This is a genomic window from Leisingera sp. G5_S3_59_S7 (assembly GCF_054968485.1).
The window spans coordinates 1-54,690 of record NZ_JBQKUH010000028.1; the positions used below are offsets into that span (position 1 = coordinate 1).

Consider the following 54,690-nt stretch of genomic DNA (forward strand, 5'->3'; position numbering starts at 1 on the left):
ACGCCTTGGCGGATCACGGCGGAATAGTCCGGGGTGAGGCCATGCGCCCGGGCGATGGGGGTGATGCTGCCGAGAGCGCGCAGCTCTTCGACGCTGCGGCTTTGGTCCAGCACACCCTGCTCCCAGGCGTAATCCGGCAGGTAGCCGTTGGCCAGCACCCGCCAGTCCAGCGGTACTTCTGCGGCGAAAGTGCGGATCAGCGCCATCACCACGGTCGTGCAATTGGTGGTGAGCGAATTGTACCACTGCGGCTGCGCGGCAAGGCTGTTGGCGGCCGCCACATAACGCAGCAGCAGGGCGCGGCCGGTGTCGGGGCTGACGCCGATGCGGAACAGCTGCACGTCTTCGCCGCGGGCGTTGGTGCGGGTGCCGACCAGGTCGCGCTCATCCGCGGCGATCAGCACCAGGGTGTTGGATTTGAAAAGGTCGGCAACGGGGGAGAAGCCGCCGCCCTCCTGGCGGCGCACCTCGACCGACCAGGCGATCTGCCCGCCGTTTTCAAAGCCGAAGCTGACGATCATATGCGCCATCTGCGGCCCTGCCCAGTAGGACATGAACAGGTCCACGGTCTGGAGCGCAGTCAGGTCGTAGCTGCGGGTTTCCCAGTTCACCGTGTAGTCTTCAGGCGTTTCCCAGGTAAAGTTGCGGACATCGGTGAGGGTGAGGATATCGCCCTCCACTTCGCCGGTGACCTGGCGGGCAACATCGGGGGACCAGTTGCCGCCCTCGGGCGGGGTGAGGGTGGACCACCACAGGATCACCGCAGCGAGCGCCAGGGCAAATGTGGTGAGCGCACGCAAGGCGCGTCGGCGGAACAGCCCGGCCATGACGGCCAGGCCCAGCAGGGCAAACCCGCCCGACAGGGCGGCGCGCGGCAATGTGCCGAAGGGCAGCCGGTACCACAGCGCCAGCGCTGCCCAGGCAGTGGCCAGCGCCACGGCGAGGATGGCAACGGCCAGCGCGGCGGTTTTGAAGAATTTGAACATGCGCATGGTCCCCCGGAAAATTTTGGCGGACCATAAGGAGGACGGCGGGGGGCTTGCAAGCAGGCTGTGCTGCCGCTTGCAGGGCAGGCAAAGCCGTGCCACATCTTGAGGAAAAGGACAGGAGACCAAAGACATGCCCGCCACATCGTTTCTCGACACCGCCCAAGGCCGCCGGATTGCCTATCACAAGAGCGAAGGGCAGGGGCCGTGCGTGGTGTTTCTGGGCGGGCTGAAATCCGACATGGAGGGCACCAAGGCGGTGCATCTGGAGGCCTGGGCCAAGGCGCGCGGCCAGGCGTTTTTGCGGTTTGACTACTCGGGCCATGGCGAAAGCTCCGGCACATTCGAGGAAGGCTGCATCGGGGATTGGCATGAGGACACGTTGGCGGCGGTGGAGCAGCTGACCGAGGGCGAGATCGTGCCGGTGGGCTCCTCGATGGGCGGCTGGCAGGCGCTTTTGCTGGCGCGCGAGATGCCGGAACGGATCAAGGGGATGGTGACCATCGCCGCGGCGCCGGATTTCACCGAGGATGGCTATTGGGCGAATTTCTCTGCGGAGCAGAAAGCGGAGCTGGAGAGCAACGGCTATGTGGAGCTGCCGAGCGACTACATGGAGCCCTACCACATCTCCAAGCGGATGATCGAAGACGGGCGCAAGCGGCTGGTGCTGCGCACGCCCCTGTTCCTGCCGTTCAAGGTGCGCTGCCTGCAGGGGACTGCGGACACAGCGGTTTCGACCCATACTGCGCTGCGGCTGCTGGAGCACGCCACCTGCCCGGACATGCGGCTGAACCTTGTGAAAGACGCCGATCACCGGTTTTCGGACGGGCCTTGCCTGAAAATGATCGAAGATGCGGTGCTGGACATTCTGGGCGAGGGCTGACGCCGCGCCATCGTCCCGGTCAGCGCCGGTCAGCGCCGGTCAGGCTGGTCCGGCCGAGGGTGGGCTTTTGCCGCCCGGTCAGCGCGGGCAGCGGCATTTTTGGACGCAGTTTGAAACGCGGGGGAAAGATGGATCAAAGAATAAGCCTGATAACGCTGGGCGTCCCGGACATGGAGAAAGCCGCAGCTTTCTATGAGGCGTTGGGCTGGCAGCGGGCAGACAGCCCGGACGGGGTGATCGCCTTTGACCTGATCTCGCAGACCTTGGGGCTGTACCCGCTGGCGGCGCTGGCGGCCGATATTGGTTTGGAGGAGCGGGAGCTGGGCACCGGTGCCATGACGCTGAGCCACAACACCCGCAGCAAGGAAGCGGTAGCAGAGCTGATGGCGGCCGCAGAAGCCGCAGGCGCCAAGGTTCTGAAGCCGGCGCAGGATGTGTTCTGGGGCGGCCATCACGGCTATTTCCGCAGCCCGGACGGGCATATCTGGGAGATCGCCTTCAACCCGTTTTCCCCGCTGGCGGAGAATGGCGCCTTTCGCTGGAACGGTTATTGAGCGTGGCGCGGCGGCGGCAGCGGTCGGGCAAATCGCTGGCGGCGGGAGGTTTTTGTTGATCCCCTGGCCGGCTATCCGCAAAGTCGGAACAACGGGTGGCAGGCAAACCGCGAGGGCAGGATATGCCTCAAGACCAGCAACCGAGCCGCGAACCTTTGGTTCTGCTGCCGGGGATGATGTGCGACGGCCGGATCTTTGACACTCAGATCAGGACCTTTTCCGGCAGCATGCCGGTGATGGTGCTGCCGCTGGCAGGCGGCGACACGGTGGAGAAGATTGCCGCCCGGATGCTGAGCCACCTGCCGCCGCGCTTTGCGCTGGCGGGGCTGTCGATGGGCGGGATCCTGGCGATGGAGCTGGTGCGCCGGGCGCCGGAGCGGATCAGCCGGTTGTGCCTGATGGGGGCGAGCCCGCTGGCGGAGACGCCGGAGCAGGCCGCCGACCGGGAGCCGCAGATCATCGCGGCGCGGGCCGGGCGGCTGGAGGATGTCCTGCGCGCGGCGCTGCCGATGGAGGCGCTGGCGCCGGGGCCTTTGCGGCTGGAGGTGCATAACCTGTTTTGCCACATGGGGATGGAACTGGGGCCGGAGCTGTATGTGGCGCAGGCGCGCGCCCTGCAGCGGCGGCCCGACCAGCAGGCCACGATGCGGCGGGTGCACATGCCAACGTTGGTGCTGTCGGGGGAGCATGACACCATCGTGCCGCCGGCCAAGCAGGAGCTGCTGGCACAGCTGATCCCGCACGCGCGTCTGGAGGTCATCCCGGAGGCCGGGCATTTCCCGGTGCTGGAGGCGCCCGATGCGGTGAACCGGGCGCTTCTGCACTGGCTGGCGGTACCTGCCTAAGGATACAGCGCCGCGCGCTGCGCTTTGCTGAGCAATTCGGGCTCGGCCACCGGTTTGCCGGTTTCCGCATCAAAGAATGGCGTCTCTTTCCAGCGGCCCGACAGGCGGGCGGTGATCATCCGGCTGAGGATGCCCCAGGCCATGACACCGCCGCCTTTGGTCCGGGACTGTTTGCCCGGGACAGGGAGGAAGGCCTGGGCGCGGATCTTGCCAAGCGCGGATTTGTCCTCGAACACATCAGAGCGCATCCCGGCAAAGGGCAGGCCGGGCTTGGCCAGCGTATTGGCAAACGGCGTGCCGCAGCAGGCGGCGTACCAGCGCAAAGGGCCGCGGCGGCCGAGGCGGATCGCCTTCAGCTGCTCTGCCCCTTGGGTGATGGTGATGGTATCGGGCGACAGCTGGAACAAATCGACCGGATCCGGGGCCGGATCCGGCTGGCCGTGATACAGCTCATTGGCGCGGCAGTCGGCGCAGTAGCAGACAACGCGGGTGCCGGTCTTGACACCCGCTGCTGAAACTTCGCCGCGCAAGGTCCCGCAATTGCAGGAGAATGCCAGGCCGGCAACCATCCCGTCAGGCGGCCGTGTTCTTGTTGGCCGGCTTGCGGGCCGGTTTGCTGCGACCGTTGGCGTTCATGAAGTCGATCACCAGCGGCCGGATGTTGTCGCGCCAGCTGCGGCCCGCAAAGATGCCGTAGTGGCCAGCGCCCGGCTCCACATGACTGGCCTTCTTGCTTTCCGGCAGGCCGGTGCAAAGGTCCAGCGCCGCGACGCATTGCCCGGGGGCGGAGATATCGTCCTTGGCGCCTTCGACGGTCTTGACCGCCACATCGGTGATCTTGCTGAAATCGACTTTGTGGCCGTTGACGGTAAAGTCGTTCCGGGCGATCTCGCGCTTCTTGAAGATCCGCTCCACCGTCGACAGGTAGAATTCAGCGGTCATGTCCATCACCGCCAGGTATTCATCATAGAAACGGTTGTGGGCATCGTGGTCCGAGGCCTCCCCGCGGGAGACACGCTGGATCTGGTCCATGAAGGCCTTGGTATGGCGCTCGCCATTCATCGACATGAAGGAGGAGAGCTGCAGCAGGCCGGGATAGACCTTGCGCCCGACGCCCGGGTATTTGAACCCGACCTGCTGGATCATGGTCTCCTCCAGCTGGCCCATGGTGACGCGGCGGCCGAAGTCGGTGACCTCCGTCGGGGTGGCGTCCGGGTCCACCGGGCCGCCGATCAGGGTCAGCGAGGAAGGCTGCGCCTTGGGCTCGCGCTCCGCCAGGTATGCGGTGGCGGCCAGCGTCAGCGGCACCGGCTGGCAGACCGCGACGACATGGGTGTCGGGGCCGAGCTCGCGCATGAAATCGACGAGGTAGAGCGTGTAATCCTCAATATCGAATTTCCCCGCGGAAACAGGGATGTCGCGGGCGTTGTGCCAGTCCGTCACATAGACTTCGCAGTTGACGATCAAGCTTTTGACGGTGGACCGCAGGAGGGTGGCGTAATGGCCGGACATTGGCGCGACCAGCAGCACCTTGCGCGGCTGTTCCTCGCGGCCGTTGACCTTGAAATGGATCAGGTCGCCAAAGGGGCGTTCCACCACGGTGGTGATATCGACCAAGTGGTCCTTGCCGTCTTCGCAGGTGAAGGTGCGGATGCCCCAGTCGGGTTTCACCACCATCCGCTGGTAAGTGCGTTCGGTCACCTCGCCCCACGCGGCCATCCAGCTGAGCGCGGGATTTGGCAAGGCGGAAAAGACCGGGTAAGATGCCATGGAGAGGGCGGTGGCGCCCAGCCATTGGTTGGTGTTCCGGACGGTCTCCATCAGGTCGTAGGTCATCATGTATCGCATGCGCGTCTCCTTACGGGCTCTGTCCCCGCGTCATCGGACCAGAAAATCCGGAACATCGGACCAATCGCCGCTTTGCCCTGCCTTTTGCAGACGAGTATTCTGCATAGCAGAAAGCCTATGAGGGATTCCTTTATATGACAACTAGTGACGAAGTATCCGCAACGTCCAATTCTGAGAGCTTTGAAAAACTTAAGGAAAATATGAGCCGCGTCGAGGAGTTGAGCAAGCGCCTGGCCGAGGTGATGTCCCGGAAAGTGCCGCATAACCCGGCTCTGGACGGTCCGAATCAAGAACTTTATGCGCGTGCAGCAACCGCCTATTGGACGGAGGCGATGCAGAATCCTGCCAAGCTTTTGGAGCATCAGCTCGAATTCTGGAGTAAATCTGTGCTGAATTTCGCCGAGGCGCAGAAAGCTCTGACCGGACAATTGGACAGCACAGATGACGGCGGCCCCAAGGACCGCCGTTTTTCGAATCCGCTGTGGCAAAGCAGCCCGTACTTCAACTATGTCAAACAGCAGTACCTGACCAACGCCGAAGCGATCCGCAAGGCGGTGCAGAGTGCCGGCGAGATGGATGGCAAGGACAGGCAGCGGCTGAGCTACTTTGCCGATCAGATCATCGAGATGATGTCGCCGACCAATTTCCTGCCCACCAATCCGGATGCGCTGGAGAAGGCGGTGGAAACCGAAGGCCAGTCGCTGGTCGACGGGCTGGAGAACCTGGTCAGCGACCTGGAGGCCAACAATGGCGAGCTGGTGGTGCGGCTGGCAGATGAGAGCGCGTTTGAGCTGGGCGGAAATATCGCCACCACGCCGGGCGACGTGATCTACCGCAACCGGATGATGGAGCTGATCCAGTACAAGCCGGTGACCGAAACCGTGCATGAAACCCCCATCGTGCTGTTCCCGCCCTGGATTAACAAATTTTACATCCTCGACCTCAAGGCGCAGAACAGCCTGATCAAATGGGTGACTGAGCAAGGCTACACGCTGTTCGTGGTGTCCTGGGTCAACGCCGATGCCAGCCTCGCCGATGTCGGGATGGAGGATTACATTCAGGAGGGCTTCCTGACCGCGATCGAAAAGGCCAAGGAGGTCTGCAGGGTCGATCAGGTCAATGCAGTGGGCTACTGCATCGCCGGCACCACGCTGGGGCTGACCCTGTCGCTGCTGAAACAGCGCGGCGACAAATCGGTGAAATCGGCAACATTTTTCACCACCTTGACCGATTTCGGCGAGCAGGGCGAGTTCACCCCCTTCCTGCAGGACGATTTCGTCGACGGTATTGAGGCGCAGGTGGAGCAGGAGGGGCTGCTGCGGTCGTGGGTGATCGCGCGGACCATGTCGTTCCTGCGCTCCAAGGACCTGATCTATGGTCCGGCTGTCAAAAGCTACATGATGGGCGAAACGCCGCCCGCCTTTGATCTGCTTTATTGGAACGGCGACGGCGCCAACCTGCCGGGTCGGATGGCGATCCAGTATCTGCGGGGGCTGTGCCAGAACAATGAATTCGTCGGCGAGGGGTTCGAGCTGATGGGCCACAAGCTGCATATCAAGGACGTGGATGTGCCGCTGATGTCGATCACCTGCGAAACCGACCACATCGCCCGCTGGAAGGACTGCTACCGCGGCGTGCAGCAGATGGGGTCGCGCAGCAAAGGCTTTATCGTGTCGCAGTCCGGCCATATCGCGGGCATCGTCAACCCGCCCAGCAAGAAGAAGTACGGCCATTACACCAACGACGACCTGAAGGGCGACAGCGAGGCCTGGATGGAAGGCGCGGAGTTCCACGAGGGCTCGTGGTGGCCGCGCTGGAATGACTGGCTGAAAAAGCGGTCCGGCAAGCAGGTTCCCGCCCGCGAGGTCGGGGATTCGGGATACCCCTCTTTGATGCCGGCGCCGGGGTCCTATGTGAAGGTCAAGGCAAACAGTTGATTCCACGGGATTTACAAACTTTTTCTGCACCGCAGCATAAAAAACCTTGAAATGCTGCGGTGCGGCACGCATATTCCTCTCATGCTAAGAGCGCAGGATGGTCCTGCTGCAGCTTTCTGAGGAATTAGAACTATGGCAAAGACCCAAGACTTCACCGCGATGATGAAAGACTTCATGGGCGCCTTCCCGGTCGACACCAAGGCGATGGAAGACGTGTTCAAGAACACCGCAGCCCTGAACGAAAAGCTGTCCGCCGTTGCGCTGGACGCTGCCGGCAAATCCGCCGAGATCTCGAACAAGTGGACCAAAGAAACCATCTCCAAGCTGGGCGATGTTTCCAAGGTCAAGGCAGAGCCGGCCGACTACGCCAAGGCCGCAACCGATTTCGCTTCCGCTTCCGCTGAAGTGGCTGCTGAAAACATGGCTGCCTTTGCTGAAGTGGCCAAGAAGGTTCAGATGGACACCGTCGAGCTGATGATGGCCGCTGGCAAGGACATGACCGAAGAAGCAACCGCTGCCGTGAAAAAGGCCACTGACGAAGTGACCACCGCAGCGAAAAAAGCTTCGGCAACCGCCAAGTAAGCACGTCCGCGATCCGGCCCTCGCTCTCCTCCCTGACGGAGCCGGACCGTGAAGAAGGGCAGGCCGCAAGGCCTGTCCTTTTGCGTTTCAGGGGGGGTTATTCAGGCAATCCGGCCTGGCGCAGGCCTTCGCAGTAATGCTCCAGGTCCTGTGCCCGGGCAAAGGGCAGCGTCTTGCTGAGGCGGGCAACCGAGAATCCGGGCTCCAGGTCCAGAACGCGCCCGCATTCCCGCGCTGCAGCGGGCCGGTTCCCCAGCTGGGCATAGCAGGCGGCCAGATGGCGGTGCGGGACCGGGAACCCCGGGAACAGCTCAATCGCCTTGGTGACCTCGGAAACAGCCGGATCATAGGCCCGGCACATGTACAGGGCGAGCCCCCGGAACCAGTGGAAATATGTCGGGTGGAACGGATTCAGGGCCGTGGCCTGGTCCAGTTCCGCCAGTGCCTTTTCCGGCCTGCCCTGATAGATCAGGGACAGCCCGCGGAAAGCCATGGTATCGGTGTCGTTGGGGTTCAGCATCAAGGCGCGCTGAAAGTGGTCCTCTGCCAGTGTGAAGTTTCCCTTGCACAGATGCATCACGGCAAGCCTGCGCTGCGCAACGCTGTCGAGCGGGTCGATGCGGGCGGCATGGCGCAGCAGCGGAAAGGCCTTGTCCAAGGTCAATTCCGCTGACACGGCCCAGCCGCTCATCCACTCCACCAAATAAGTCAGCGCCAGCCCGGAATAGGCCGCTGCATTGCCGAAGTCGGCATCGCAGGCTTGCTGGTACAGTGTCCTGCACTGTGTGAGCCTGCCGCGGGAATCCAAGATGAGGGACCTGGCTTGCATTACCAGTTCCCGCCCCGTCGGCGTGCCGCGTTTGGCCGCGCGCATGGCTGATTTTTGGCTTGCAACGGACTGAAGCTGCGTCGCGAGGGTCTGGGTGATCTGAGCGGCCAGCGCATCCTGCTGTGAAAAATCGGTGCAGTCTTCCCGGTCATAGCGGCCGCTCCACAGGGACAGGCCGCTGGCGCCATCTGAAAGTGTGACAGTGACACGCAGCTTCCCGGGCAGCTGCCGGACGCTTCCTTCAGCCAGAAACCGCACGCCCAGCTCGGCTGCCGCCACTGAGGGGCTGGCTTTGCTGCCGGCGAACTGCAGCGCCGCATTGCGGGACACAACGCGCAGCGCGCGGTACCGGGACAGCCCGATCGTTATGTCCTCAGTTAGCGTTTGCGCCATGTCTTCGGCTTCGGTGCTGGCCGGAGAGGCGCTGGCAAAGGGAAGCACGGCCACCGATGCCTCCGGCGAGGGGCCTTCAGGATCCAGGGCAGGCAGGGAGTTGCCAGCGATGCGGTAGATGCGCACCGGTTCGGCAATGTTGCGGACCTGCTGCAGACCCAAGTCGTCGAATGCAGCGCCGACCCTGCCGCGGACCTGTTCATGCACGGTGCCGGAGAGGCAGATTTCTCCCGGCGCAGCGAGGCTTTGCAGGCGGGAGGCAACATTCACGCAATTGCCCAGCAGGTCATCGTCCGACGGGAACACCGTGCCTGAGTGGATGCCCATCCTCAGTCTGAGGCTCAGCCCGCGGGGGCCGTTGCGGCTGGCTGCTGCCTTGCCGGAAATAGCCATTGCCGCCTTCACAGCTGGCACCGCGGAGCGAAACTCCATCAGGAAACCGTCACCCACTGTTTTGACAACCCGTCCGCCGTGCTCCCCGGCAGCCGGGGCGATGATGCGGTTGCCAAGATCGCGGACCGCCGCAATGGTTTCGGCTTCCTGCGCCTCAACCAATGCGGAATACCCCGCAACGTCTGCGATCAGAACGGCGGCTTGTCTTTGCCTGTCCCCTTGGTCAGCCATCTTCCCCGCTACCATGCACTCAAAGACCTGACATTAATTGTATCACATTGAGAATCTTTTGCTGCTCTTTAGATGCAGAAAATGAAGATTCTGGCGCAGCCTGATCCGCTTCAGCGTCAAAAATGAGCAGTGCGGAAGCTGGAGTGCTGCACTTTCCAGCCGGTCAGACGGCGCAGCCTGCCGGACGCCATCTGCTGATCCAGTGCCGGCCCCTCGGCCCAAGCGCCGTATTTGATCAGTACATGTTTCAGGCTGCGCACCACATAGCTGGCATCATGCCCGTGGCGGCGGGCGATTTCACCAGTGATTTCCGAAACGGGAACGCCGGTTTCGGCACTGGCATTGAAATGGCCGGTGAGCTGCGGCCGCTCCAGCAGAAGCCGGTAGGCCCGGGCCAGGTCCGCCCGGTGGATCAGCGGCCAGCGGGTGGTGATGCTGCCCCAGATCTCGAACGGTTGGCCGTCGCGGGCGGCCTCCAGATAGCGGGAGAAGGCGCCGCCGCCCTCGTGGTAGACCATCGCCGGGTGCACGACCGCGGCAGAGAGGGCAGGGGACGCCAGCACCTTTTGGCTGTTTTCCTGCATCCAGGCAAAGGGTTTGATCGGCCGCATCGGGCTGGCCTCATCCGCAACCCGGCTGCCGGTGGCGCCATAAAGCCAGCAGCCGCCGGTGTAGAGCAGCCGCAGCGGCTCAGGGCGCAGGGCCGCCTGGCGCAGGATGGCGGTAACGGCGGCGGTGTCGGCCTGCGCCATGCCGTCGTCGAAGGTGGCGGCCAGCTGGATCAGCGCATCAGTGCCGATAACCTCCCCGACCCAGCTGCCGGGGCGGCGCAGATCGCCGCGCAGGGGGCGGGCGCCCATTGCCTCCAGATTGCGGTCCGAGGCCGCCGAGCGGCTGAGGCCGGTGACATGATGGCCGTTGCGGACCAGTTCGTGGGTGACGGCAGTGCCGATGGACCCGGTGCCGCCGAGAATCAGAATTTTCATTTCCTGTGCGCTCCTGCTGCGGTTTGTGCTGCAGGACAGATCTGTAAAAGCTCAAGCCAGGTTCAGGTCAAGGGTTGATACGGCAGGCTGCCGGCGGCCCTTGCGGGAACAAATGTTGCGGAAACTGCGCTGAGGCTTCCCTTTTGTTCTGCAGTGGCATAGGCTTTGCTGCGATGCGTCATGACCGGGGAGGGAGCACATGGCAGAACAGGACAAACCCTTGCTGATCAAACGGTATGCCAGCCGCAGGCTGTATAATACCGAGACCAGCGATTACGTCACGCTGGAGGATATCGCGGGGTTTATCCGGGATGGCCGCGAGGTGCAGATCGTCGATCTGAAAACTGGCGATGACCTGACCCGCCAATACCTGCTGCAGATCATCGCGGAGCATGAAAGCCGCGGGGAAAACGTGCTGCCGGTGAATGTGCTCAACGATCTGGTGCGCAGCTACATGGTGCCCGGCGGCGGGGTGATGCCGCAATTCCTGCAGACCTCATTCGACATGCTGCGCGAAAGCCAGTCGAAGATGATGGAGAACATGAACGCGATGAACCCGATGGCGAAGATACCAGGGTTCGAGGCGGTGAAAGCGCAGCAGGAGGCGTTCCTGAAGGCGATGACCAGCGGCTTTGGCACGGCGGGCTGGACCGGCGGCGCGCGCGATGAGGAGAAATCCGACGGCGGCGGCGAGGATCTGGATGACATCAAAAAGCAGCTGGCGGAGCTGCAGGAAAAGCTGTCCAAGATGAAGTGAGCCTGAGCGGTTCGCACTGACAGCAAAGCCCCCGGTCCAGTTTGGCGGGGGCTTATTTCTTGCGCGGTCTGGCGGGGCGGATCAGGAGCCGGCTTCGACCTTCAGCACGTTGTGCAGCCGGTGATACGGGGCGTTCTTTACGATCTGATCGAGATCCTTTGCCTCAGGAGCGGGGCGCGCGCGCAGGAACAGATAGGCGCTGGCGCCAAAAGACAGGGCGCAGGCGCCGATGATCGTGCTGACGATGACAGTCTCAAGTCCCATGGCTTCAAACATGTGTTTCTCCGGTTGCACTGTCAATATAGGGGAGGAATGCTGAAAATTCCATATCACTTCCCGTCCGGCCCGATTTTGCCAGCTTCCAAAACGTGGCGGGCCAGGGAGTCGGCGCTGTCGCGTGCCTGTGCGTGGCGGCGCATGTTCACCCGTCCGCCGATTCTGGAGGCGGTGGCAAAGACAAAGCCCGAGAACGACAGAAGGGTGAGGCCGAAGGCCAGCCCGCCAGTCACCGTGCCGGCAATCGCCGCACCAAAGCTCGCCAGCAGCGCGCCGGCTGCCAGCCGCTGCGCCCATTGGCCGATGACCTGATCTGCATCGCGGGCTTGGGCTTCTGTCTCTGCCGCTTCGGTGGCAAAGGCGGTCAGCAGGTCGGCCACGGCAAGACCGCAGTCCGGGTCATTCGATGCGCGGATAGCGGCAAGCAGGGCGGCCCGTTCAGCCCGGTCTGAGATAACCGCGCTGATGATCCGGGTCAGGTCGCCCTTGGGGAGGGAATCCCCCATGCTCAGAGAGTTGGCCATGGCAACCAGCGCGGTGGCCGGGCGCCGCTTGAATTCGGACGGGGCTTTCATGGGTGGCAAGGTGAAGGGCACAAGCCTGGATTGCAATCATGAATAACCCCGGCGCAGGGCCGGGGCTTCAATTGTCAGGTCCTGGCTGAGTCTCAGGCGGCGGCCTTGCCCATGGTTTCTTCGACCGCCCCCAGCAGGATGTCCGCGATCACGTCCAGTTCAGCGCGGGTCAGGCGCACCGGCAGGCGCACGTCGCAAGCCTTCATCAGCATGGCGCGGGTCTGCGGCAGCTCGGGCAGGTCGCGCAGGAACTGCCAGTTCCAGAAGGCGCGGGCGTTGTCGGTGGACAGGCCAAAGACCTGCACCTTGACGCCCTTGGCCTCTGCGGTGGCGGCAAAGGTGCGGGTCTGGTCTCCGCTCAGGCCCACCAGGTTGAACTGGATCGAATCCGGTGCGCGGTGTTCCGGGCCCAGCGGCTGGGGCACGTCAAAGAAGCGGGAGGCGTTCAGCCGCTCCGCCACGTAATCGTGGTTGGCGAGGCCATCCCGCACCCGGCGCGCCAGCTCCGGCAGCTGCGGGCGGATCACGGCGGCGGACAGGTTGCTCATCCGCAGATTATAAAGCGGCAGCTGGTTCTGCCACTTTGAAAAAGCTTGCGCCAGATCCGGGGTGTTTTCGCCGTGCGGGCCCTTGTGCTTTTTCCAGTTGTGCTCATAGGCGCCTGACATGATCACAGCGCGGGCAATCAGGTCGGCGTCGTCAGTGATCAGGATGCCGCCTTCGCCTGCGTTGACCATCTTGTAGGACTGGAAGGAGAAGCAGCCGACCTTGCCGATGGTGCCGATGTTCCGCCCGTTCCAAGTGGTGCCCAGCGAATGGGCCGCGTCCTCGACCACCGGGATGCCGCGGGCGTCGCACAGCGCCATGATCGCATCCATGTCGGAGGTATGGCCGCGCATGTGGCTGATGATCACCGCCTGCACGCCGTCCAGCTTGGACTCGAAATCGCCCAGGTCGATGCGGTAATTCTCGCCCACTTCACACAGCACCGGCACGCAGTCGGCATGCACGACCGAGGACGGCACGGCGGCAAAGGTGAAGGCGGGGATTAGCACGCGCGCATCGCGGGGAAGGCCAAGCGCCTTCAGCGACAGGAACAAGGCTGCGGAGCAGGAGGAGACCGCAAGCGCGTATTTGCTGCCCAGCAGTTCTGCATATTCCTGTTCCAGCAGCGTGACCGGCGCGTCCTGGGGCGCGGTGTAGCGGAAGAGATCGCCGGATTGCATCAGGGTGTCGATGGCCTCGCGGGCGGCTGCGGGAATGGGTTCAGCGTCATGAACGTTGGGCGGCAGGGCCATATTTCAAAATCCTGAATTGTTTCTTCAGGAAACGTAAAACTAACTTTGACCGGTGCCAAGAGGGGACGCGGCGAAATCTGCCGCGCCCGGCAAAAATTCACAGAACTGTTGCGAAGTTGCGCGGAAACCGGCCCAAGGTCTGGGGGTCAGACCCCCAGCCGGTCGCGCAGGGCAAACCAGGTCATCGCCAGCACCAGCAGCGGCGAGCGCATCCGCGGCCCGCCGGGGAAGCGCGGAGCAGGCACGCGCGCCATGGTGTCAAACCCCTCTGCCTGCCCCTGGACGGCCTGAGCCATCAGCTGGCCCGCATGGGTGGCAGTGCCGACCCCATGGCCGGAATAGCCGGAGGCGGTCAGCACATTGGGCGCCAGCCGCGCCAGGTAGGGCATACGCTTCATGGTGATGCCCAGGGTGCCGCCCCAGGCGTAGTCGATCTTCACATCTTTCAGGTGCGGGAAGATCTCCGTCATCGGCTTGCGCACGGTGGCGGCGATATCGGAGGGGAAGCGGTAGCCATAGCTTTCGCCGCCGCCGAACAGCAGCCGTTTGTCATGGCTGAGGCGGAAGTAGTTGACCACGAACTTGGTGTCCGCCACGGCAACGTCGCGGGCCAGCACCCGGGCGGCGTCCTCGCCCAGCGGCTCAGTCGCCACGACGAAATTGTTGATCGGCATGACCCGCGCAGCCACCTGGCCGTTCAGTCCGCCAAGATAGCCGTTGCAAGCCAGGATCAGGTGATCGGCGGTGACGCTGCCGCTTGCGGTGCGCACGCGCAGCTTTACGCCTTTCTCAATATCCAGAACCTCGCTGCCCTCATGGAGCCGGGCCCCGGCGGCAGCGGCCGCGCGGGCCAGGCTGAAGACATAATTCAAGGGATGCAGATGGGCTGCGCCATGATCCAGGATGCCGCCCTTATAGGCGGGCGAGGGGCACATGGCCCAGCAGGCGTCCTTGCCGAGCAGCTCAATGCTGCTGTAGCCGTACCGGTCCTGCAAGTGGCGGCCATAGTCGTGCAGCTCCGACGCTTCCTTTTCAGAGAAGGCGGTCCAGGCGACGCCCGGCTTCAGGTGGCAGTCCTGGCCGTGGCGGGCGATCAGCGATTTGACCAGGTCCTTGGCGTCCTCGCCCAGCTGCCAGAGCTTTTGCGCCTCCGGCCCGCCCATCAGCGCCTCCAGCCCCTCCTGATCCATCCGCTGGCCGCTGCCCAGCTGGCCGCCGTTGCGGCCTGAGGCGCCAAAGCCGACGCGCTGCGCTTCCAGCAGCACAACGGACATCCCCGCCTCGGCCAGATGCAGCGCAGCCGACAGGCCGGTATAGCCGCCGCCGACGATACAGACATCCGCCTTCACCTCCCCTTCAAGGGCGGGAAACCGCTCCATCGGAATGGCGGTTGCCGCATACCAGCTGTTTGGATACTCGCCCTTGCGGTCATTGGAATAGAGCAGGTTCATCCCCATCGCGCACCTCATCAGACGCAGGCCCGCCATCAGGGCGCCCGCGCTTCATCTTTCCGTAAATACTCAATTGCACGGGCGCTGCACCGGGGCGCAGCGCCGGAGTTTCTAGACGTTCATCAGCAGATGCTCGCGCTCCCAGGGTGAGATCACCTGCAGGAATTCCTCATACTCGGTGCGTTTCACGATGGAATACACACGGGCGAATTCCGGTCCCAGAACCTCGTGCAGCTCGGTGGCCTCGTCGAACAGGTCCAGCGCCTGGCCCATGACCTGCGGGATATCGCCTTCGCCCTCATAGGCGTCGCCCTTGAACTGCTTGCGCGGGCGCTCCTCCTTGATCAGGCCGAGGTAGCCGCAGGCCAGCGACAGGGCGATGCCCAGATAGGGGTTGCAGTCCATGCCGGCGATGCGGTTCTCCACCCGCCGCGCCTCTGGCCCCGACAGCGGGATGCGGATGCCGGTGGTGCGGTTGTCGCGCGCCCATTCCAGATTGATCGGCGCGGCGTGGTCCTTCACATACCGGCGGTAGGAGTTCACATAGGGCGCCATCACCGCCAGGCCCGCGGGCAGGTGGTTCTGCAGCCCGGCGATGAAGTGATAGAACGCATCCGTCTCGCCGCCTTGCGGGCCGGAGAAGATGTTCTCGCCGGTTTCCACATCCAGGATCGAATGGTGGATGTGCATGGCAGAGCCCGGCTCATTTTCGATCGGTTTGGCCATGAAAGTGGCAAAGCAGTCATGCCGCAGCGCCGCCTCGCGGATCAGCCGCTTGAAGTAGAACACCTCATCCGCCAGCTTGACCGGGTCGCCGTGGCGCAGGTTGATTTCCAGCTGCCCGGCGCCGCCTTCCTGGGTGATGCCGTCAATCTCGAACCCCTGATGCTCCGCAAAGTCGTAGATGTCGTCGATGACGGGACCGAACTCGTCCACCGCGGTCATCGAGTAGGCCTGGCGCGCTGCCGCCGGGCGGCCGGAGCGGCCCATCATCGGCTCGATCTCTTTGGCCGGGTCGATGTTGCGGGCAACCAGGAAGAATTCCATTTCCGGCGCCACAACCGGCTTCCAGCCTTTGTCGCGGTAGAGCTGCACCACGCGCTTCAGCACGTTTCGCGGGCTGAAGGGGACCGGCTGGTCGTTCCGGTCATAGGCGTCATGGATCACCTGCAGGGTCCAGTCGCCGGTCCAGGGCGCGGCGGTGGCCGTGGACATGTCCGGCTTCAGGGTCATGTCCTTTTCGATCCAGCCGTCCTCGTCCGCGGCATCGGCCCAGTCCCCGGTGATGGTCTGGTAGAAGATGCTGTCCGGCAGATGGAAATAATCGGTCTTTGCAAATTTCGATGCCGGTACCGCCTTGCCACGGGCGATACCGGGAAGGTCCGAGATAACGCATTCAACTTCGTCGAGACGACGGCCCTCCAGATAGGTTTTTGCTGCTTCGGGAAGGGCGTCGAGCCAAGCTGACATTAGGTCCTCTCTTTCCTGTAAAACTCTGCGAGGATGGTTGCGATGTTTTGATTGTCCACGGGGGCGTCCAGATCGGCGGCGGCGCGGTCAAGCAGATCGTCCGGCACCACGCCGCGGCCGCGCTTTTCAATCAGGCCGCCAACAAAGGGGCTGGGGAATTCGGGGTGCGGCTGCCAGGAGATGATGTGGTCGCCATAGGCCAGGATGCCATTGCGGCAGAAATCATTGCCGCCCAGCACCTGCGCGCCCTCGGGCAGCTCCACCACCTGATCCTGGTGCCAGGCGTTCAGGGTCAGCGGACCGCTGTGCGTCTGGTAGGTGACGCGGCCCACAGCCCAGCCGCCCTCGAACTTGGCGACCTTGCCGCCAAGCGCCTGGGCGATGATCTGATGGCCAAAGCAGATGCCGGCCAGCGGCTGCTTGCTGGCATGAATGGCGCGGATCAGTTCCTCCAGCGGCGGGATCCAGGCGTGAACCTCGTAGGCGCCGTGCTTGGACCCGGTAATCAGCCAGCCGTCGGCGTCCTGCGGGCCGTCCGGGAAGATGCCGTCCACCACGGCCCAAGTCTGAAACTGGAACCCCTTGCCGTCCAGCATGTCGCGGAACATGCCGTCATAATCGCCGAACGGTTCATACAGGTCTTCGGGGGAGTGGCCGGTTTGCAGGATGCCGATTTTCATAAGTCACCAGTTAGAAGGAGTTCGCTGCGCGGGACGGTAGCCCGCCGCCGGGACGGCGGGCAAGTGGCCGTCAGGTCAGACCGTATCCAGGTAGATCTCCACCCGTTCTTCCGGGGTGAGTTCTTCCATGTAATGCAGCTCCTGGCGCTTGGTCAGCACCATGTTGCGGATCATCTCGGCTGAGAAGAACTGCGGGATGATCTCGGAGTTTTCGAACGCGTCAATGGCGCTTTGCCAGGTGTTCGGCACCTGCGGCAGGTCCAGCGCATAGGCATTGCCGGTGATCGGCTCCGAGGGCTCGATCTTGTTTTCGATGCCATATAGCGCGGCGCCAAGGATGGCGGTCAGCATCAGATAGGGGTTCACGTCGCCGCCGGCAAAGCGGTGCTCGATCCGGCGCGCTTTGGGGCTGCCGGAGGGCACGCGGATGGCGGCGGTGCGGTTTTCATAGGCCCAGCAGATGCCGGTGGGGGCGTGGGCGCCCGGCACCATCCGGTCATAGCTGTTGCCGTGCGGCGCAAAGACCAGGGTGGAATCGCCCATTGCCTTCAGGCAGCCGCCGACAGCGTGGCGCATCGCATCGGTGCCCTTGGGGCCGCCGTCGTCAAAAATGTTGTTGCCGTCCTGGTCCAGCACCGAAAAATGCGTGTGCAGGCCGTTGCCGGCGTAATCTTCGTACGGTTTGGCCATGAAGCTGGCAGCAAAGCCGTGGCGGCGGGCCAGGCCCTTGACCAGCATCTTGAACAGCCAGGCGTCATCGGCGGCGCGCAGCGCGTCGGGGCCATGCATCAGGTTGATCTCAAACTGGCCCAGGCCCGCCTCGGAAATCGCGGTGTCGGCGGGGATGTCCATATCCTCGCAGGCGTCATAGAGGTCGGTGAAGAAGGTGTCGAACTGGTCCAGCGCCCGGATCGACATGGTCTCCGCCGCCTTGCGGCGCTTGCCGGACCGCGGCGAGGTCGGCACCTGCAGGTTCTTGCCACTGTCGTCGATCAGAAAGAACTCCAGTTCGACCGCGACCACCGGGGTCAGCCCCAGCGCCTTGTAGCGGTCGACCACCGCGCGCAACGCATGGCGCGGGTCGCCGTCATAGGGGCGGCCGTCTTCGCGGTACATCCAGATCGGCAGCAGCGCGGAGTGCGATTCCAGCCAGGGCATCGGCACAAAGCCGCGCTCAGTCGGCTTCAGCACGCCGTCGGCGTCGCCGCTTTCAAACACCAGCGGGCTGTCATCAATATCCTCGCCCCAGATGTCCAGGTTGAGAACCGACAGCGGAAAGCGGGTGCCTTCCTCGACAGCCTTGTCGGCAAAGCGGGCAGGGACGCGCTTGCCCCGGGCCTGACCGTTGATGTCCGCCGCCGCAACGCGGATGGTGCGCACATGCGGGTTTTTCCTGAGCCAGTTCTTCATCCAATCACCTGACGGTTTCGGGGGTGCCGCCGGCCGCCAGCGCACCCGGACGGTGCGCAGCAGGGCCGGGGCAGCTTATCACCCCTGGTCCATATTTTTGATCATAATCCGGCGCAGCCTGTAGTTTGCCTATGAACTCGCACGATTCTGCTGTCAGACACCCAAGCTTTGAATTTGATCAAATAATGGATACTACCGGATCAGATTAGGACGCAAGCGAAATTTTTTGCGCCGTTCCTGGGGCAGGTGCTTGTTCAGGTGTTTGTTCACGGTGCCGAAGATGGCGATGATCACCAGGGTCAGCAGGATGAAGTAGAACGCCAGGATCGGATAGGGAACGAAGGGGTTGAAGGTCTTGTCCGCGAAATAGCTGGCGTAATAGAGCGCATCGCCCTGCTGCCGCCAGGCCGGAAAGCCGGTGAAGAACACCAGCGTGGTGGCGTGGAACAAGAAGATCGCCTCGTTGGTGTAGGCGGGCCAAGCCAGCCGCAGCATGGTCGGGAAGGTGATGCGGCGGAACCGGGTCCAGCCGGACATGCCATAGGCATCCGCCGCCTCGATATCGCCCTTGGGGATCGACAGCAGCGCGCCATAGAAGATCTCCCCCGAATAGGCGGCGGTGTTGCAGAACAGCACGATCAGCGCGCCCAGCCAGGCCGAGGTGAACGGGTCGAAGAAGCTGGAAACGCTCTTGAGGCTGAGGAAGCAGGCATAGGCAAAAAAGAACTGAATGAACAGCGGGCTGCCGCGGAACACAAAGATGAACCACTCCGCCGGTTTGCGCCACAGCGGGTTGGGGCTGGACTTGCCCACCGCCAGCGCCACCGCCAGAAAAAAGCCGGTCATCAACGCCAGCGCGCCGAAGTAGACATTCCAGATCAGGCCGGAGCCGATCAGGGTGAAATGCTCGCACAGGGTATATTCGCCACGCGGCAGCAGCCGTTCGCCAAACCCCAGGGAGCGGAAGGCATAGGCCTGGATGGTTTCAACGCAACTCATGCCGCTGCCTTTCTTTGTGCTTCGCCGCCGGCGGTGGCCTGGCCTTTGGTCAGCCGCTTCATGGTCCGGTCCAGAACCACTTCGGACACTTTGGTGAAGCAGAGATAGAACACCAGCAGCGCGGCAAAGTACCAGACGTGCCAGTTCGGATGCGGGTATTCCGTGAAGCGCGCGGTCTTGGTGCCGCCCAGCTCGCGCGCCCAGTAAACGATGTCCTCGACCCCCAGCAGGAACAGCAGCGGTGTGGCCTTGATCAGCACCATCCACAGGTTCGAAAGGCCGGGCAGCGCATAGACCCACATCTGCGGCACCAGAATGCGCCAGAACGCCTGGCGGGTGGTCATGCCATAGGCCTCGGCAGTTTCGATCTGGGCGCGCGGAACGGCCCGCATCGCGCCGTAAAGGACATTGGCGGCAAAGGCCCCGAACACGATCGAGAAGGTCAGAACCGCCAGGAAGAAGCCGTAGGTCTCATGCATCCACTGCGGGGAAGTCGACAGCGGCAGCTTGGCCTCGTCGCAAACCACAAAGTCGATGCCCTGACGGATCGGCTGATCCCAATCCGGGCATTTCACCTTGTGGCGCATCCATTCGAACGCCTGGTCCAGTGCGATGACGAAAAACAGGAAGAAGGCAATATCCGGCACGCCCCGCACGATGCTGGTATAACCCTTGCCGAACCAGCGCAGCGGCAGGAACTTGGAGCGGGCAGCGCTGGCGGCGCCAAATCCGAACAGCAGCGCAACCGGGGCGGTGATGGCCAGCAGGACCAGAACCACGACGACCGAGATATAGAGGTTCAAATGCTTGCCCGTGGTCAGGTAGCAGCTGAGCCAGCTCAGCCCCTCAAGCGTGGATGGGTCCGTGCAATAGGAAAACATGTTGGTGCCTGTCTTTCTCCGGCCGTGCCCGGCAGCATGCCTGCCGGAAGAGAATGAATGAGGCCCGCGCGCCGCGGCGGCGGGCCTGCAGATCCTGGAACAGGATCAGATTACCACTGGGAGGAAACTTCCCACTTGGCGATCAGTTCGTTCAGCGAGCCATCGTCTTTCATCGACTGGATGGCCGCATCGAACTTGCCGCGCAGCTCGGCATCCGATTCCCGGAAGCCCATGCCGACACCGCCGCCGAGCGCTTCGGATTTCTCCAGCATCACCAGATCGTCGCCGACCACGGTGTCGAGGAAGCTCTTGTCGGCCAGAACCGCGTCAGCTTCGCCATTACGCACCGCGGCGACGGTTTCTTCCGGGGTGGCGAATTCGACCAGGGTCCAGCCCTGCTCAGCGATGAATGCGGCCTGGATGGTGGTGGCCTGGGCGGCGATCACGCCGGATGCCAGGTCGACGTCAGCCGACTGGGCCACATAGGCGGACGGGTCCGGCGGCGTGTAGGGCTGGGTGAAGTCAATGACCTCGTCCCGCTCGTCGGTGATCGACATGCCGGCGATGATGGTGTCGTAGTTGCCGGACACCAGGTTCGGAATGATCGAATCCCAGTCGTTCTTCACCCACTCGCAGGTCAGCTCGGCACGCTTGCACAGCTCGTCGCCCAGCTCGCGCTCGAAGCCGTCGATTTCGCCTGCGTCGTTGACGAAGTTCCACGGCGCATAAGCGCCCTCGGTGCCAAGGCGCACTGTTTCCGCCAGGCCCATGCCCGCGGACAGCGCCAGGGCGGCGGTGCCAAGGATCAGTGATTTCATGAGTATACTCCCGTTTTTGGTTGGTTATTGGACTTGTTTGTTATTGCTCAATGCGCGTGGCGCGTCGAGGACAGGAAAGCGCGCAGCCGCTCGGAGCGGGTGCCGCCAAAGACTTCGTCGGGGGTGCCTTCCTCTTCGATCAGGCCCTGGTGCAGAAAGACGACGTGGCTGGAGACATCGGCGGCCATTTTCATGTCGTGGGTCACGATCATCATGGTGCGGCCTTCGGCAGCCAGGTCCTTGATCACCTTGATCACTTCCTGTTCCAGCTCCGGATCCAGCGCCGAGGTGGGTTCGTCAAACAAAAGCGCCTCAGGCTCCATGCACAGCGCGCGGGCAATCGCAGCACGCTGCTGCTGGCCACCGGACAGCTGGGCGGGGTAGACATCGCATTTGTCGCCGATGCCGACCTTGGCCAGGTAATAGCGGGCCTTTTCCTCAACCTCGGCCTTGTCGCGGCCCAGCACCGTGACCGGCGCCTCCATCACGTTCTGCAGGATGGTCATATGGGCCCACAGGTTGAACTGCTGGAACACCATGCTGAGGTTGGTGCGGATGCGCAGGATCTGCTTGGCGTCGGAGGGACGGCGGTTGAGCCCCTGGCCGGACCAGGTCACAGGTTCGCCCTTGAACAGTATCTCGCCTTCCTGGCTGTCTTCCAGTAGGTTGCAGCAGCGCAAAAGGGTAGACTTGCCCGACCCCGAAGACCCGATCAGCGAAACCACATCGCCCTTGTGGGCGGTGATGTCCACGCCTTTGATCACTTCCAGCTCACCATAGGATTTGTGCAGGCCGCGGATTTGCAGAACGGGCGTTGTGTCGGTCAAGGTGTCTTTGTCCCTATGAGTGGAAATCCGTTCTTATTGGACCGAAAAAAAGACCGAATGCAATGTTCAAACCGCATAAGCTGGCACCGCAGCTGCCGAAATGGCCGGTTGCGGTTCCATTTCGGACAGAGCCGTTACGTCAGCTCCGCGGTGCGGATGCGCTGGCTGGTCAGCACCGGGCCAGGCGGCGTGGGCACCGCCAGGTAGTCGCTGGGGGCGATCTGCACCAGGCCTTTCAGATGCAGCCGTTCGCGGGTGTCCGGGTCCAGCCCGCGGATGGCGGATTCGATGGCGGAAAACAGCGGCTTGGTGTCGTTGCCCAGAGCGGTGATATAGGGCAGGGCGGGCGTTGGCTCGGTGCGCTCGATCTCTGTCAGCCCGGCGGCAAAACCGTCATATTCACGGACCATTTCCCAGCTCAGCGCGTCCAGCGCGGCAAAGTCGGCGCGGCCTTCGGCAACAGCTTCGGCAGACAGCCGATGGCCGCCGGTTTCCACCAGCGCGCCGGGCAGCACATTGCGGTCGTGAAGATGCACCATCGGCGCCGCCCAGCCCGATTGCGACAGGGCTTCGTTATAGGCAAAGCAGCGGCCGGCAAAGCTGGCAAGAGGCTTGCCCGCGTCCTCCTGACGGGCAATAAAAACGCTGTTGTAATAGCCAGGTGGGCAGCCGGGCAGACCATAGTCCGGGGTGCCAACAAGCTCCACCTCGCCGTAAAGCCGGGTGCGGTAGGGGCAGCCGCAGGTCTGCGACAGCAGCAGGTCAGGGGATTTCCAGACCTCCCAGAAATCGGCGCCGCGGGTCAGCCGGTCCGGCCCGCCGCCAAGATGATCGCGGATCGAGGCCCAGAACCGGTCGTTCGCCGCAGCGGTTTCCGGGCGGTCGTACATTCCGAGATGAGCAATCATAAAGCAGCCTCTGCCCGTTTGCGCGCCTTGGCGCTGTCCACGTCCGATACTCCCAGCAGGCTGGCGGAGAGCCGCAGGAGCGCGTCTTCGTTCGCATCGCGGCGGCCGTCGGCCAGGGCCACCTGCCACAACGCCTCAATCACGCCGGTGCGGTCCTCATAGACCACCGCGTCCTTGATCGCGCGGGTAAAGCGGACGGTGTCGGGCGCCTCGGCCTCCATCGCCTCGGCCTGTTCGCGCAGGATCAGCGCGCCGCCGGTGTCCAGCCCGTAGCGGGCTTTCAGGATGCGGTCGATGCGGTCTTTCTCCACTTCGGAGTAATTGTGGTCAGAGCGGGCAATCCTCACCAGCAGCGCGGTCAGTGCCAGCCGCGCGCCTTCGTCATCCAGCGTGGCAGGTGCGGGCTCCAGCAGGCGGTGCAGAAGCTCCCTGAACATCAATGCTCTCCAGCGGTGCTGCCGAGTTTCTCCTCGGCGCGCTCGCGGGCTTTCTGGCTGTCGGCGTAGGACAGCCCCATCGCCTTGCGGGCGTCCTCGACGATGGTGACCTCGCCCTCATGGGCGCTGCCGTCGGCCAGAACCACTTCCCACAGGGCGTCCAGCGCAGCGAGGCGTTCCTCAAGGCCGGTGGTTTCGCGGATCAGCCGCCCGAAGGTGTCGGTTTCCGGCGCGGCGGCGTGCAGTTTCTCGCAGGTGGCGCGCACCTTGGCGGCCTCAATCGCGTTGTGCTGGTAAAGCCGGGCCAGAATCCGGTCGATCAGGCTGATTTCCTCCAGCTGGTAGTCGCGGTCGGACTGCGCCACCCGCACCAGCAGCGCCCCCAGCGCCAGTTCGGCGTCCGGATCGGGCAGGGCCGGCGGTTCGGACGGGCGGAAAGCTTGGAAGAATTTCTTGAGCAGGGGCATTCGGTGACCTCAGTCAGCTGCGCAGCTGGGCGCGGGATTATTCGCCGTAGCCTTCGATGATTTCCATATCACCGGCGGACACCGGATCACGCAAGGCTTTGGCGTCTTGGTAGGCCACTGAATCATAGCAGGCTTTTGCGGTTGCGAAATCCTTGAATTCGATCACCACCGTGCGCGATCTCATCTGCCCTTCGCGCACTTCCTTCTGGCCGCCGCGCACCAGGAATTTGGCGCCGTAGTCGGCAAAAACGGGACCGTTGGCGCTGACGTAATCCTTGTAGCGCTCCATCTCCGCCACATCCACATGGGCCACCCAGTATCCTTTGGGCATCGGCTGCAGTCTCCCGTCTTTTTATGGTTAAATGCAGGCTGGAACAAAAGCGCGGCAAAGACAATGGGCCGGTTGTTAAGAATTTCCCCGTTCCGCCGGAAATTGCGCTCGCTTCACAGCCTCCGCGCCGGAACGCAGAACGCCCGCCTGCAAGGCGGGCGCCTTGCAATCATGATTGCAGCAGCGGCAGGGCCGGGTCAGCCGATCTCGGCCAGGCGCGCCAGCGCTTCCTTGACCTTGGCTTCTTCCTCTTCGCGCGCGGCAAGGTTTTCACGGGCTTCTGCCACAACCTCTTCCGGGGCGGAGGCCGCGAATTTCGGGTTGTTGAGCCGCCCGCGCAGGCCGCCCAGCTCCTTGGCCAGCTTGCCCAGGGTTTTCTCCAGCCGCGCCTTTTCGGCGCCGACGTCGATCACATCCGCCAGCGGCAGGCCGAAGGAGGCGCCGGGGGCGGCGACAGAGGCGCAGCCTTTGGGGAAGCTCTCCACCTGTTCCAGCGAGGTGATGCGGGCCAGCTTCTTGATCATCGCCTCGTTCTTGTCCCAGGCCGCGCGGGCCTGATCGGAGAACTCGGTCACCACCATCGGGATCTTCGCACCGGCCGGCACATGCATCTGCGCGCGGGTCGAACGGATGTTCTCGATCGCGGTGATCACCCAGTTCATTTCGGCATCCGCTTGCGGGTTGACCAGCTCGGCGCCGTAGGCCGGCCAGTCTTCATGCACCAGCATGTTCGAACGCTTGGCAGTGTTGCCCCACAGCTCCTCGGTGATGAAGGGCATGATCGGGTGCAAGAGGATCATGCACTGATCCAGCACCCAGCCCAGCGTCTGGCGGGTTTCGGCGATCACCGCCTCATCCTCGGAGCCGAACAGCGGCTTCGACAGCTCAATATACCAGTCGCAGACCTTGCCCCAGACAAAGGCATAAAGCGCGTTGGCCGCATCGTTGAAGCGGAACGCCTCAAGGGCGGCGTCCACCTCAACCCGCACCTTGGCGGTTTCACCGATGATCCACTGGTTCACGGCCGTCTGCGCGTCTGGGCAGGCGTAGGCAGGGACGTTCGGGTCATAGACGTTGTTGAAGTGGGCAAAGTTCACCGCATTCCACAGCTTGGTGCCAAAGTTCCGGTAGCCCTTGAGCCGCTCCATATCCAGCTTCAGCACGCCGCCAAGCGCCGCCATCGCGGCGGAGGAGAAGCGCAGCGCGTCGGCGCCGAATTCCTCGATGATCTCCAGGGGGTCGACCACGTTGCCGGTGGATTTTGACATCTTCTTGCCCTTGGCGTCGCGGACCAGGCCATGCAGGTAGACGGTGTCGAAGGGGATGCGTTTCTTGACCGGCAGGTTTTCGTCCAGAACTGCCAGCTGCATCATCATCATCCGGGCGACCCAGAAGAACAGGATGTCCTGCCCGGTGACCAGGGTCGAGGTCGGGAAGTACTTCTCCATTTCCGGAGTGGTGTCCGGCCAGCCCAGCGTGCCGATCGGCCAGAGGCCGGAGGAGAACCAGGTGTCCAGCACGTCCGGGTCGCGGAACATCGGCACCTGCATCGGCCCGTCAAAGCTGCGGATCGCGCCTTCGTCCTGCACATCCATCAGCTTGACCTGTTCGGCCAGAACCTTCGCCGCTTCGTGCTGATCTGCAACGATGCGGAATTCGGTGCCTTCGGCCGACTGGAGGCGCGCCTTTTCCAGCGCCTCTTGCTCAGTTGCGGCACAGATCGGGTACCAGTCCTCCTCGCCGGGGATGTACCAGACCGGGATCTGATGGCCCCACCACAGCTGGCGCGAAATGCACCAGGGTTCGATGTTTTCGAGCCAGTGGTAATAGGTCTTCTCACCCGACTCCGGCAGGATCTTCACATCGCCGTTCTTCACCGCATCCAGAGCCGGGCCCACAACCTTTTCCGCGTCCACGAACCACTGGTCGGTCAGCATCGGCTCGATCACCACCTTGGAGCGGTCGCCGAAGGGCTGCATGATCGGCTTGTTCTCAACGTAAGGCACCTGCACCTGGACGTCTTCGCCGGTGTCCGGGTCGGTCTTGGTGACGGTCTGCATCACCGCCAGGCCTTCGCTGGTGATCTGCTCCACCACCAGTTTGCGCGCCTCGAACCGGTCGAGGCCGCGCAGGTCGTCGGGAACGAGGTTGATGGCGTCGGCCTCATTCTCTGTCAGGGTTTGCTCGCCCCTGGCCACTGCCATGGCAATACCCGCAGCCTCGGCATAGGGCGCGCCGTCGTTGCGCATCTGGCCCCTGGTGTCCATCAGGCGGTACATCGGGATGCCGCCGCGCTTGGCGACCTGGTAGTCGTTGAAATCATGCGCGCCGGTGATCTTCACCGCGCCGGAGCCGAAGTCCTTGTCCGGGTATTCGTCGGTGATGATCGGGATCAGGCGGCGGTGCTCTTTGGGGCCGACCGGGATCTCGCACAGCTTGCCGACGATGGGGGCATAGCGCTCATCCGAGGGGTGCACCGCAACCGCGCCGTCACCCAGCATGGTCTCGGGCCGGGTGGTCGCGATGGAGATATAGTCGCGTTCTTCCTCAAGGATGACGTTGCCGTCTTCGTCTTTCTCCACATAGGTGTAGGTGGCGCCGTTCGCGAGCGGGTATTTGAAGTGCCACATGTGGCCCGCGACCTCGATGTTCTCGACCTCAAGGTCGGAGATCGCGGTTTCGAAATGCGGGTCCCAGTTCACCAGCCGCTTGCCGCGGTAGATCAGGCCCTTGTTGTACATCTCCACGAACACCTTGATCACGGCGTCATGGAAGTTGGGGGAGTTCTCGTGGCCCACGCGGGTGTCGCCGTGCGCGCCCGCCATGGTGAAGGCGGTGCGGGAGAAGTCGCAGGAGGCGCCAAGGCGTTTCAGCTGCTCAACGATGGTGCCGCCGGATTTCTCTTTCCATTCCCAGACCTTCTCCAGGAACTTCTCGCGGCCCAGCTCGCGGCGCGAAGGCTGCTGGGTCTTGGCCAGCTCACGCTCGACAACCATCTGGGTGGCGATGCCCGCATGGTCGGTGCCGGGCTGCCACAGGGTGTCGTAGCCCTGCATCCGCTTCCAGCGGATCAGGATATCTTGCAGGGTGTTGTTGAAGGCATGGCCCATGTGCAGCACGCCGGTGACGTTCGGCGGCGGGATCATGATGCAATATGTGGAGGCCTCAGGCTTGGCATTTGCGCCAGCCTTGAAGCAGCCGGCCTCTTCCCAGGCCTTGTAAAGTCGGCTCTCGGCTTCGGCCGCGTTGAATGTCTTTTCCATCGCCATGCGCTCGATCCTGCGTGCGTGTAATTTCGGGTCGCGCTATCCCTTACCGAAAGGGGCGGCAAAGGGAAAGTCCCAGCGGCAACGGGGGGGGGGCGGCGGCCTGCTGTGCGTTGCATCCTTCAACTTTTATGGAACCAGCGGCGGGCAGGCGCGTTTCTCTTACACTGTGCGCCCCGCGGACCCGAGGGGGACGCACCGGTCTTTCAGGCGCCATGCAGCGGCGCCGCATCTGAAGACGCCCGGCCCTTGCTGACGCGCATTCCGCGGTACGGGCCGGGCGCACGATTTCCCCTATAGCGTATTGGCCGGCTGACAGGGTCAGCCCGTGTTCCAGATTTTGCGGCGGCGTTTCTTGACCATTTCGTTGCCCGCTTCGGTGCCGTCATGGAACGTGTTGAACCATTTGTCCCAGGGGGTCTCCCAGGTGCCATAGTTGCAGTCGAAAAACCGGTGATGCAGCTGGTGAAAGAAATCGCCGACCAGGAGCTTGGCCTTGTTGCCGAATTTCACATGCTCGAACCCGGCGTGCGATGCCGGGGCGCCGATGCCATGGTGGAACAGCAGGAAGATCGCATGCACCGGATGCGAGGGCAGCAGGAAGAAGATCACCGTGTCGAACATCAGAAAGAAGCTCTCCACCGGGTGCATTGCCAGACCGGACCAGGGGCCGGTGTTGATGTTGCGGTGATGCCAGGCGTGGACCCTGGTATAGAGCACGCCGACATGCAGCAGCCGGTGCAGCCAGTAGAAGTGGAAGCCTGCCCAGATCGGGATGAAGATGGTCATGACCGTGAACCAGACCGGGTTGCTCTCCAGCGTGATCATCGTGACCCACCCGTTGGCATAGGCATAGAGGATGAAGCTCTCCCAGAAGGTCCAGAAGGTGAGCGCCGGGCCAAGGGTCCAGAACATGTTGTCCCAGACCTGGTTATTGAAGGTGAAGACCTTGGCGCCCTTCATCATCGGGCGCATGTCATAGCGGTATTCGTCCGCCTGCGTTCGGAATTTCCACAGCACCAGGTGCAGGCCGCCCGCAACCACCATCAGGATGCAGAAGTTGCGCAGCCAGATCTCGAACACCCAGTCCCAGCTGAAGGCTGCGGTGCGGTCCAGCGAAGGCGTGAAGAACATCCAGGTGAGGATCGCAAAACCCAACAGCAGCGCCCGGAGGGCCAGCGGGTTCCAGCTTTGCAGCAGGTATTTGATCGAGGCCAGCGGCTTTACCGGCCAGTCCCAATAGGGCGCAATCCGGATTGGCAGAGGGGGTGTGAAGTTCCAGACCTTGCGTTTGGGGCGCGGGCTGTTGGCGGGACCTGTCATGTCGCGTCTCTCGTTCGTGTGGTGGATATGCTGCCGGAAACCCTAGGCGGGCGGCAGGAAAACCCAGCACGGTATGTCTTGCCGGTTAGGCTAAGTTTTGCTTAGCCTGCTGCCATGACGACCCGGATTCCCTCACTCAACTGGCTGCGCGTGTTCGAGGCAGCAGCGCGCACTGAAAGCTTTGCCCGGGCAGCGGCGCAGCTGAACATGTCGGCGGCCGCAGTCAGCCAGCAGGTGAAGGCGCTGGAGACGCAGCTGGGCACGCCGCTGTTTCACCGCCACGCCCATGCGGTGACGCTGACGGAGGCGGGCAGGGCCTATCTGCCTTCGGTGCAGCAGTCGCTTTTGATGCTGGAAACTGCCACCACCGGCCTTTTCGGAGAGAGCCGGGAGCAGCGGCTGTTTGTGCAGTCGGTGCTGTTGTTTGCCCATGGCGTGCTGGCGCGCGGGCTGCCGCAGTTTCAGGCGGCGCATCCGCAGATCAACCTGGCGCTCAGCACCGGCAACCTGGCGGCGGATTTTGCCAATCAGTTCACCGATCTGCAGATCGTCTTTGGCAACCCGTCGCTGTTTGGCACCCAAGGGGACGAACTGCAGCGCGAGGTGCTTTATCCGGTTGCCCCGCCAGAGATCGCGGCGCAAATCCAGGCGCCGCAGGATTTGTTCCGCTTCGCGCTGATTGAGGTGTCCACCCACCGCGCCAGCTGGGTGCAAGTCTTTGAGCAGTTGCGGCTGTCCCACGGGCAGGCGCGCTATTTCTTTGCCGACAATTCGTTGATGGCGGCGGAGCTGTCTGCGCAAGGATTAGGCATTGCGCTGGCACGGGCGCCTGCTTCGGATGCGGCGGTCCGGGCCAGCGGGCTGGTGCGCTGCCTGCCGGACGTCGAAGTGCCGGGGCAGGAGGCTTACCATCTGATCTACCCCGACCGGGGCGCCATGCGTCCGGCAGCCAAGATGTTCAGGGACTGGCTGCTGGATTATTTGAGAACGGCCTGACCGTTACTGTCCTGTGCGGTCCAGCTTGGTGGCCAGGTGGATCAGGCTTTCCGAGGACCGCACTCCGCGCGCTTCGGCGATACGGTCGATGGTGTCATCCAGTTCCGCAGTGCTTTGCGCCACCACCTGCGCCAGCAGATCAAACCGGCCGGAGGTCGTGTGCACCACTTCCACCCCCGGCAGCTTGCGCAGCCGCGCCAGCACCTCAGGGCCAGAGCGCGGCTCGATCGACATCAGAACCGTCGCCTGCAGAGGCGGCCGGGCGTCGGCGGAAGACTTGAGCGTATAGCCGGTGATCACGCCGGTGGCTTCCAGCCGTTCGATCCGCGCCTGCACGGTGGTGCGGGCAAGGTCAAGGCGCCGGGCAAGCTCGGCCACCGGCCGGCGGGCATTCTCCCGCAGCAGGGTCATAAGGCGCTGATCGGTGTCGTCGTTCTGCATAAGTTGCCTGCGATATGACGGAAATTTTCGTCACTATAGGCAGAGTGACGAGCGGAATCGACGGAAAACTCGCGGAAAATATGTAAAACGAATGAGGGTTACCCGATGCAGCAGATTCCCCCGCTATGGCTTTCGCCTGAATCCCACCTGGCCCGCAGCGCGCCGGATCATCCGATCCTGTATTTCTCGCCGCGGGTCCTGCACGAGGTGGCGCGGCGGTTCAGCCAGGGGTTTCCGGGGCTGGTGACCTATGCGGTGAAGGCAAACCCGCATCCGGCGGTGCTGTCCAATCTCGTGGCCGCGGGGATCACGGCGTTTGACGTGGCCTCGCCCGCCGAGATGGAGGCGGTGCGCGCCGCCAGCCCGGATGCGGTCATGCACTACAACAACCCGATGCGGTCAGAGGCAGAGATCGCCGCTGGCATCGAACACGGTGTCGCCAGCTGGTCGGTGGATGAGCTGAGCGAGCTGGAGAAGCTGGATGCGGTGCCGCGCTCCTGCGAGATCGCCGTGCGCTTTGCGTTGCCTGTAGCGGGCGCGGCCTATGATTTCGGCAGCAAATTCGGTGCTGCACCGGACGAAGCGGTGGAGCTGCTGAAACAAGTGGCTGCCAAGGGCTGGACGCCCGCCTTGTGTTTTCACCCGGGCACCCAATGCGAAGATGAGACGGCCTGGGTCGAATATGTCCACGCGGCAAAACGGATTGTCGGTGCGGCTGGGGTGCAGATCGCGCGGCTGAATGTGGGCGGCGGTTTTGCCGCCAACCGCGACGGCGTGGCGCCGGATCTGGAGAAGGTCTTTGCCGCCATCGGCACCGCGGCGGACCAGGCGTTCGGCACGGACAAGCCCACGCTGATCTGCGAGCCGGGCCGGGCGATGGTGTCAGAAAGCTTTACCCTGGCCGCGCGCATCAAGGGGATGCGCAAGGACGGCGCGGTGGTGTTCCTGAATGACGGCATCTATGGCGGGCTGGTGGATATCCGCGACATGGGCCTGCCGGGGCGGGTGGAGGTCGTGGCCTCCGACGGCACCCACCGCAGCGGTATCCGCAAGCCGCGGGTGGTGTTCGGTCCGACCTGCGACAGCCTTGACCGGCTGCCGGACGGGCTGCCGCTGCCTTGCGATTGTGCGTCGGGGGACTATGTGCTGTTTCCAGGGCTAGGCGCCTATTCCTCTGCCATGAGCACGCAGTTCAACGGTTATGGCCTGTCTGACGTGGCGACGGTGATTGAGCTGGCTGGACAAGCGGCCAGCTGACAGTAGTCTCGCCCCCGCAACAGCAGCCAGCGCGGACAGGGGGCGAGCATGGAAAAATTCGGGAAAAGCCAGCCGGTGAAACGGGTCGAGGATGTCAGGTTCCTGACCGGCCAGGGCCGGTACATCGAGGATGCCGCCCCGGCGGATGCGTTGCGTGCCTGGGTGCTGCGCAGCCCGGTGGCCCATGGGGTGATCACCGCGCTGCACACAGAGGATGCGCTGGAGGCCGAGGGCGTCCATGCGGTGATCACCCTGGCGGAGCTTGAAGCCGCGGGCATCAGCGTCTCGATGGATGGCACCACGGTGAAGAATCGGGATGGCACCAGTGGCGCATCGCCGGAACGCCCGATGCTGGCCCGCAACAAGGTCCGCTATGTCGGAGAGCCGGTGGCCGTCGTCGTGGCTGAAACGCTGGATCAGGCCCGCGACGCGGGTGAGCTGATCGAGTTGGAGATTGATGACCTGCCGGTCAAGCTCGACCTGATGCCCGGCGGTGAGCCGCTGCACGGCAGCGTGCCGGACAACAGGGCCTTCGACTGGGGCATGGGGGATGAAGCGGCAACTGAAAAGGCGTTCCGCACCGCCGCCCATACCGTCGCGCTGCAGGTCGAAGACAACCGGATCATGGTCAGCACCATGGAGCCGCGCGGCTGTTTTGCCGAATGGCAGCAGGGGCGGCTGCATTTCACCTTCGGCGGTCAGGGGGTCTGGGGCATGAAAAGCCAGCTGGCCGCCAAGCTGGGGCTGAATGAGGATGACATCAGGGTCACGACGCCGGATGTCGGCGGCGGCTTCGGCATGAAGGCTTTTGCCTACCCTGAGTATTTCGCCGTGGCCCATGCCGCCACGGTGCTGAGCCGTCCGGTGTTCTGGATGTCGGACCGCAGCGAGGCGATGCTCAGCGACAACGGCGGCCGCGATCTGACCTCGCTGGCGGAGCTGGCCTTTGACGAAAACCTGAAGATCACTGCCTACAGGGTCTCCACCCGCTGCAACCTTGGCGCGTACAATTCCCATTTCGGCCAGCCGATCCAGACTCAGCTGTTCAGCCGGGTGCTGGCGGGGGTTTACGACATTCAGACCGCCTGGCTGCAGGTGGAGGGGATCTATACCAACACCACCCAGGTCGATGCCTACCGCGGCGCCGGGCGGCCGGAGGCGATTTATGTCCTGGAACGCGTGATGGACCGGGCCGCGCGCGAATTGGGCGTGGACCCGTGGGAGCTGAGGCGGCGGAACTTCATTCAGTCCGGCGCGTTTCCGTACGACACCGTGACCGGAGAGACCTATGATGTGGGTGATTTTAATAAAGTCCTGAGCCGCGCCGCGCAAGAGGCTGATCTTGCAGGATTCGCAGCCCGCCGGGCCGAAGATGGTAAACGCGGCAAGTTGCGGGGCGTTGGGCTTTGTTACTATATCGAAAGCATTTTGGGTGATCCTTCGGAAGGCGCGGAAGTGGAGTTTCTGGAGGACGGCCGAGTGAACATCTATGTCGGCACGCAGAGCAACGGACAGGGGCATGAAACCGTCTATGCCCAGTTCCTGGCCGACCAGAGCGGAATTCCTGCGGAAATGATCCAAGTGATCCAGGGCGACAGCGACCGCATTGCCCAGGGCGGCGGTACCGGCGGGTCACGCTCTGTCACCACCCAGGCCAACGCGACGCTGGCCGCAGTTGAAACCATGATTGCCGCCTTTACCCCCTTCCTGGCGGAGGAGATGGGGGTGGCGGAGGAGGCCGTCGCATTCGACGGCGAAACCTTCCGCGCACCCGGGTCGAACCTGACGCCCACCATGCTGGAAGCGGCAGAGATGGCCCGCGCGCACGGGCGGATCGATCTGCAGCGTCACGCGGCGCGGGCCCGGCTGCCGGGACGCTCGTTTCCGAACGGCGCCCATGTTGCCGAGGTCGTGATCGATCCGGAGACTGGGAATTCCGCTGTGGAGCGCTACACTGTAGTTGACGATTTCGGTAATCTGATCAACCCGGTGCTGGCTGAAGGCCAAGTGCATGGCGGGGTGGCGCAGGGGCTGGGACAGGCCATGCTGGAGCGGGTTGTCTACGATGAGGACGGGCAACTGCTCACGGCTTCGTTCATGGACTATGCCTTGCCGCGGGCCAGCGGCGTCCCCATGATTGGATTCACCTCCGAGCCGGTGCCTTCGACCCAGAACCCGATGGGGATGAAGGGCTGCGGCGAGGCGGGCACCGTCGGCGCGCTGGCAGCGGTTGCAAACGCGGTGCAGGACGCGGTCTGGGACCGCGGCGTGCGGCAGGTGGATATGCCGTTCACCCCGCTGAGGATTTGGGAAGTGCTTAGGGATGTTTCTGCGGCAGCTGAGTAAAAGGGTTTTAGGGTGGCTGGGACGGCCGCTGCGCTCGGAACATTCCGGCGAAACCAAGCTGCGCGGGCCGCAAGCCCATGTGATCATCCTGGACGGCACCATGTCGACGCTGGAGGAGGGGCACGAAACCCATGCCGGTCAGTTGTACCGGCTTTGCAGCCAGACCAGCGGGCAGGTTTCGGTCTTCTATGAATCCGGCGTCCAGTGGAAGGGCTGGGGCAGCGCGCCCGATGTGATGATGGGGCGCGGCATCAACCGCCAGATCCGACGCGCCTATGGCTATCTCGCCTCGCGCTACCGGCCGGGCGACAGGATCTATCTGTTCGGCTATTCCCGCGGCGCCTATGCGGTGCGGTCGCTGGCCGGGGTGATCGACCGGATCGGCCTGCTGAAGCCGGAGCACGCCACTGTGCGCAACATCCGCACGGCGTACCGCCATTACCGTCTGAACGGACGCTCCAAGACCGGCGCCGCCTTTACCAAGGCGCATTGCCACGATGAGGTCGGGATTGAGATGGTCGGCGTTTGGGACACGGTCAAGGCGCTGGGCCTGCGGCTGCCGCTGCTGTGGCGCTGGGCGGAAAACCGGCACAATTTCCACAACCATGAATTGGGCCCCCATGTTAAAAGCGGCTATCACGCGCTGGCGCTGGATGAGACCCGCGATGTGTTCAAACCGGTACTGTGGGATTGCCCCAAGGGCTGGGACGGGCATGTGGAACAAGTCTGGTTCCGCGGCGCTCATGGTGATGTCGGTGGTCAGCTGGGGGGGTATGAAGAAGCCCGGCCGCTGGCCAATGTCTCTTTGATCTGGATGCTGGAAAAGGCGGAGGACCGCGGCCTGCCGCTGCCCCTGGACTGGCGGATGCGGTTTCCGGTGGACCCGAATGCGCCGTCGGTCGGCACTTGGCGCGGCTGGGGCAAGATCTTTCTGCTGCGCAGCCGCCGCCGGGTCGGGCTGGACGGCAGCGAACGGTTGCACAGCAGCGTCGATGCAGGAAAACGGAACACCGCTTCCTCTGGCGGCTGGCTGGCGATGTTCTCCAAGACTTGAGGCTGAGCGGGGGCTCAGCTGTTTCCCAGCGCTTTTAGAAGGTGTTTGTGCCGCCGGTCCGGCCAGAAGCGGCCAATCGTGATGCCGTCAGCCCGTGGCGCTGCGCTGCTCCAGCGCCTGGCGCAGGCGTTTCAGCGACATGGCGACGATCAGCTTGTGGGCGGGCCGGACCGGGATCATGTAAGCCCGGCCGAACATGTTGTGTGTCTTGACGGATGAGGTCACGGACAGAATGCCGTTGCTGCTGGACAGGCAGGTCATCACGTCCAGATGCCTGTCCCGCACGGTCAGAGTCAGGAGTGTGTCCGACACGGCCTCCACCAGGAAGAAATCCAGCTTGTCACCGGTCTGCACGTCTGTGTGCGGCTTGCTGGAAATGCCGCCGATGCGTTTGACGCCGAAACACGCGGATACCGCGTCGCGCAGTTTGAACGCCAGTTTCAGGCCCGGCAGCGGCCGGGCGTGCATCAGGGTCCAGGCCTCCAGCGGGGTGATCTGCACCGGCAGGACAATGGATTGCGTATCCAGGAAATCCAGTTCCGCGGCGGGGGCCAGGACTTGAATGCGGGCGGTGGCAGCCCGCGCGAGTGAGGTTGGCGCCATGGTCGGCCCTTCCGCTGCTTGTCAGTTTACTGCCTTGAAGATAATTGGAAAAAGGCGGCTGGCAAGGCGTGGGGCAAAACCCTGCAACCCGTTTCAGGCAATTTTCATCACAATGCAGGTGGTGGACCCGGTTGCGTAAAGCCGACCGTCTTCGACCCCGCGAAGCTCACCATGCGCCACGCCGGTGGAGCGGCCCGCATGGTCGACGGTGCCGGTGCAGCCGATCAGTGTGCCCAGCGGGATCGGCCGCAGGATGTTGATCTTGAATTCCAGCGTTGTGTAGACCGACCCCAGCGGCACCTTGGTCATCACTGCGCAGGCCATGGCGCTGTCCAGCAGCGTGCCGTACCAGCCGCCATGCACGGTGCCCATCGGGTTGGTGACGTGGAATTCGGGGGTGCCGCGGAACACGACCCTGCCTTCTTCGACCGCGTGCAGGTAATACCCCAGCGTCTTGGCAATCGGCGGGCCGGGCAGGCGGCCCTCCAGAATGCCTTGCATGAAATCGAGGCCGGAGATCCGGGCAATCTGCTCTATCGTCAGCAGGTCGGAGGGCTGTTTGGCGTAGAACATGGCGCGCGGGTCCTTGGCAGGGGTGTTCCCCGCATTAGAAACCGCACGCCAGGGCCTGCAAGGCTTACGCCACGTTCTCCAGCGCGACCTTGGGAGTGACGCCCAGGGCAAAGCAGACGTCGCGGGTCAGTTCCGGCCGGTTCAGCGTGTAGAAATGCAGCTTGTCGACGCCGCCCTCCAGCAGGTCCGAGCACAACTCGGTGCACAGCGCGGTCGCCAGCAGGTCTTCGCGGCCGTCGCGCAGCGCCTTGTCAAAGGCGTTTTCGACCCAATCCGGGATGACGGTGCCGCAGCGCTTGGCGAAATTCCGGGCGCCTTTCCAATTTTCGATCGGCAGGATGCCGGGCGTCAGCTTGCTGCCGTCGATCCCCGCCTTTTCGCAGGCGTCGCGGAAGCGGAAGAAGGTTTCCGCCTCAAAGAAGAACTGGGTCAGTGCCTCATCAGCGCCGGCATCCAGCTTGCGCTTCAGCCATTCCACATTGGCGTCCTGGCTGGCAGCCTCCGGGTGGCAGTCCGGGTAGGCGCCAACGCGGATGGTGAAGCCGCCGCGTGCCGCCAGACCCTTGATCAGCTCCACCGAGTCGGCAAAGCCTTCGGGGTGCGGCGTGAACTTGCCCTCGCCCTTGGGCGGGTCGCCGCGCAGGGCGACGATCTCGGTCACGCCAGCCTCGGCAAACTGGTCTGCGATCTCCAGCGTTTCCGCCTTGGAGGCATTCACGCAGGTCAGGTGCGCAGCCACATTCAGGCCGGAGGAATTGTGCAAGGTGTCCACCGCATCGCGGGTCAGCGTGCGGGTGGTGCCGCCTGCGCCATAGGTCACAGAAACAAAACGCGGATCCATCGGGGCGAGGACCTGCACGGTGTCCCAAAGCCGGAAGGAGGCTTCGAGATTTTTCGGCGGAAAGAATTCGAAGGAAATCTTGGGCGTCGTCATCTCAGGTCTCTCGCTAGGTTTATGTCTGCCCTTGTTGCACGCGCAGCATTGTGAGACAATTTCATAATACTCAAGATTAACATGAGCGATCTGATAGGATGCATATAGAATTCCGCCACCTCCGCACCATCAAGGCCATCCATGAGGCCGGCGGTCTGGCCCGGGCTGCCGAGCAACTGAACATTACTCAAAGCGCGCTGAGCCATCAGGTGAAGGGGCTGGAGGATCAGGCCGGAGTGGAGCTGTTCATCCGCCGCTCCAAGCCGATGAAGCTGTCCCCCGCGGGCCTGCGGCTGTTGCGCCTGGCGGACCAGGTGTTGCCGCAAGTGGAGGCCGCGCAAGCAGAATTCTCCTCTCTGCGCGACGGCAACACGGGCCGCATGCACATCGCCATCGAATGCCACGCCTGTTTTGAATGGCTGTTCCCGGTGCTGGAGGGCTTTCGCAAGAACTGGGGCGATGTGGATGTGGATATCCGGCCAGGGCTGGCCTTTGACGCTTTGCCTGCGCTGGTGAAAGAAGAAGTGGATCTGGTGGTTTCTTCCGATCCGGAAGACATCAACGGCGTCGAGTTCATCGAGCTGTTTGACTACAATCCTGTCTTTGTCGCTTCGGCGCAGCATCCGCTGGCCGCGAAACCCTATGTGGAGGCAGAGGATTTCATCGGTCAGAACCTGATCACCTACCCGGTGGACAAGACCCGGCTGGATGTGTTCAGCCAGCTGCTGATTCCCGCCGGTGTGGAGCCCGCCTCGATTCGGCAGGTGGAGCTGACGGCGGTGATCCTCTTGCTGGTCGCCTCCAACCGCGGGGTTTCCGTGCTGCCGGACTGGGTGGTGCGGGAGGTGAAATACTCCTCCGATTACGTGACCCGGCCGCTGACCAAATCAGGCATCACCCGCAGCCTTTACGCGGCAATCCGGACCGAGGACCGCGGGAAACCCTTCATGCAGGAACTGATCCGTCTGGCCAAGGTCGAGGCGCGCAAGCTGCAGCATCAATAGATACTGCCGCCGGAGAGGCGCGGAACGGCCTGCGCCGGTCCGGCGCCTGTGCCCGCTCCGCGCGGTTGCGTGATCCGGCAGGTGCCGGCACGCGGCTCAGACCAGCTTGACGATCTGCTTGCCGGTATTGCCGCCCTGCATCATCGACAGGAAGGTCCGGGGGGCGTTTTCCAGCCCCTCGGCGATATCCTCCAGATACTTGATGTCACCGCTGGCGATCCCGGGGCCCACTTCGCCCAGGAAATCGCCGTAACGGTCGTAGTGGTTGAAGATGATGAAGCCGTTCACGGACAGGAACTTGGTCAGCACCGACCGCCAGATCGCGGGCGCAGTCAGGTCGGTTTCAGCGCTGTTGTACCAGGCGATCATGCCGCAGACCGGGATGCGGCCGAAGTTGTTCATCAGCGGCAGCACCGCCTCCAGCACCTTGCCGCCGACGTTTTCGTAATAGATGTCGATACCGTCGGGGCATTCCGCCGCCAGCGCCTCGTTCAAGCCTTCGGCACTGGCATAGGCGCGGTGGTCGAGGCAGGCGTCAAAGCCGAAGGTGTCCACCGCCAGCTTGCATTTGTCGGCACCGCCGGCGATGCCCACCACCCGCAGGCCCTTCTGTTTTGCGAGCTGTCCCACCATCGAGCCGACCGGGCCGGTGGCGGCGGCAACCACCAGGGTTTCGCCCGCCTGCGGGCGGCCATAGGCGTCCAAGCCATGCCAGGCGGTAAACCCCGGCATGCCCAGAGCGCCAAGCGCGGTTGTGAGCGGCGCCATATCCGGGTCCAGCTTGCGGATGTCGGAGCCCTGCGCGCAGGCGTGGCTGGCCCAGCCGAACGCGCCAAGCGCAAAGTCGCCGGGCTGGAAATCCGGGCTGTTGGAGGCAATCACCTCGCCCACGCCGCCTGCGGTCATGGTTTCGCCGATTTCAACCGGATCGGCATAGGATTTGCCCGCGTTCATGCGTCCGCGCATGTAGGGGTCCAGCGACATATAGTGAACCCTTACAAGCACTTCGCCCTCTTCCGGCTGGGGCATGTCCACGCTCTCCAGGCGAAAATTTTCCTCGCTGGCCTGGCCTTCGGGGCGGCTGGCCAGCACGATACGCTGCATCTGGTCGGGCATGGGAGTTCTCCTGTCATTGCTGCTGTTGAGACTGGGCCCCACAGGAGCGGAATTCAACCGCTTACCGGGCCGTAACCGCGCGTCAGAGCGGCTGCCCTCTTGCCGGCAAAGCCCCTTGGCAATCGGGGGCAGGGGGCGTATAGGCACGGTTTGACCCGGCATCTCCCCGACGTGACAGGATTCTGCAGACATGATTGGCAGCGCAAACCTCAATGTGATGATCAAAGCCGCCCGAAAGGCCGGCCGTTCCCTGGTGAAAGACTTCCGCGAGGTGGAAAACCTGCAGGTGTCGATGAAAGGCGCGGGCGACTTTGTTTCCAAGGCTGACATCGCTGCCGAGAAGATCATCAAGGAAGAGCTGCGCAACGCCCGCCCGACCTATGGCTGGATCGCGGAAGAGGGCGGCGAGATCGAAGGTGAAGACCCGACCCGCCGCTGGATCGTCGACCCGCTGGACGGCACCACCAACTTCCTGCACGGGCTGCCGCACTGGGCGATCTCCATCGCGCTGGAGCACAAGGGCAAGATCGTCGCCGGCGTGGTCTATGACGCCGCCAAGGATGAGATGTTCTTTGCCGAGAAGGGTGCCGGTGCCTGGATGAACGACACCCGTATTCGCGTGTCGGGCCGCCACCGGATGATTGAGTCAATCTTTGCCACCGGCGTGCCGTTCGGCGGCCGCGCCGACCTGCCGCTGACGCTGCAGGATCTGGCCCGCCTGATGCCCGCCTGCGCCGGCGTGCGCCGCTGGGGCTCTGCCGCGCTGGACATGGCCTATGTGGCGGCAGGCCGTTACGAGGGCTTCTGGGAGCGCCGCCTGAACTCTTGGGACCTGGCCGCAGGCATCATCATCGTGAAAGAGGCCGGCGGTCTGGCCGAGGCGATCGACCCGGATGCGGGCATCATCGACAGCGGCTCTGTTGTCTGCTCGAACGAGCCGATCTTTGAGAACTTCGCCAAGGTGATCCGCGGCTGAACCGGCCTGAGAAAATGAGACTTTTAAGCGCGGCCACTGTGCCGCGTTTTTTGTTGCGGAGAGTATTTTTCCACGATGAGGGCAGTGCCCGTCCGCGGGTGGAAGCGAAGCGCCCGCCCATGGGGGCGGACGGGCGCTGCCCGGCCTATCGGCCAGGCGGAAGAGTTATTGGTCCGACGGATGGTTCACCCCGTCGTTCCAGGGGATCTCGCCATAGGTCTCCGGATGCGTGCGCGGATTGGCGCCTTCGATACAGCCCAGGTTGACGCCGCATTCCTTGGGATCGGAGCGGCGCTGGTGGTGAGTGTAGATACCGCAGGTCCTGCAGAAATAGTGCTTCGCGGTATGGCTGCCCCAGGTGTAGAGGCTGAGGTTTCCGGCGCCTTTCAGCACCTTCAGGCTGGCGGTCAGGGCGGTGACGGCAGCCGCCCCGCGGCGGCGGCAGAAGGAACAGTCGCAGCGCGCGGCCGATGCGAGGCCCTCGGGAAACTCCGCCTCGATCTCAACGGCGCCGCAGTGGCAGGTGGCTTTCAGATGGGCCATTCAAAGTTCCTTTCTGGTTCATATGCGGCGCAAGGTTGAGTTATCCCGCAAATAATTCCCCGCAAAATCCATAGGGGCAGCTCTACCATTTACTTGCCCCGATGCCCGTCGGGGCGGCGGCCTGCGTGTTTACCAGTAGCTTGTTCCGACAGTGGCGCAGGCCGCCTCTTTCAAACCTCGTGGCATCAAGCCAGGCGCTGTTTCACTTCCCCCAAGGGCCCGGATTGCGCTTCTTGCGCGGCAGCTTGGGGATGCGGCTGGCAGAATATTCGTACGCGCTCTCCGGATGCGGCGGGGTGCCATGGGTGCGGTTCCAGAACGCCGGGCCGCCGCGGCGCAGCCATAGGGGCAGGCACAGGATCAGACCCACCGCAAAGCCGCCGGCATGGGCCCAATAGGCGACGCCGCCCTGGTTGGGATCAGAGCCGAGGCCCCCGAAAAACTGCATCGCCAGCCACACGCCCAGCATGACAAAGGCGGGGATGGTGAAGATGCGGAAGTAGACGATCAGGATCAGCAGGATATCGACGCGCGCCCTTGGGAACATCAGCAGGTAGCCGCCCATGACGCCGGCAATGGCTCCGGAGGCGCCAACCGTGGGCACCATGGACCCGGGCGCGGACATCACATGGATCAGCCCGGCGCCAAAGCCGCTGAGAAGGTAGAACAGCAGGAAGGGGAGGTGGCCCATCTCCTCCTCCAGGTTGTCGCCGAAGATCCACAGGAACAGCATGTTGCCGCCCAGATGCATCAGACCGCCATGGATGAACAGGGAGGTGAAGAGCGTTTCGAACCCGTAGCCATGGATAATCTCGGCCGGAACGATTGCATAGGCGTCATAGAAATAGGCCAGCGCACGCGGCGAGGCATAGCTGGCGGTGTAGTAGATATAGGCCAGGACGTTTGCGGCAATCAGCGCATAGACGACAAAGGGCCTGCGGCCGGACGGGTTGTGATCGCGGATCGGAAACATGGGGGAACGCTGGGCCGGAAATGGCCCAGCGTCAAGTGCTTAGCGCCGATAGCTCAGGCGTTGCCGCCCAGCAGCTGCGCGTTGCCGCCAGAGGCGGTGGTGTCGACGCAGACGTGGCGCTCAGCCAGGACGCGGGCGAGGTCGGGCTTGCCGGGGATCAGCGGGATGATCGGGCCATCGCGCTTGGCAAGGCATTGCTCGATGTCGCGGCCCGCCGCTTCATCGCCCCACCACAGCACGCCGGAGATACCGTCAATTGTTTCCAACTGGTTCAGCCCCAGAAGGCCATGCGCCTCAATCGCGGTGCCGCCGAGGCTGATCACCTGCTTGGCCTGTTCGGCGGCGGCCTCCGGCCCCGGGCCCATGCACAGGAGCGGCGGCCGGGCGGAGACCGTCAGGCGGTTTGATTCACCGGTCGGGCCGGGCAGGGTGGTGGTCACAGGCTGCGCCGGGACGCCACTTGCGCCTGGCAGCGCGGCGGTCTCAGTGTCCCATTCGGCGCTGACCTGCTGCCGGTCGGGCGCGCAGAAGCGGTTGAGGTAGAAGGGGCCGCCGGCCTTGGGGCCGGTGCCGGACAGGCCCTCGCCGCCGAACGGCTGGCTGCCGACAATGGCGCCGATCTGGTTGCGGTTCACATAGATGTTGCCCGCATGGACCCGGTCGCAGACATGCTGCACCCGGTCGTCAATGCGGGTGTGCAGCCCGAAGGTGAGCCCGTAACCGGTTGCATTGATGTCGGAAATCACCTGGTCCAGCTGGTGCGATTTGAACCGTGCCACATGCAGGACGGGGCCAAAGATCTCGTCCTCCAGCGCGCTGATGCCGGGCACTTCGATCATCGTGGGCGCCACAAAAGTGCCGCCCTGCGGCGCCATCAGCTCCTTCATCACCCGGCCCTCGGTGCGGGCCTGGTCGATGTGGGCCAGGATGCCTGCGCGGGCGCCTTCGTCGATCACCGGGCCGCTGTCGGTGGACAGGTGCCACGGATCGTCCAGGCGCAGGCAGTCCATTGCACCCTTCAGCATCTTCAGAACGGTGTCGGCGATGTCGTCCTGCAGGTAGAGGCAGCGCAAAGCTGAGCAGCGCTGGCCCGCCGACTGGAACGCGCTTTCGATCACCGATTGCACGGTCTGTTCCGGCAGCGCGGTGGAGTCGACGATCATGGCGTTCAGGCCGCCGGTCTCCGCAATCAGCGGGGAACCCGGCTGCAGGTTGTCGGCCATCGCCTTGCGGATGCGCAGGGCAGTGGCGGTGGAGCCGGTGAAGGCGACGCCGTTCACCCGCGGGTCAGAGGTGATAGCCGCCCCGACCACGCTGCCGCGGCCCGGCACCAGCTGAAGGGCGCTGCGCGGCACCCCGGCCTCATGCATCAGCTGCACGGCGCGGTGAGCGATCAGCGGCGTCTGGTCGGCGGGCTTGGCCAGCACGGCGTTGCCCGCGGCCAGTGCGGCAGACACCTGGCCGGTGAAGATTGCCAGCGGGAAGTTCCAGGGCGAGATGCAGGAGAAGATGCCCGCAGACGGCGCATCGGGAATGCGCGCCGCGTAGTAGCGCAGGAAATCCACCGCCTCGCGCAGTTCGGCCACCGCGTCGGGAATTGTCTTGCCGGCCTCGCGGGCGAGGATGGCGAACAGCTCGCCATAGTTTTCCTCATAGAGATCCGCAGCCTTGTTCAGGATCGCCGCGCGTTCCGCCGCCGGGGCCTCCCAGGGCTCGGCCAGCGCCAGAGCCAATTCGATATCCTCGGGGCTGCACTGGCTGACGGTGCCGACGGCACTCAGGTCGGTGGGGCTGGTCACATCCTTGGCGGCCTCCGGCTGGGCGTCGCCCGCCAGCAGCGGTCCGGCCTGCCACTGGCGGCTGCGCCAGGGCGCGCGGGCCTCCTCGATCTTTGCCAGCGTCGGCGCGTGGCCCAGATCAAAGCCCTTGGAGTTGATCCGTTCAGGCAGGAAGAGTTCCGGCCCGGTCGGGATTTTGCGGGTGATATCGGCCACCGCGTCGAAGGGGTCGGCGGCGACAACCTCCGGCGGGACATTTTCGTCCACGATCTGGTTCACAAAAGAACTGTTGGCGCCGTTTTCCAGCAGGCGCCGCACCAGATAGGCCAGCAGGTCGCGGTGCGCACCGACGGGTGCGTAGATTCTGCAGTTGGTCTTGTTCTGCTCCAGCACCATCTGGTGCAGCGTCTCGCCCATGCCGTGCAGGCGCTGGAATTCAAAAAGCCCCTTATCCATGCCTTCTGCCATGTGCAGGATGGCGGCAACGGTATGGGCGTTGTGGGTCGCGAACTGCGGATAGATCCGGTCCGTCAGCCCCAGCAGCTTGCGGGCGTTGGAGATATAGGAGACGTCGGTCAGCGGCTTGGAGGTGAAGACCGGGAAGCCATCGACGCCCTCGACCTGCGCCTGCTTGATTTCGGTATCCCAATAGGCGCCTTTCACCAGCCGTACCATGAAGCGGCGGTTGTATTTCTCTGCCATTTCATGCAGCGCGTCGATCGCCAGCCCGGTCCGGGGCCCGTAGGCTTGCACCACGACGCCAAAGCCGTCCCAGCCCGCCAGCGCCGGATCGGAGACCACGGCGTCGATCACCTCCAGCGACAGCGACAGGCGGTCGGCTTCCTCGGCGTCGACATTCAGACCCATCTTGGCCGCCTTGGCCAGCAGCGCCAGCGCCTTCAGGCGGGGCACCAGCGCTTCCATCACGCTGTCTTCATGCGCCAGCTCATAGCGCGGGTGCAGCGCCGACAGTTTCACCGAGATGCCGGGGTTCTTGCGGATGTCATCGCTGTTGCAGGCCGCGGCAATGGCCGAGATCGCCCTGGAGTAGGACAGGTGGTAGCGGGAGGCATCGGCCTCGGTCCGGGCGGCCTCGCCCAGCATATCATAGGAATAGGTGTAGCCCTTGGCCTCCATCCCCGCGGCGCGGTTCATCGCGCTTTCGATGGTTTCGCCCAGCACGAACTGGCGGCCCATTTCCTTCATCGCGCGGCTGACGGCGGTGCGGATCACCGGCTCGCCCAGGCGCTTGATGGCGCCGCGCAGGGCGCCGATGGGGCTGCGGTCCTCGTCCAGCACCTTGCCGGTCAGCATCAAGGCCCAAGTGGAGGCATTGACCAGCGAGGAAGTGGATTTGCCCAGGTGCTTGCCCCAGTCGGACGGTGCGATCTTGTCTTCGATCAGCGCGTCGATGGTGTCGGCATCCGGCACCCGCAGCAGCGCTTCGGCCAGGCACATCAGGGCGATGCCTTCCTCGGTCGACAGGCCGTATTCGGCCAAAAAGACCTCCATCAGCCCGGGCGCCGAATGGCCGCGGATATCGCGCACCAGGGCGGCGGCGCTGGAACAGATCCTGGCCCGGTCGGCCTCGGACAGGGCGGCTTGGGCAACCAGCTGGTCGCGCATGGCGGTCTGATCGGCGTAGGTGCCGGAATCAATCCGGTAACGCAGCTTGGATTGGGTGGTCATGCAGGGAACTCCACAGAAAACATGCAGGGCTTTTGCAAAGAATACACGCTTTCTGGCGGGACAATCGCCTGAATATGTGCAACATGCAGGTCAAGTGTCAGAAAGGTGGGCGGGAGGACAGTTCAAATGACCTTTCCTGATATCGACAGGTTCGACCGGGCGATTCTGAACGTGCTGGCGGAGGACGGGCGGATCTCCGTCGCCGATCTGGCCCGTCGGATCGGGCTGTCGAAAACCCCGACCCAAACCCGGCTCAAGCGGCTGGAGGCGGAAGGTATCATCACCGGCTACCGCGCCCTGGTCGATCCGATCCGGCTGGGGCTGGACCACGTGGCCTTTGTCGAGGTGAAGCTGGACGATACCCGGCAGGCGGCACTGGCCAAGTTCAATGCCGCGGTGTCCAAGCTGCCGGAGATTGAACAGGCCTATATGATGGCCTCGCATTTCGACTACCTGCTGAAGGTGCGCACCCGTTCGATGACCGATTACCGGGCGGTGCTGGGAGAGAAGATCTCCTCGTTGCCGCATGTCTCCTCGACCTCCACCTATGTGGCGATGGAAGCGGTCAAGGAAGACGGCGCGCTGGGGCCGCTCTAGGGTGTTGCGGATGCAGCGCGCGCACAGGTGACTTGATCGAAACCGCAAATGTGCCAGCATTGGGGGCATGTTTTGCTTTGTGTTCCGCCCCCCGCGACGTCCGGCCATATGTGTTGCGGCGACTGCTGCCGCACTGCTGGCGGTGCAAGCCGCCGCCGCCGGCTGCCCTTCCGCACCTGACCACAGCACGCCGCTCGAAGGGCTGCTGAGCGAGGTCCAGCAGGCTGACAGCGAGGCGCAGGCGCGCGAGATCGCCAACCGGATGTGGGAATTCTGGGCCGATGCCCCGGATGAGCGCGCGCAGGAGATCCTGAACCGAGGCATGACCCGTCGCTCGTCATTCGATTTCCTCGGCGCGCTGGAGGATTTCGATCAGCTCATCGCCTATTGCCCCGACTACGCCGAGGGTTACAACCAGCGCGCCTTCGTGCATTACCTGCGCCGCGATTTTGCCGCCGCGCTGCGGGATCTGGATCGGGTGCTGGAGCTGTCGCCGCGCCATGTCGCGGCGATGAGCGGGCGGGCGCTGTCGCTCTATGGCCTGTCCCGGCTGGAGGAAGCACGGGAGGCACTGGCAGAGGCGCTGGCGCTGAACCCCTGGCTGCCGGAGCGCTACCTGGCCGATCCCGGCGGTCCGCTGGCGCCGCCGGGAGCCGGGGATGTGGAGCTGTAGCAGCACGCCGGCACGTTACAGAAAATCCCGGCAAATGCCGAAAACAGATTGTCTGTCTGAAATCAGAAGGCTAGATCTGCAGCTGTGGCGCCGTCCGGCGGCGCCGCTGGCGGACGTGGTGGAATGGTAGACACCGGAGACTTAAAATCTCCTGGCCTTATGGCCGTGCGGGTTCGAGTCCCGCCGTCCGCACCACTGTTATCGTCGCAGTATCAGCCCTCCCGAAAGAACCACCTGCGGCTAAGCATTGCCTGCGGCTTCAGCGCAGATGACTCCCCGCGCGATCACGTAAAGATTGCATTGCTGTAACGTTAATATTATGCAAGATGTCGCACAAAATGTGAAAGATCTTTGGCATATGGCGCTGATCCACCAGAAAATCTCCGCTTTGCTTGCGGATATGAATCTGTCCAACCGGCAGGCCGCGCTGAAATGCGGCATTCCCTACGGCACATTTAACAGCGCGCTTAAGAATGAGCGCGAGATTGGCTGGAGCACGCTGGACGCATTGTCGCGCGGGCTCGGGGTGTCGTTCCGCTACTTTTCGTCCGATACCGCCGGGCTGGAGCTGCTGCCGGACCGGCAGCCAGGCGGGCCCGGCAGCAAGGCGTTTGAGATTCTCAATGCCCAGATGCAGGCGGCCACCCGCACCCGCCAGTACAGCGGCTGCGATGTCTCGCTGCAGGACTTCCTGGACTGGTGGTTTTCCAACAGCGGCCGCCTGGAAGGGTTTGACCAGCTGCAGCACACGGTGGACATGTTCGATCCGCCGGATCCGGAAAAGAACCGCATCCAGCCGATCCAGTCCGGGCCGCACAGCCTGGCGTCCGTCTGCTTTGAGGTGTCCAGCAGCGGCCAGCTGCGCGATACGCTGAACGGGTTCAGCGACAAGGTGAATGCCGATCTGGTGATGGCCCACAGCGAGGCGATCAACCGGGGCGAACCGGTGATCACCCACCCCTCGCTTGACGTGAAGCTGCTGAACGGCCGCCGCTTTACCCGGCAGTACCGGCGGGTCCTGGCGCCGGTTTACCTGCCGGATGGCAAGCTGCTGGTGGCCAATTTTTCACAGGATATCAAATTCGGCTAGGTCGCTTTGCAGCATGTGCTCCATCTCCAGCCGGGAAGAGCCGACAAACCATTCAGTGCTGCTGCGCACCTCCGGCTCCGGATCGCGCCATTTCTGCGCGCGGGGGATGGCCCGGGTGAAGCCATAGACCAGATCCAGCCGCGCCTGCATGTGGCGGTCGGGAATGAAGGCATAGATCCAATCCACATCCCATTTCTGGATCGCTAGAATCTGGAATATCCGCATGAATGGCGCCAGCCGCTCCGCCCGTTTGCCGCGGCGGCCGGGCAGGAAATTCAATTCTCCGATATAGGCCAGCCGCCCGCTCACTTCGCGCGCCAGCGGCTCCGCCACGCTTTCGACGCCGCCGCCGGCTGCGTTGGGGAATTGATGGCGTGAAGTGCGCAGCAGGAAATCGGCGAGGGTTTCCCGGCCCAGGTCCTGCAGCATTGCCGCCGCGCCGCCGATATAGGTGCCGTTCTCTTTCAGGAACAGCCAGAAAGCCGAATTCTCGGTGTGGTCGGCGCGCTCAATCGCGAAACCCGGCATCTGGAACTGCCGGCCTGACAGGGCGGCGGTTTCGGGCACTTTCTCGAAATCGGTGAACATTTCGACCTGAAGGCCGGCCTGCGACAGCGTATGCAAGTATCCCGAAAGCGCTTTTCCCATATCGAGTGAATTCATTAAGGTCCCCTGTCGTAAAGTCTCCTATTCGAATAGCCCGAAAAACGCCCCTGCGCCGCCAAAGAGTGCAAGTTGCATAAAATCTTAAATAAAATTTCGGAAAATCATCTGCTTTACCGGAGGGAAGGTAATGCAGCTATGAGCTGCAAGAGTATTGGCGGCAGAAAGGATCAAAATAACGGCTGGCCACGGCATTCGATTTGATCGCAGAATTCCGGCTGCGGGGCGGCTGTTGCAGGGCAGGGCGGCCGCCCCTGGTGTCAAGCGCCGAGATTACTTGGCCAGCACGGCTGCGGCACCGTGCCAGTCTGTCATGTGCTGTTAGATGCGCGCCGGGTCTAGGCGTCTTCAACAGGAAGGCTGGCGTCTTTCCACGCCTGCAGGCCGCCCTCGATGATGGCGGCGTCGTACCCCATTTGGCAAAGGGTGTGCGCGGCCAGCGCGGCCCGGGCGCCGGAGGCGCACAGCACATAGATTTTCGCGCCGTCCCGCCGGCTGGTCAGGGCGTCCTCGGCGGCGGCGCTGTCCGGATCGGCCTTTGATTCAAGCACGCCGCGGGGGATATGCAAACTGCCGGCGACGGTGCCCTCCTGCTGCAGTTCGCCGGGTTCGCGCACATCAAGGATCACGCGGTCCGCTGCGGCCGCCTCATGGGCCTCGCGGGGGCTGGCCGTACCGGTCTGCGCCTTGGCGTCTTCGACCATCTCTTTCATGCTTCGTGCCATCCGTTTCACCTCAGAACTTGTTGACAGGGATTTTCAGGTAGTGATTGCCGTCGCTTTCCGCCGCGCCCAGGCGGCCGCCGCGCAGGTTCACCTGCAGGGCTGCCAGCATCCGGTCCGGCAGGGAAAGGGTTTCGTCGCGCTCAGTGCGCTGCTTGATCCAGTCTTCCTTGCGGGTCCCGGCCTTCACGTGCGGGTTGCGCGCCAGATGCTCTGCCACCGTGGCCTCCCAGGCGGGGGTGTCACGCTCATCAGTGCCGTAGTCATGGCCGATAAACAGGCGGGTGTTGTCCGGCAGGGACAGGATCTCCTGGATGGACTGCCACAGCTCCTCAGCGGAGCCGCCGGGGAAGTCGGCGCGCGCGGTGCCGGTGTCGGCGTGCATCAGCGTGTCATGGACAAAGGCCGCATCACCGCAGATATAACTGACCGAGCCCAGCGTGTGACCGGGCGACAGCATCACCCGGATCTGAAGGTCGCCCAGCTTAATGGTGTCGCCATCCGCCAGCAGCCGGTCAAAGTCGCGGCTGGGATCAAACGCTTCGGGCATGTGGTAGTAGCCGCGCCAAAGTTCCGCAATCTCGCGGGTCTTCTCGCCGATTGCCGTGGGCGCGCCCGTGCGCTCCTTCAGCCGGGCGGAGGCCATGAAGTGATCGGCGTGCGGGTGAGTGTCCAATATCCAGGCGGGCTCTAGCCCTTCGCTCTCGACCACCCGCAACACGTGGTCGATACTGTCCTGGGCAGTGCGGGCGCTTTGCGGGTCGAAATCCCACACCACGTCGATCAGCGCCGCCTTGCGTGTGGACGGATCGGCGCAGATGTACTGGACCGATCCGCTTTCCGGTTCATAGAGGCCCCAAACATCGGGGCTGTTGCTGCCGCCCGCTGGTGAATGCCGGACAATCCGGTCGTCTTGCGTGTAATCCGTTGCCATCGCTTCCCCTCTTTCGCGCAATTGCTGTGCTGATGGCCGCAGGGGCCGGGGCGCCTGCGGCATTGGAAGCATAACGTTTGACGGAAAGACCGGTTCCCGCGCGAACCAGCCCCGCGGCGGCTATGGCGCGCAAGCTGCGCCGGCAGCCAGAAAAAAACGGCCCGGAAACCATCAGGTCCCGGGCCGTTCTCATCTCTGCTGCAATACCGGTTCAGCCGCGGCCTCGGTAGGGGGGCACGCCCTGGTCCGGAATCCAGACGCCTTCGGGCATCGGCCCGGTTTGCCAGAACACGTCGATCGGAATGCCTCCGCGCGGGTACCAATAGCCGCCGATGCGCAGCCACTGCGGCTCCAAAAACTCCGCCAGGCGGCGGGCGATGGAAACGGTGCAATCCTCGTGGAAAGCGCCGTGGTTGCGGAAGGCGGTGAGGAACAGCTTCAGCGATTTGCTTTCCACCAGCCATTCGCCCGGCACATAGTCGATCACCAGATGCGCAAAGTCCGGCTGCCCGGTCATCGGGCAAAGCGAGGTGAACTCCGGTGCGGTGAAGCGCACGTTATACGCCACGTCACCTTGCGGGTTCTGGACGCGCTCCAGTTCCGCCTCTTCCGGGTTGGTGGGCACGATGGTGTCGCCGCCCAGCTGTTTCAGGTTGCTGTAGATGCTGTCGGACATATCAGGGTTCCTATGTTCAGACGCCGCGCTTGTTGCCCCAGACCAGCACATGCAGCTGCGGCAGGACGCGGGGGGTGAACCAGCCGTCGCCGGTCACTTTTTCGATGAGCCACAGCAGACGGTCAGTGGCCTGCTGCAAGTCGACCGGCTGGGCGGGGTCGACCTCCGGGTTGCCGGGCTGCAGGTACAGTGGCAGCTCCGGGTGGCGCTCCGCGGCGGCCTTGGCCCAAGCGTAATCCTTGTCGTCAAAGATCACGATCTTCATCACCGCCTGACCGCAGCCCTGTGCCGCCTCAAGGCATTGATCAAAGGCCTTCCAATCCACGGTTTCGCCGCTGGAGGGCGGTTTGGGGCTCAGCACCAGCGTATCCAGATCCGCAAACCAGGGTTTGCTGACCGATCCTTGGGTCTCGCAGGCAAAGCGGTAGCCTTCGGCCTTGCCATAAGCGATCACCGGGGCAAAGTCCTGGATCGCCGGGTTGCCGCCGGAGATGGAGACGGTCAGCGGCTTGCCGCCCGACAGGCGGCGCACCTCGGCCATGACCTCCTCGGGCGCCATCACCGCCCAGTCATGCCGGTAGCCGCTGTCGACCGCGTGCATGCTATCGCACCACGAGCAGCGGTAATCGCAGCCGCCTGCGCGCACAAACACCGTGGGCTCCCCGATCAGGGCGCCTTCGCCCTGGATCGTCGGGCCGAAGATTTCAGCGATGCGCAGGGTCACGGCCCAACCTCCGGCCTGTACTCCGCCCAGGTCTTAGGCGTCTCCGAGACCTTCACCGCGGCCACTTCGGGCCAGCGCGCATGGCACCAGTCATAGAAATGCTTCGCCATGTTTTCCGCTGTTGAATGCCCGTCCAGAACGTCATTCAGATGCCGGTGGTCGAAGGTTTCGTCGATATACTCCTTCAGCGGCTTCAGCTCGTGATAGTCGCGCACGAAGCCGTCACTGTTCAGCTCCTTCGCCGCCAGCTCCACCACCACGACATAGTTGTGCCCGTGCAGCCGGGCGCATTGGTGGTCCGGCGGCAGATGGGTCAGCTGGTGAGAGGCGGAGAAGTGGAACTCCTTGGTGATCCGGAACATCAGGCGCCGTCCTTGGCGGCTATTGCCGCCTTCCAGAACTCCGGGTCGGCGTAGTCCGTCGGATCCTCGACCCCAGCCAAGTGGAACGCCTCGCGCCGCTCCACGCAGGTGCCGCAGCGCCCGCAGTGCCTCTCGCCGCCCTTGTAGCAGGACCAGGTCTCGGCAAAGGGGGTGTTGTGCTTGGCACCGGCGGTGACGATGTCGCCCTTGGTGCGTTGCACAAACGGGGTATACAGCCGCACGTCGGCATAACCGTCCAGCGCGGCCCGCTGCATGGCATCAAAGGCCTCAGTAAAGGCCGGGCGGCAGTCCGGATAGATGAAGTGATCACCGCCATGCACTGCGGTTGCCACCGCGTCGTCTCCGTTTGCGGCAGCAATGCCATAGGCGATGGTCAGCATGATCGCGTTCCGGTTCGGCACCACGGTGACCTTCATGGTCTCTTCCTCGTAGTGGCCGTCCGGCACGTCGATGTCATCGGTGAGGGCCGAGCCCGAAAGCGCGGCGCCTATGCCTCTCATGTCGATGATGTCATGCGGCACGCCCAGCCGTTTGGCTGCGGCGGCGGCATAGTCGAGTTCCTTCCTGTGGCGCTGGCCGTAATCGAAGGAGACAAGACGGGTCAGCTGATGTTCCTCAGCGACCATATGGGCAAGCGAAACGGAATCCAGCCCGCCCGAGCAGATAACGATAGTTTTCATTTTTGAACCCTTGTTTTGGTGACCGGGTAGGCTGCGACCGGTGCCGCGCGTTTAGCAGCAAGGCGGGAATGGCGCAAGGTGCGGGCGCATTGCGAACATTCGGCAGGACTTGTTAGGGAAATTTGAAAGTTTGGCGTTGGCGGCACATTGTGAGGGCAGTGCTCGTCCGCGGGCGGAAGCGTAGCGCCCGCCCGTGGGGGCGGACGGGCGCTGCCCGGGGTGCCGCCGGGCGGGGCAGTCTAAACCGGCGGCAGTTCCCCCTCCAGCCACTCCAGAAACGCGCGCGAGGCCGGGGTGCTGGCATGGCTGGGCGGCGGCATCAGAAAGTAATTCTCCAGCAGCTCTGCCGAGTGATCGCTGGCCCGGACCAGCTGGCCGCTCTCCAGCAGCCCGCCCGCCAGCGTGTCATGCGACATTGCCATGCCCGCACCATTCAGCGCCGCGGTCATGGCGATCACGTAAGTGGAGGCCAGGTTGATCTCGTGATTGCGTTCAAACGGCAGGTCCTGCGACTTGAACCACGCGCCCCAGGAGCCTGTCACGCCTGCACAATCCAGCAGCGTTGCGCTGCCGAAATCAAACGCGCCATCCTGATAATCAGGAGCGCAGACCGGATAGAACCGGTCGTAGGTCAGCCGCACCGCTGCCGCTGACATGTCATTCGGGCGGCCGAAACGGATTTCCGTCCCGGCAGAGCTGGCATGGCGTTCCGGATCCCAGATCGGCGTCACGATATTCAGCACCAGCCAAGGAAAGCGCTCATAAAGCCGGGGCAGGCGCGGCGACAGCCAGAACACCGAGAATGCCATATTGCACTGCAAGACCAGATGCCGCCCCTGGTCGCCGCCGGTAAAGGCCTGGGTGCCGGCGGCAATCAGGTCGAACGCCTCGCGCACGATCGGCATGTAATTCGCCCCGGCCTCCGACAACTCCAGCGCGCGGGTTTTGCGGATGAACAGCTCCCTCCCCAGAAAGTTCTCCAGGCTGCGCACATGCTGGCTGATTGCCGATTGCGTCAGGTTCAGCTCTGCCGCGGCGCGGGTGAACGACAGGTGCCGGGCGCTGGCCTCAAAGGCGCGCAGCCAGGTGAGCGGGGGCAGGGAGGATGACGGCGGTCCGGGGGGCTGCATGAATGTATCACCTATGCATTAGCTCACTTAATGCATAGCGGCTGAATCCATCGTTTGTCAGCAGGCAAAGCGGCTGGCACCACTAGGAAAAGCAAACTCGGAGGCGCCAGAATGAACAAGCAAGCGGACCTGAGCCCGAACCTCACCCATTGGCAGGAGCGTGTCGACATGGCCGCGGCCTTCCGCTGGACCGCGCGGCTGAACATGCACGAGGCTGTGGCGAACCATTTCAGCCTTGCGGTGAATGAGGACGGCACCCGGTTCCTGATGAACCCCAACCAGGTTCATTTCGCCCGCGTAAAGGCGTCTGGCCTGTTGCTGCTGGATGCAAACGATCCCAAAACGATGCAGCGCCCCGACGCGCCGGATCCAACCGCCTGGGGGCTGCACGGCTCCATCCACCGCCTCTGTCCGCACGCGCGCTGCGTGATGCATGTGCATTCGATCCACGCCACGGTGCTGGCCTGCCTCGCCGACAGCACCGTGCCGCCGATCGACCAGAACACTGCGACCTTCTACAACCGCCATGTGGTCGACAGCGATTTCGGCGGGCTGGCATTTGAAGACGAGGGCGCCCGCTGTGCCTTGATGCTGACCGACCCCAAGGTCAAGACCATGATCATGGGCAACCACGGGGTGCTGGTGATCGGCGACAGCGTCGCGGACACATTCAACCGGCTCTATTACTTCGAGCGCGCCGCGGAGACCTATATCCGTGCCTTGCAAACCGGCCAGAAGCTGCGGGTGCTGAGCGACGAGATCGCCGAGAAGACTGCGCAGGAGCTGGAGGAGTATCCGGACCAGGCCGACCGGCACCTGGCGGAGCTGAAGGCGATCCTCGACGACGAGGGCTCGAACTACGCAACCTGAGGCCATAAGCAGGAGGCAGCCCGATGCACGGCACACTCCCTGACCGCGAGGCAGAACGCTGGCACTACCGCCCCAACGGACCTGTGCCGCTCAACCCGCTGTTCAGCTGGCCGCCGCGCCCGGCAGCGGTTCTCGCCTGGTACCGCGGCGCCTGGATGGAAATCACATCGCTGACGGTCTGCTTCCTGCTGGCGCTGGCGATCTATGCGTGGCTGCTGCCGCCGCTGGCGGAAATGGCGGCGTTCCGCCCAGGCTGGATGCTGCAGGTCTGGCTTGCCAACCTGTTGCCGCAGGCGGCTGTTGCCGGCGGGCTGCACTGGTGGCTGTACATGCGCAAGGGCCAGGGGATGCGGAAGAAGTTCGACAAGCGCGACTTGTCCCGCGGCAACGGTACCTTCACCTTCAAGAACCAGGTTCTGGACAATATCTGGTGGACCCTCGGCAGCGCTATTACCGTGGCGACGGTCTATCAGTGGGGCATCTACTGGCTGATGGCTAATGGCTGGGTGCCGGTTGTGACTTTGCCGAAGCCCCGGTCTGGTGCGTGGTCTGGTTGCTGTTCATCCCGATGTGGTCCGGCCTGCATTTCTATTGGGTGCACCGGCTGGAACATCACCCGCGGCT

The 54,690-nt window shown here is 63.6% G+C and carries 54 protein-coding genes, 1 tRNA gene and 1 pseudogene (1 of these 56 only partly in view); 18 read left to right on the top strand and 38 right to left on the bottom strand.

From position 1 onward, the window contains the following. Positions 1-986: Lnb N-terminal periplasmic domain-containing protein (locus tag ACTRWG_RS13340; RefSeq protein ID WP_462829429.1), on the bottom strand; the 986-nt coding region annotated here is incomplete at its 3' end. A 133-nt stretch (positions 987-1,119) separates the two neighbouring features. Between ACTRWG_RS13340 and ACTRWG_RS13345 the strand changes: the two genes are divergently transcribed. The 3 genes from ACTRWG_RS13345 (at position 1,120) to ACTRWG_RS13355 (ending at position 3,268) form a co-directional block, all read left to right on the top strand. Next, positions 1,120-1,869, top strand: a complete 750-nt coding sequence (locus ACTRWG_RS13345; RefSeq protein ID WP_027238092.1) for an alpha/beta hydrolase — start codon at positions 1,120-1,122, stop codon at positions 1,867-1,869. Positions 1,870-1,997: 128 nt separating this feature from the next. Then, positions 1,998-2,423, top strand: a complete 426-nt coding sequence (locus ACTRWG_RS13350; protein ID WP_260031408.1) for a VOC family protein — start codon at positions 1,998-2,000, stop codon at positions 2,421-2,423. Between the two features lie 122 nt (positions 2,424-2,545). Next, a complete protein-coding gene (locus ACTRWG_RS13355) occupies positions 2,546-3,268 on the top strand; it encodes an alpha/beta fold hydrolase (RefSeq protein ID WP_027238091.1) in 723 nt (240 codons plus the stop codon). On the opposite strand, the gene ACTRWG_RS13360 is transcribed toward ACTRWG_RS13355, so the two are convergent. Both ACTRWG_RS13360 and phaZ read right to left on the bottom strand, forming a co-directional pair. Further along, positions 3,265-3,837, bottom strand: a complete 573-nt coding sequence (locus ACTRWG_RS13360) for a DUF6151 family protein (RefSeq protein WP_027238090.1) — start codon at positions 3,835-3,837, stop codon at positions 3,265-3,267. The two genes, ACTRWG_RS13355 and ACTRWG_RS13360, sit on opposite strands and share 4 nt — an antisense overlap. A gap of 4 nt (positions 3,838-3,841) precedes the next feature. Beyond that, positions 3,842-5,116 (bottom strand): polyhydroxyalkanoate depolymerase, encoded by a 1,275-nt coding sequence (gene phaZ / locus ACTRWG_RS13365; RefSeq protein WP_027238089.1) that lies wholly within the window; start codon positions 5,114-5,116, stop codon positions 3,842-3,844. 134 nt (positions 5,117-5,250) lie between these two features. Between phaZ and ACTRWG_RS13370 the strand changes: the two genes are divergently transcribed. Next, entirely contained in the window at positions 5,251-7,053 is a 1,803-nt protein-coding gene (locus ACTRWG_RS13370) for a PHA/PHB synthase family protein (protein ID WP_462829432.1), read from the top strand. A 132-nt stretch (positions 7,054-7,185) separates the two neighbouring features. Next, complete coding sequence (locus ACTRWG_RS13375) at positions 7,186-7,635, top strand: phasin, PhaP (protein ID WP_027238087.1); 450 nt, start codon at positions 7,186-7,188, stop codon at positions 7,633-7,635. 97 nt (positions 7,636-7,732) lie between these two features. On the opposite strand, the gene ACTRWG_RS13380 is transcribed toward ACTRWG_RS13375, so the two are convergent. Further along, positions 7,733-9,481: an adenylate/guanylate cyclase domain-containing protein gene (locus tag ACTRWG_RS13380; RefSeq protein ID WP_462829434.1), complete on the bottom strand. Its 1,749-nt coding sequence runs from the start codon at positions 9,479-9,481 to the stop codon at positions 7,733-7,735. A 116-nt stretch (positions 9,482-9,597) separates the two neighbouring features. Further along, a complete protein-coding gene (locus ACTRWG_RS13385; protein WP_027238085.1) occupies positions 9,598-10,467 on the bottom strand; it encodes an NAD-dependent epimerase/dehydratase family protein in 870 nt (289 codons plus the stop codon). Positions 10,468-10,666: 199 nt separating this feature from the next. On the opposite strand from ACTRWG_RS13385, the gene phaR reads away from it, so the two are divergent. Beyond that, complete coding sequence (gene phaR, locus ACTRWG_RS13390) at positions 10,667-11,224, top strand: polyhydroxyalkanoate synthesis repressor PhaR (protein WP_027238084.1); 558 nt, start codon at positions 10,667-10,669, stop codon at positions 11,222-11,224. Between the two features lie 81 nt (positions 11,225-11,305). Here phaR and ACTRWG_RS13395 read toward each other — a convergent pair whose 3' ends face one another. The 17 genes from ACTRWG_RS13395 to ACTRWG_RS13475 all read right to left on the bottom strand — a co-directional run bounded on the left by ACTRWG_RS13395 (position 11,306) and on the right by ACTRWG_RS13475 (position 28,641). Next, positions 11,306-11,500 (bottom strand): hypothetical protein, encoded by a 195-nt coding sequence (locus ACTRWG_RS13395; RefSeq protein ID WP_027238083.1) that lies wholly within the window; start codon positions 11,498-11,500, stop codon positions 11,306-11,308. Positions 11,501-11,553: 53 nt separating this feature from the next. Then, positions 11,554-12,075: a hypothetical protein gene (locus ACTRWG_RS13400; protein ID WP_036798025.1), complete on the bottom strand. Its 522-nt coding sequence runs from the start codon at positions 12,073-12,075 to the stop codon at positions 11,554-11,556. A gap of 92 nt (positions 12,076-12,167) precedes the next feature. Next, positions 12,168-13,373: a DegT/DnrJ/EryC1/StrS family aminotransferase gene (locus tag ACTRWG_RS13405; protein ID WP_462829436.1), complete on the bottom strand. Its 1,206-nt coding sequence runs from the start codon at positions 13,371-13,373 to the stop codon at positions 12,168-12,170. A gap of 146 nt (positions 13,374-13,519) precedes the next feature. Continuing rightward, on the bottom strand, positions 13,520-14,830 hold the full coding sequence (locus tag ACTRWG_RS13410; RefSeq protein WP_027238080.1) for an NAD(P)/FAD-dependent oxidoreductase: 1,311 nt from the start codon (positions 14,828-14,830) through the stop codon (positions 13,520-13,522). Between the two features lie 105 nt (positions 14,831-14,935). Next, on the bottom strand, positions 14,936-16,294 hold the full coding sequence (locus ACTRWG_RS13415) for a glutamine synthetase family protein (RefSeq protein ID WP_027238079.1): 1,359 nt from the start codon (positions 16,292-16,294) through the stop codon (positions 14,936-14,938). Beyond that, the gene (locus tag ACTRWG_RS13420) at positions 16,294-16,974 is read right to left on the bottom strand and encodes a type 1 glutamine amidotransferase (RefSeq protein ID WP_462829437.1); all 681 of its coding nucleotides are present in this window, start codon (positions 16,972-16,974) and stop codon (positions 16,294-16,296) included. The genes ACTRWG_RS13415 and ACTRWG_RS13420 overlap by 1 nt, the downstream gene beginning before the upstream one ends. A 75-nt stretch (positions 16,975-17,049) precedes the next feature. Beyond that, positions 17,050-18,384, bottom strand: a complete 1,335-nt coding sequence (locus tag ACTRWG_RS13425) for a glutamine synthetase family protein (RefSeq protein ID WP_027238077.1) — start codon at positions 18,382-18,384, stop codon at positions 17,050-17,052. Between the two features lie 192 nt (positions 18,385-18,576). Continuing rightward, positions 18,577-19,383: an ABC transporter permease gene (locus ACTRWG_RS13430; protein WP_462829438.1), complete on the bottom strand. Its 807-nt coding sequence runs from the start codon at positions 19,381-19,383 to the stop codon at positions 18,577-18,579. Further along, positions 19,380-20,264, bottom strand: coding sequence for an ABC transporter permease (locus ACTRWG_RS13435; RefSeq protein WP_462829439.1), 885 nt, complete (start codon positions 20,262-20,264; stop codon positions 19,380-19,382). The genes ACTRWG_RS13430 and ACTRWG_RS13435 overlap by 4 nt, the downstream gene beginning before the upstream one ends. Before the next feature lie 110 nt (positions 20,265-20,374). Next, on the bottom strand, positions 20,375-21,082 hold the full coding sequence (locus ACTRWG_RS13440) for a transporter substrate-binding domain-containing protein (RefSeq protein WP_259972234.1): 708 nt from the start codon (positions 21,080-21,082) through the stop codon (positions 20,375-20,377). Positions 21,083-21,129: 47 nt separating this feature from the next. Continuing rightward, positions 21,130-21,909 carry an ABC transporter ATP-binding protein gene (locus tag ACTRWG_RS13445; protein ID WP_259958951.1) on the bottom strand — a complete coding sequence of 260 codons (780 nt, stop codon included), beginning with the start codon at positions 21,907-21,909 and terminating at the stop codon, positions 21,130-21,132. 134 nt (positions 21,910-22,043) lie between these two features. Further along, entirely contained in the window at positions 22,044-22,817 is a 774-nt protein-coding gene (locus ACTRWG_RS13450; RefSeq protein ID WP_462829441.1) for a phosphate/phosphite/phosphonate ABC transporter substrate-binding protein, read from the bottom strand. Beyond that, positions 22,814-23,254, bottom strand: a complete 441-nt coding sequence (locus tag ACTRWG_RS13455; protein WP_027238071.1) for a tellurite resistance TerB family protein — start codon at positions 23,252-23,254, stop codon at positions 22,814-22,816. Before ACTRWG_RS13455 ends, ACTRWG_RS13450 begins: the two co-directional genes overlap by 4 nt. Beyond that, on the bottom strand, positions 23,254-23,715 hold the full coding sequence (locus tag ACTRWG_RS13460; protein ID WP_027238070.1) for a tellurite resistance TerB family protein: 462 nt from the start codon (positions 23,713-23,715) through the stop codon (positions 23,254-23,256). Before ACTRWG_RS13460 ends, ACTRWG_RS13455 begins: the two co-directional genes overlap by 1 nt. Positions 23,716-23,758: 43 nt before the next feature. Continuing rightward, positions 23,759-24,052 carry a DUF1330 domain-containing protein gene (locus ACTRWG_RS13465; RefSeq protein WP_027238069.1) on the bottom strand — a complete coding sequence of 98 codons (294 nt, stop codon included), beginning with the start codon at positions 24,050-24,052 and terminating at the stop codon, positions 23,759-23,761. A gap of 197 nt (positions 24,053-24,249) precedes the next feature. Further along, complete coding sequence (locus ACTRWG_RS13470) at positions 24,250-27,321, bottom strand: valine--tRNA ligase (protein ID WP_027238068.1); 3,072 nt, start codon at positions 27,319-27,321, stop codon at positions 24,250-24,252. Between the two features lie 318 nt (positions 27,322-27,639). Beyond that, a complete protein-coding gene (locus ACTRWG_RS13475; RefSeq protein ID WP_027238067.1) occupies positions 27,640-28,641 on the bottom strand; it encodes a sterol desaturase family protein in 1,002 nt (333 codons plus the stop codon). A gap of 114 nt (positions 28,642-28,755) precedes the next feature. Between ACTRWG_RS13475 and ACTRWG_RS13480 the strand changes: the two genes are divergently transcribed. Beyond that, positions 28,756-29,637 (top strand): LysR family transcriptional regulator, encoded by an 882-nt coding sequence (locus tag ACTRWG_RS13480; RefSeq protein ID WP_027238066.1) that lies wholly within the window; start codon positions 28,756-28,758, stop codon positions 29,635-29,637. Between the two features lie 3 nt (positions 29,638-29,640). On the opposite strand, the gene ACTRWG_RS13485 is transcribed toward ACTRWG_RS13480, so the two are convergent. Further along, positions 29,641-30,078, bottom strand: coding sequence for an Lrp/AsnC family transcriptional regulator (locus ACTRWG_RS13485; RefSeq protein ID WP_027238065.1), 438 nt, complete (start codon positions 30,076-30,078; stop codon positions 29,641-29,643). Between the two features lie 105 nt (positions 30,079-30,183). Between ACTRWG_RS13485 and ACTRWG_RS13490 the strand changes: the two genes are divergently transcribed. The 3 genes from ACTRWG_RS13490 to ACTRWG_RS13500 are packed head-to-tail and all read left to right on the top strand — an operon-like array spanning position 30,184 to position 34,735. Next, positions 30,184-31,335 (top strand): type III PLP-dependent enzyme, encoded by a 1,152-nt coding sequence (locus ACTRWG_RS13490; protein ID WP_027238064.1) that lies wholly within the window; start codon positions 30,184-30,186, stop codon positions 31,333-31,335. Positions 31,336-31,383: 48 nt separating this feature from the next. Further along, complete coding sequence (locus ACTRWG_RS13495; RefSeq protein ID WP_027238063.1) at positions 31,384-33,681, top strand: xanthine dehydrogenase family protein molybdopterin-binding subunit; 2,298 nt, start codon at positions 31,384-31,386, stop codon at positions 33,679-33,681. Further along, the gene (locus ACTRWG_RS13500; protein ID WP_027238062.1) at positions 33,659-34,735 is read left to right on the top strand and encodes a DUF2235 domain-containing protein; all 1,077 of its coding nucleotides are present in this window, start codon (positions 33,659-33,661) and stop codon (positions 34,733-34,735) included. Before ACTRWG_RS13495 ends, ACTRWG_RS13500 begins: the two co-directional genes overlap by 23 nt. An 87-nt stretch (positions 34,736-34,822) precedes the next feature. Here the strand turns inward: ACTRWG_RS13500 and ACTRWG_RS13505 are convergent, their stop codons facing one another. The 3 genes from ACTRWG_RS13505 to ACTRWG_RS13515 form a co-directional block, all read right to left on the bottom strand. Further along, entirely contained in the window at positions 34,823-35,338 is a 516-nt protein-coding gene (locus tag ACTRWG_RS13505) for a DUF2867 domain-containing protein (protein WP_036798024.1), read from the bottom strand. A 93-nt stretch (positions 35,339-35,431) separates the two neighbouring features. Continuing rightward, positions 35,432-35,911: a PaaI family thioesterase gene (locus ACTRWG_RS13510; protein WP_027238060.1), complete on the bottom strand. Its 480-nt coding sequence runs from the start codon at positions 35,909-35,911 to the stop codon at positions 35,432-35,434. Between the two features lie 64 nt (positions 35,912-35,975). After that, a complete protein-coding gene (locus ACTRWG_RS13515) occupies positions 35,976-36,845 on the bottom strand; it encodes a methylenetetrahydrofolate reductase (protein WP_027238059.1) in 870 nt (289 codons plus the stop codon). Positions 36,846-36,943: 98 nt separating this feature from the next. Here ACTRWG_RS13515 and ACTRWG_RS13520 point away from each other — a divergent pair, with 98 nt between their 5' ends. Then, positions 36,944-37,849, top strand: a complete 906-nt coding sequence (locus ACTRWG_RS13520) for a LysR family transcriptional regulator (RefSeq protein ID WP_027238058.1) — start codon at positions 36,944-36,946, stop codon at positions 37,847-37,849. Between the two features lie 96 nt (positions 37,850-37,945). Here the strand turns inward: ACTRWG_RS13520 and ACTRWG_RS13525 are convergent, their stop codons facing one another. Further along, positions 37,946-38,965, bottom strand: coding sequence for an NADP-dependent oxidoreductase (locus ACTRWG_RS13525; RefSeq protein WP_027238057.1), 1,020 nt, complete (start codon positions 38,963-38,965; stop codon positions 37,946-37,948). A 190-nt stretch (positions 38,966-39,155) separates the two neighbouring features. Here ACTRWG_RS13525 and ACTRWG_RS13530 point away from each other — a divergent pair, with 190 nt between their 5' ends. After that, a complete protein-coding gene (locus ACTRWG_RS13530; RefSeq protein ID WP_027238056.1) occupies positions 39,156-39,941 on the top strand; it encodes an inositol monophosphatase family protein in 786 nt (261 codons plus the stop codon). 165 nt (positions 39,942-40,106) lie between these two features. Here the strand turns inward: ACTRWG_RS13530 and ACTRWG_RS13535 are convergent, their stop codons facing one another. From ACTRWG_RS13535 to putA, 3 genes are all read right to left on the bottom strand, one after another. Next, a complete protein-coding gene (locus tag ACTRWG_RS13535) occupies positions 40,107-40,484 on the bottom strand; it encodes a GFA family protein (RefSeq protein ID WP_027238055.1) in 378 nt (125 codons plus the stop codon). A gap of 202 nt (positions 40,485-40,686) precedes the next feature. After that, positions 40,687-41,457 (bottom strand): rhomboid family intramembrane serine protease, encoded by a 771-nt coding sequence (locus ACTRWG_RS13540; protein WP_027238054.1) that lies wholly within the window; start codon positions 41,455-41,457, stop codon positions 40,687-40,689. Between the two features lie 53 nt (positions 41,458-41,510). Beyond that, entirely contained in the window at positions 41,511-44,924 is a 3,414-nt protein-coding gene (putA, locus tag ACTRWG_RS13545) for a bifunctional proline dehydrogenase/L-glutamate gamma-semialdehyde dehydrogenase PutA (protein ID WP_462829442.1), read from the bottom strand. Between the two features lie 126 nt (positions 44,925-45,050). Between putA and ACTRWG_RS13550 the strand changes: the two genes are divergently transcribed. The 4 genes from ACTRWG_RS13550 (at position 45,051) to ACTRWG_RS13565 (ending at position 47,284) form a co-directional block, all read left to right on the top strand. Then, on the top strand, positions 45,051-45,521 hold the full coding sequence (locus tag ACTRWG_RS13550; protein ID WP_027238052.1) for an Lrp/AsnC family transcriptional regulator: 471 nt from the start codon (positions 45,051-45,053) through the stop codon (positions 45,519-45,521). A gap of 142 nt (positions 45,522-45,663) precedes the next feature. Next, entirely contained in the window at positions 45,664-46,194 is a 531-nt protein-coding gene (locus tag ACTRWG_RS13555; RefSeq protein ID WP_462829443.1) for a tetratricopeptide repeat protein, read from the top strand. A 109-nt stretch (positions 46,195-46,303) separates the two neighbouring features. Continuing rightward, positions 46,304-46,389, top strand: a tRNA-Leu gene (locus tag ACTRWG_RS13560). A 145-nt stretch (positions 46,390-46,534) separates the two neighbouring features. Further along, complete coding sequence (locus ACTRWG_RS13565) at positions 46,535-47,284, top strand: helix-turn-helix domain-containing protein (protein WP_245597428.1); 750 nt, start codon at positions 46,535-46,537, stop codon at positions 47,282-47,284. Here the strand turns inward: ACTRWG_RS13565 and ACTRWG_RS13570 are convergent. The 8 genes from ACTRWG_RS13570 to ACTRWG_RS13605 form a co-directional block, all read right to left on the bottom strand. Next, the gene (locus ACTRWG_RS13570) at positions 47,261-47,947 is read right to left on the bottom strand and encodes a hypothetical protein (protein ID WP_259958967.1); all 687 of its coding nucleotides are present in this window, start codon (positions 47,945-47,947) and stop codon (positions 47,261-47,263) included. The two genes, ACTRWG_RS13565 and ACTRWG_RS13570, sit on opposite strands and share 24 nt — an antisense overlap. A gap of 338 nt (positions 47,948-48,285) precedes the next feature. Further along, complete coding sequence (locus ACTRWG_RS13575) at positions 48,286-48,672, bottom strand: rhodanese-like domain-containing protein (RefSeq protein WP_462829444.1); 387 nt, start codon at positions 48,670-48,672, stop codon at positions 48,286-48,288. A 10-nt stretch (positions 48,673-48,682) separates the two neighbouring features. After that, positions 48,683-49,603: an MBL fold metallo-hydrolase gene (locus tag ACTRWG_RS13580; RefSeq protein ID WP_462829445.1), complete on the bottom strand. Its 921-nt coding sequence runs from the start codon at positions 49,601-49,603 to the stop codon at positions 48,683-48,685. Between the two features lie 211 nt (positions 49,604-49,814). Beyond that, positions 49,815-50,279, bottom strand: a complete 465-nt coding sequence (queF, locus tag ACTRWG_RS13585) for a preQ(1) synthase (RefSeq protein WP_462829446.1) — start codon at positions 50,277-50,279, stop codon at positions 49,815-49,817. Positions 50,280-50,295: 16 nt separating this feature from the next. Further along, positions 50,296-51,003, bottom strand: coding sequence for a 7-carboxy-7-deazaguanine synthase QueE (gene queE, locus ACTRWG_RS13590; protein ID WP_462829447.1), 708 nt, complete (start codon positions 51,001-51,003; stop codon positions 50,296-50,298). Continuing rightward, entirely contained in the window at positions 51,000-51,365 is a 366-nt protein-coding gene (gene queD, locus ACTRWG_RS13595; RefSeq protein WP_027238044.1) for a 6-carboxytetrahydropterin synthase QueD, read from the bottom strand. Before queD ends, queE begins: the two co-directional genes overlap by 4 nt. After that, positions 51,365-52,066 (bottom strand): 7-cyano-7-deazaguanine synthase QueC, encoded by a 702-nt coding sequence (gene queC / locus ACTRWG_RS13600; RefSeq protein ID WP_027238043.1) that lies wholly within the window; start codon positions 52,064-52,066, stop codon positions 51,365-51,367. The genes queD and queC overlap by 1 nt, the downstream gene beginning before the upstream one ends. A 239-nt stretch (positions 52,067-52,305) precedes the next feature. After that, the gene (locus ACTRWG_RS13605) at positions 52,306-53,196 is read right to left on the bottom strand and encodes a LysR family transcriptional regulator (RefSeq protein ID WP_027238042.1); all 891 of its coding nucleotides are present in this window, start codon (positions 53,194-53,196) and stop codon (positions 52,306-52,308) included. A gap of 111 nt (positions 53,197-53,307) precedes the next feature. On the opposite strand from ACTRWG_RS13605, the gene ACTRWG_RS13610 reads away from it, so the two are divergent. Further along, complete coding sequence (locus ACTRWG_RS13610) at positions 53,308-54,066, top strand: class II aldolase and adducin N-terminal domain-containing protein (protein WP_462829449.1); 759 nt, start codon at positions 53,308-53,310, stop codon at positions 54,064-54,066. Between the two features lie 23 nt (positions 54,067-54,089). Beyond that, positions 54,090-54,690, top strand: a pseudogene (locus tag ACTRWG_RS13615) (sterol desaturase family protein); it runs 391 nt beyond the window's last position.

Coding starts and splice junctions, on each gene's coding strand:
- ACTRWG_RS13345 (WP_027238092.1), top strand. CDS start 1,120: ATGCCCGCCACATCGTTTCTCGACACCGCCCAAGGCCGCCGGATTGCC.
- ACTRWG_RS13350 (WP_260031408.1), top strand. CDS start 1,998: ATGGATCAAAGAATAAGCCTGATAACGCTGGGCGTCCCGGACATGGAG.
- ACTRWG_RS13355 (WP_027238091.1), top strand. CDS start 2,546: ATGCCTCAAGACCAGCAACCGAGCCGCGAACCTTTGGTTCTGCTGCCG.
- ACTRWG_RS13360 (WP_027238090.1), bottom strand. CDS start 3,837: ATGGTTGCCGGCCTGGCATTCTCCTGCAATTGCGGGACCTTGCGCGGC.
- phaZ (WP_027238089.1), bottom strand. CDS start 5,116: ATGCGATACATGATGACCTACGACCTGATGGAGACCGTCCGGAACACC.
- ACTRWG_RS13370 (WP_462829432.1), top strand. CDS start 5,251: ATGACAACTAGTGACGAAGTATCCGCAACGTCCAATTCTGAGAGCTTT.
- ACTRWG_RS13375 (WP_027238087.1), top strand. CDS start 7,186: ATGGCAAAGACCCAAGACTTCACCGCGATGATGAAAGACTTCATGGGC.
- ACTRWG_RS13380 (WP_462829434.1), bottom strand. CDS start 9,481: ATGGCTGACCAAGGGGACAGGCAAAGACAAGCCGCCGTTCTGATCGCA.
- ACTRWG_RS13385 (WP_027238085.1), bottom strand. CDS start 10,467: ATGAAAATTCTGATTCTCGGCGGCACCGGGTCCATCGGCACTGCCGTC.
- phaR (WP_027238084.1), top strand. CDS start 10,667: ATGGCAGAACAGGACAAACCCTTGCTGATCAAACGGTATGCCAGCCGC.
- ACTRWG_RS13395 (WP_027238083.1), bottom strand. CDS start 11,500: ATGTTTGAAGCCATGGGACTTGAGACTGTCATCGTCAGCACGATCATC.
- ACTRWG_RS13400 (WP_036798025.1), bottom strand. CDS start 12,075: ATGAAAGCCCCGTCCGAATTCAAGCGGCGCCCGGCCACCGCGCTGGTT.
- ACTRWG_RS13405 (WP_462829436.1), bottom strand. CDS start 13,373: ATGGCCCTGCCGCCCAACGTTCATGACGCTGAACCCATTCCCGCAGCC.
- ACTRWG_RS13410 (WP_027238080.1), bottom strand. CDS start 14,830: ATGGGGATGAACCTGCTCTATTCCAATGACCGCAAGGGCGAGTATCCA.
- ACTRWG_RS13415 (WP_027238079.1), bottom strand. CDS start 16,294: ATGTCAGCTTGGCTCGACGCCCTTCCCGAAGCAGCAAAAACCTATCTG.
- ACTRWG_RS13420 (WP_462829437.1), bottom strand. CDS start 16,974: ATGAAAATCGGCATCCTGCAAACCGGCCACTCCCCCGAAGACCTGTAT.
- ACTRWG_RS13425 (WP_027238077.1), bottom strand. CDS start 18,384: ATGAAGAACTGGCTCAGGAAAAACCCGCATGTGCGCACCATCCGCGTT.
- ACTRWG_RS13430 (WP_462829438.1), bottom strand. CDS start 19,383: ATGAGTTGCGTTGAAACCATCCAGGCCTATGCCTTCCGCTCCCTGGGG.
- ACTRWG_RS13435 (WP_462829439.1), bottom strand. CDS start 20,264: ATGTTTTCCTATTGCACGGACCCATCCACGCTTGAGGGGCTGAGCTGG.
- ACTRWG_RS13440 (WP_259972234.1), bottom strand. CDS start 21,082: ATGAAATCACTGATCCTTGGCACCGCCGCCCTGGCGCTGTCCGCGGGC.
- ACTRWG_RS13450 (WP_462829441.1), bottom strand. CDS start 22,817: ATGATTGCTCATCTCGGAATGTACGACCGCCCGGAAACCGCTGCGGCG.
- ACTRWG_RS13455 (WP_027238071.1), bottom strand. CDS start 23,254: ATGTTCAGGGAGCTTCTGCACCGCCTGCTGGAGCCCGCACCTGCCACG.
- ACTRWG_RS13465 (WP_027238069.1), bottom strand. CDS start 24,052: ATGCCCAAAGGATACTGGGTGGCCCATGTGGATGTGGCGGAGATGGAG.
- ACTRWG_RS13470 (WP_027238068.1), bottom strand. CDS start 27,321: ATGGCGATGGAAAAGACATTCAACGCGGCCGAAGCCGAGAGCCGACTT.
- ACTRWG_RS13475 (WP_027238067.1), bottom strand. CDS start 28,641: ATGACAGGTCCCGCCAACAGCCCGCGCCCCAAACGCAAGGTCTGGAAC.
- ACTRWG_RS13480 (WP_027238066.1), top strand. CDS start 28,756: ATGACGACCCGGATTCCCTCACTCAACTGGCTGCGCGTGTTCGAGGCA.
- ACTRWG_RS13485 (WP_027238065.1), bottom strand. CDS start 30,078: ATGCAGAACGACGACACCGATCAGCGCCTTATGACCCTGCTGCGGGAG.
- ACTRWG_RS13490 (WP_027238064.1), top strand. CDS start 30,184: ATGCAGCAGATTCCCCCGCTATGGCTTTCGCCTGAATCCCACCTGGCC.
- ACTRWG_RS13495 (WP_027238063.1), top strand. CDS start 31,384: ATGGAAAAATTCGGGAAAAGCCAGCCGGTGAAACGGGTCGAGGATGTC.
- ACTRWG_RS13500 (WP_027238062.1), top strand. CDS start 33,659: ATGTTTCTGCGGCAGCTGAGTAAAAGGGTTTTAGGGTGGCTGGGACGG.
- ACTRWG_RS13505 (WP_036798024.1), bottom strand. CDS start 35,338: ATGGCGCCAACCTCACTCGCGCGGGCTGCCACCGCCCGCATTCAAGTC.
- ACTRWG_RS13510 (WP_027238060.1), bottom strand. CDS start 35,911: ATGTTCTACGCCAAACAGCCCTCCGACCTGCTGACGATAGAGCAGATT.
- ACTRWG_RS13515 (WP_027238059.1), bottom strand. CDS start 36,845: ATGACGACGCCCAAGATTTCCTTCGAATTCTTTCCGCCGAAAAATCTC.
- ACTRWG_RS13520 (WP_027238058.1), top strand. CDS start 36,944: ATGCATATAGAATTCCGCCACCTCCGCACCATCAAGGCCATCCATGAG.
- ACTRWG_RS13525 (WP_027238057.1), bottom strand. CDS start 38,965: ATGCCCGACCAGATGCAGCGTATCGTGCTGGCCAGCCGCCCCGAAGGC.
- ACTRWG_RS13530 (WP_027238056.1), top strand. CDS start 39,156: ATGATTGGCAGCGCAAACCTCAATGTGATGATCAAAGCCGCCCGAAAG.
- ACTRWG_RS13535 (WP_027238055.1), bottom strand. CDS start 40,484: ATGGCCCATCTGAAAGCCACCTGCCACTGCGGCGCCGTTGAGATCGAG.
- ACTRWG_RS13540 (WP_027238054.1), bottom strand. CDS start 41,457: ATGTTTCCGATCCGCGATCACAACCCGTCCGGCCGCAGGCCCTTTGTC.
- putA (WP_462829442.1), bottom strand. CDS start 44,924: ATGACCACCCAATCCAAGCTGCGTTACCGGATTGATTCCGGCACCTAC.
- ACTRWG_RS13550 (WP_027238052.1), top strand. CDS start 45,051: ATGACCTTTCCTGATATCGACAGGTTCGACCGGGCGATTCTGAACGTG.
- ACTRWG_RS13570 (WP_259958967.1), bottom strand. CDS start 47,947: ATGAATTCACTCGATATGGGAAAAGCGCTTTCGGGATACTTGCATACG.
- ACTRWG_RS13575 (WP_462829444.1), bottom strand. CDS start 48,672: ATGGCACGAAGCATGAAAGAGATGGTCGAAGACGCCAAGGCGCAGACC.
- ACTRWG_RS13580 (WP_462829445.1), bottom strand. CDS start 49,603: ATGGCAACGGATTACACGCAAGACGACCGGATTGTCCGGCATTCACCA.
- queF (WP_462829446.1), bottom strand. CDS start 50,279: ATGTCCGACAGCATCTACAGCAACCTGAAACAGCTGGGCGGCGACACC.
- queD (WP_027238044.1), bottom strand. CDS start 51,365: ATGTTCCGGATCACCAAGGAGTTCCACTTCTCCGCCTCTCACCAGCTG.
- queC (WP_027238043.1), bottom strand. CDS start 52,066: ATGAAAACTATCGTTATCTGCTCGGGCGGGCTGGATTCCGTTTCGCTT.
- ACTRWG_RS13605 (WP_027238042.1), bottom strand. CDS start 53,196: ATGCAGCCCCCCGGACCGCCGTCATCCTCCCTGCCCCCGCTCACCTGG.
- ACTRWG_RS13610 (WP_462829449.1), top strand. CDS start 53,308: ATGAACAAGCAAGCGGACCTGAGCCCGAACCTCACCCATTGGCAGGAG.